This is a genomic window from Aeromonas sp. R4-3, from assembly GCF_040908275.1.
GTDB lineage: Bacteria > Pseudomonadota > Gammaproteobacteria > Enterobacterales > Aeromonadaceae > Aeromonas > Aeromonas rivipollensis.
This window is the reverse complement of record NZ_JBFODK010000061.1, coordinates 1-56356: the sequence shown is the minus strand read 5'-3', so window position 1 is coordinate 56356 and position 56356 is coordinate 1. Positions and strand designations below refer to the sequence as shown.

Genomic DNA, 56356 nt, shown 5'->3' with positions numbered 1-56356 from the left:
GGCAGTGTCCCACTCGCCGGTGGGGCCGAGCCGCACATAGCAGTCTGCCGCCCCTTCCGCCACCAGGCAGGACTTGAGGGAGCTGGAGCCAAGCGGGATCAGCTCGTAGTTGATGGCCGGGTTAAGGCGGCGGGTCAGGTTCTCCAGCTTCTGGCGACGGCTGATGGCCACCACCAGGGAGTCGGGCTGATCGTGCTCGTGGTGCATGGCGCTGATGGGATGCACCTCGCCGTTCACCTCCTTGAAGGCGCCGTGACCGCGCACCGCCCAGTAGAGCACATCGGCCTCGGGGGCATAGATGACCCCGAGCACGGGGACATTGTCCTGCACCAGGGCGATCAGGGTGGCGAAGTCGCCGCTGCCGGCGATGAACTCGCCGGTGCCGTCCAGGGGGTCCACCAGCCAGTATTGCCGCCAGTTGGCACGCTGGCTGAAAGGCACATCGGCCGCCTCTTCGGTCAGCACGGGCACATGGGGGGTGAGCGCCGACAGCGCCTGCTTGAGGTAGGCATCGGCAGCAAGATCGGCACTGGTGACCGGGGTCGCATCCTCCTTCAGCTGACGCTCGAACTGACCGCCGTGATAGATTTCGTGAAGGATACGTCCCGCTTCGCGGGCTATCTCCTTGACCCCAGGTATCCAGGCCAACAACTCCTGCATCTTGTTATCCTCTGTTTTTATTACCTTTGCCCAGGCTTGGGCTAGCTTTCCTGCTCCGCCAGCCATTTGCAGGCCAGCAGCAGGGCACTGATGCTGCGCGACTCGGTGAAGTCGGGTCGCGCCAGCAATTCGTCGATGCGATTGAGGGGCCAGGGGATCACCTCGAGGGGCTCGGGCTCATCGCCGATCCGCTGCTCGGGGTAGAGATCCCGCGCCAGCAGTATGTCCATCCTGCTGGAAAAATAGCCGGGAGCCAGGGAGACCTGCTTGAGGGGAATGAGGTCACGGGCCCCGAAGCCCGCCTCCTCCATCAGCTCCCGGTTGCCCGCCTCGAAGGCATCTTCGCCGGGATCGATCAGCCCCTTGGGAAAGCCCAGCTCGTAGGAGTGAGTACCCGCCGCGTATTCGCGCACCAGCAGCAGGGTGTGGGCATCGAACAGGGGCACCACCATGACGGCGCCTCTGTTGCCGCCGCGCATCCGCTCGTAGACCCGCTCCTCCCCATTGCTGAATTTCAGATGCAGGGATTCCACCTTGAACAGCCGACTCTCGGCCACCAGCTCGGCCTTGATGATCTCCGGCTTGCGCTTGTCGTGGGCCATGGCCTCGACGCGGACGTGTTCGGGTTTGCACTTGTGGGGGTCACTCATCGGGGCTGACTGCTCGTTAAAAAAGAGTGCTTCAAGAGTAAACGACTCCCCGAGGGAACACCACGGGGCAAGGGCCGGAAAGGTGCCTGAAAAATCCGTTATAATGCGCCCCGTTTTCCCCACCCAGTCCGACACAAAGAGGCCCCATGCCCACCCAACTGCCCTGGCACCAGATAGACACAGTTCTGCTCGACATGGATGGCACCCTGATCGACCTTCATTTTGACAGCCACCTCTGGCAGCAGCTGGTGCCCGAGCGCTACGCCGCGCGCCTCGGCCTGCCGCTGGCCGACGCCAAGGCGCAGATCGAGGCCCACTATCAGGCCGTCAGCGGCACCCTAGACTGGTACTGCGTCGATTACTGGAGCCAGACCCTCGGGCTCGACATTCGCGCCCTCAAGCAGGAGATCCTGGACAAGATCCAGTGGCGGCCCCATGTCATCCCCTTCCTGGCTGCCCTGCGGGCGGCGGGCAAGCAGCTGGTGCTCTTCACCAATGCCCACCCCGCCAGCCTGTCGGTGAAGGATGCGCGGCTCGGCCTCGCCGAGCATCTGGATCTTATGGTGAGCACCCACGAGCTGGGTTGGTCGAAGGAGAGCCAGCACTGCTGGCAGGCGCTGGCCGAGCGACTGGCGTTCGATCCGGCCCGCACCCTGTTTGTCGATGACAGCGAGCGTATCCTGCGCGCCGCCGCCGACTACGGCATCGGTTATCAGCTCGCCATCCAGAACCCGGACAGTCGCCAGCCGGAACAGCAGATTACCGCCTTCCCGGCGATCCGTGACTACGCCGAACTGCTGCCGCTGACCCTTTGATTCGGCATTTGGCGCAGCGCAGCGATGGGGAAACCACTGACCACCTTCCCCTGCATGTTCCGCGACTACGCCGAGTTGCTGCCGCTGACCCTTTGATCCTTAGGCAGGGCCTCCCCCCCCTGCATGCCGGGCAGCTGAGGGGCCGAGACGCACAATGAAAAGGGCTGCCTGGGCAGCCCTTTCTCCTTGAGGTCCGGTGTACTAGTCCACCCACTCCACCAGCCGGTACTGCTTCTTGCCCCGGCGCAGCAGCAGGTAGCGCTCAAACAGCCGATCCTCTGCACTTAGCTGCTCATCCTGCCTTGTCTCGCCGTTGAGGCTGATGGCGCCTGCCGCCAGCAGCTCGCGGGCCACCCGCTTCGAGCTCGCCAGGCCGCTCTCGACCAGCAGGGTCACCAGATCCCTTTGCTCCTCGATACGGCAGCTCGGCATGCCATCCTGGGCCAACTGGGCGAGATCCCCCTCCCCGAGCCGGGCCACGTCGCCGCAAAACAGCAGCTCGCCGATGCGCCGCGCCGCCGCCAGCGCCCCCTTGCCGTGCACCAGTTCGGTCAGCTCGTCCGCCAGCACCTGCTGGGCCTGCTTGCGTCCCTGCCGACCGGCGTCTTCCGCCTCCAGCGCGGCAATCTCGGCCAGCGACATAAAGCTGTAGTAGCGCAGGAAGCGGTAGACATCCTCGTCTGCGGTGCCGAGCCAGAATTGATGGAAGGCGTAGGGCGAGGTGAGCGCCGGATCCAGCCAGATGGCGCCCCCCTCGGTCTTGCCGAACTTGGTGCCGTCCGCCTTGGTGATGAGGGGCAGTGTCATGCCGTGGACCTGGGCCTGATGCAGCCGGCGGGTGAGATCCATGCCGCTGGTGATGTTGCCCCACTGATCGTTGCCGCCGATCTGCAGGGTGCAGCCGAGGCGCTGGTTGAGCACGGCGAAATCCTGGGATTGCAGCAGGGCATAGGAGAACTCGGTAAAAGAGATCCCCTGATCCGGGCGGGCCAGCCGCTGGCGCACCGATTCCCGCGCCAGCATGGCGTTGACCGAGAAGTGCTTGCCGATGTCCCGCAGAAAATCGAGGGCGGACATCTGCCCCATCCAGTCGGCGTTGTTGACCAGCACAGGGGCCGCCAGCCCCTCGCTCGCGGGCAACAGCGCCCGGATCTGGGCCGACAGGCTGGCCACCCAGCCCTGCACGGTTTCGGCGCTGTTGAGGCTGCGCTCGGTCGCCTTGAAGCTGGGATCGCCGATGAGGCCGGTGGCACCGCCCACCAGGGCCACAGGGGTGTGACCCGCCAGCTGGAAGCGGCGCAACATCAGGAGCGGCACCAGGTGGCCTATGTGCAGGCTGCCGGCGGTGGGATCGAAGCCGCAGTAGAGGGTGCGCGCCGTGGCGAGGTGGGAGGCCAGGGCCGCCGGGTCGGACATCTGGGCCACCAGGCCACGCTCAGTCAGGTCGGTGAGCAAATGGGGGTCGATCATGGGGTCTCCAACAGCAGGGGAAAGTCGCCATACTCGCCGTTCTGGCCCGTGGCAGATATGTCCCCCAGGGGACTGTTTTGCCACTCTCATGCTAGCATCCCGCCCATATAGGGGAGCCTGTCCCCGCCACCCGGAGCCCGTCGCCATGAGCCAGCCCCTCGCCACAGATTCGCTGACCCCGAGCCTGACCGCCGTCGTCGATGCCCTGCACAGCCCGGCCTTTGCGGCGGCCCTGGTGCGCCTCATCCAGCAGCAGGTGGCGTTCGACTGTGCCCTGCTGCTCGGGGTGGGGCAGCGGCCCGTCTACCTCTACGACAACCTCAACCATCAGCGAGCCCTGCTGTTTGACAGCTACCTCACCAGCCACTTCAGTCAGGATCCCTTTATGCAGGCGCTCAAGGACGGCCTCCCCGCCGGAGTCTGGACCCTGGCGCAGGTGTCAAAGGGGCGGCTGGATCCCGAATACCGCCACCACTTCTATCAGGCCACCGGCTGGCAGGAGGAGGTGGGGCTGATCCTGCCGGTGCGCAGCGGTCTCACCCTGATGCTGTTTCTGGGCCGCCTCGACAAGCGCCAGAGCCTTCGCCAGGAGGAGCGCGCCAGGCTGGAAGCCTTGTTCCCCCTGGTGCATTCCCTGTGCCGCCAGCAGTGGCGAGAGGCGGTACCGCTGCTGGCCCAGAGCGCGGCGACGAGGGCCACGGATAGTACGGCGAAAAGTGCTGCGAAGAGTACGGCGAAGGATAGGGTGCAAGGCGTAGCGGCAAGCCTGGACGGCGCCAGCCTCAAGGCCGCGGTGGAGCAGGCGATGACCAGCGTGGGTGGTGACAGGCTCACCCGCCGGGAGCGGCAGGTGGCGAGCCTGCTGCTGCAGGGGCTGGATACCGAGGCCATTGCCGCCGAACTCGGCATAGGCAGCGGCACAGTGAAGAATCACCGCAAGCACCTCTACGGCAAGCTGCGGCTCGGCTCCCGGGCCGAGCTGTTCAGCCTCTTTCTGAACCACCTCATCACCACATCGACGAGTTAGCGCCCCACCATCGGCCTGACCCCATCAGGGTCCAGCCCTGCCACCTTGGTGATTCAAGATGGCTGCCATCCCTGGTAACTGGTGAGGCAATAGCCTCTCGCCGCGATCAACTCAGGCAAGGCCGGATCGGTGAGGATGGCAAGCTCGGTGAGCCTTGGCTGGTGATAAGTGCTGCGCTGCACCTCGAGATCGATAAAGGCGGGGTGGCACATGATCTCCAGGGAGTTGACCCCTTGTTCATTGGCATCATCCAGCAGTTGCAGCAACAGCTCCCGGGTGAGTGATTCACCATAGAAGCGACTGTCAAAACGCTGGCAACTGAGCTCATGGTTGACGGTCAGGCCGTGACGGCGCACTTCCTCCCGATCGATGCGCATAGGGATGCCCTGCTGGCGGGCGAAGGCTTCCACCAGGGGATAGAGGCTCGGCAGCATATGCACATGGTGATGGCTGTCGATGTGGCTGGGCGAGCGGCCAAACAGGGTGACGAAACGGTCGAACTGCTGCCTTAGCTCTTCCATGATTTCCCTTGCGACCAGCAGACCCTGCTCGTTTTTTTGCCAGATGCTCTTGTCCAGCTCACCCTGGGCATTGACCAGGCAGGAGAGAGGAGAGAGCGGCTTGCCCCAACTGAGCACGAAGTGCAGCCCGATGGGCAAGTCCGGGAAGCGTCTGGCCAGCCAGGCCGCGTGTTCTATGGCCGGGGAGTTAACCATGGCGGTGGTCGAGCTGACCACCCCATGCTCGAAGGCTCCCACTATGCCGTAGCTCTGGGCAGGGCAGAGACCAAAGTCGTCGGCGTTGATAATCAATCTTTTATGCATCTCTATCTCCTGTATTGCCCCGCCGATGATCAACGGGGCCCAGTGTTCTCAGGCGAGATCCGCAATGGCGGCGGCAAACTTGGGCAGGTGCTCGCGGTGTGCCAGCAGCAACTCCTGGGCAACGATTTTTGCTTCGTTGTCCGAGTGGATCAACGGATTGAGGTTCATGGCCAGCAGCAAGTCATCGAAGGAGCCGCTCAAGGCAGCCTGGGAGGCGGCAATCTCGAAGCTCTTGATGAGGTGAATGAGCCCGTTGACCTTGTCGTCGAAGCGGGTGAGGCGCGGGTGAGGAATGGCGCCATCACGGCCCACCAGGCAGGTCATCTCGACGGTCCAGTCGGCCGGAATGTTGGTGACATGGCCATGGTGGGGGATTATCACATACTGTTCGCTGCGCTTGTCGTTATGGATGGCGCTGATTACCTCGCAGGCCGCATCCGAGTAGTAGGCGCCGCCGCGCAGCTCCAGCTCCTTGGGCTTCTCGTTGAGTTCAGGGTTCTGGTAGAGCTCAAACAGCGTTTTCTCGACTTGTTGCACCACCTGAGCCCGGGCGCCACCCTTGTAGAACTCGCCCATCTCGATCCCCAGCATCTCTTTCTCTTTGAAGTAGTAACGCAGGTAGGAGCAGGGCAACAGGCGCAGCCCGCGCATCAGGCTCGCATCGAAGGGCAAATCGAAGATGTTCTTGACCGAGCTGGCGCTGGTGAGGCTGCCGTCTATCACCCCCTCGAGCAGTTCATCGAAACGCGATACCCCATTGACCAGCACGTCGCCGATGAACACCAGGTGATTGAGGCCGAAGATATCGATGGAGAGGGAGTCCTCTGCTCTGACCTTGAGGGCGTCGCGCACAAACATCTGCATGCCGACCGGAATGTTGCACACCCCGATGAAGCGGCGGAAATGGGTGTGGCGATGCACGGCTTCGGTCACCATGCCGGCCGGATTGGTGAAGTTGATGAGCCAGGCATCCGGGCAGATCTCCTCCACATCGCGGATGATGTCGAAGATGACGGGGATGGTGCGCAGCCCCTTGAACAGGCCGCCCGCACCATTGGTCTCCTGACCCAGCAGGCCGTGGCTGAGGGGAATGCGCTCATCTTTTTCCCGGGCCTGCAGCTGGCCGACCCGCAGCTGGGTGGTGACGAAGCTGGCGCCTTGCAGCGCGGCGCGGCGATCCAGGGTCTTGTGCAGCGTCATGGGGATGCCGGCTTTCTGGATCATGCGCTGACAGAGGTCGAAAATGATGTCCAGTTTCCCCTGACCTTCGGGGACATCGACCAGCCACAGCTCGTCGATGGGCAATTCGGCGTAGCGTTTGATGAAGCCATCGACCAGCTCCGGGGTGTAGCTGCTTCCGCCACCTATGGTGACCACTTTAAGCGTCTCGTTCATAAACACCTCTTTCATCATTCTCAAATTGGGTTGAATAAGGGGCCACCCTGCATCTGGGGTGCAGTTAGCCGCAGCCGCCTGTGGCAGGGGCCGTTAAATGGCGTCAGTATGTTGGCAACCTTATGTTTTAAATGAAAATATCTTTATCCTTCATCAGGCCGGGGTTTCAAATTTCGGATAGAGATATTTTCGGTAACTGCCCGGGGTAAAGGAGGTCAGCTTCTTGAAGTTTTTGATAAAGAGGCTGACATCGTTGTAGCCGGTCTCGAAGGCAATGTCGGCCACAGAGTCGTTGGTGACTTCCAGCTGCATCTTGGCGTAGTTGACCCGGATCTCGTTGATGATCTGCATCGGCGTCTTGTTGTAGTAACGCCTGGTGGCACGGGTCAGGTACTCCTGACTCTTGCCGGAGAGATGGATCAGATTGGCCAGGGCATCTTCGGCAAACAACGGGCGATCGTGCATGCGCTCAACCGCCTCATGGAGCCAGAGCGGGAGATCCTCGCTGGCCGAAGCGTCCTTATGGTGACGCAGCCGGTTCATCACCGAATAGGTCACCACTTCGAGAAACTCGGTCAGCGCCTCTTCCCGAAAACCAGGGGAGACCAGCACCGACTCGATATAACTCAGAAATTCATGCTTGAGCGGATAGGCCTGGGACGCCACGAAGTGTTCCGGCAGCAGGTACTTGAAGTGCTCGTCAAAGTAGCTGCGGCTGATCCCGACGTTGAAAATCCGGGTGGTGCCGAACTCGTAGAAGCTCTGATGGGATGAGCCCAGCGGAATGAACACCAGATCGCCGCGCTCGAGCAGTACCCGCTTGCCGTTGACCTCCTGGTAGTAACGGCCGGTCAACACCAGGGTGAACTCGTAATAGTCGTGCTGATGCAAACCGGTTCCGCTCACCTGCTTGTTGTAGATGAACATGTGGAAGGGTCTGTTGTTAAACAGCTCGTTTTCCCGGATGGTCTTGACGCTCATTATTCGCCCCTTATGACTGGCCGATGCCGCTGTTACTTGCCGAGCAGTTTTTCGTGCACGTCGATGAGTTCGTTGATGAGCTCCCGCGCCAGCATGGAGGTCATCAGGTGATCCTGGGCATGCACCAGCACCAGCGTGACCTGGATCTTGCCCTCGCCCTGGTCGCTCTCAATCAGCTGGGTCTGCACCTGGTGGGCGGCGTTGAGGGCCTCGCGGGATTGGGTCATCAGCTGACGGGCGGCGGCCATGTCGCCCTCCTTGGCCTTCTTCAGGGCGCTGTAGGCCAGGCTGCGAGCCTGCCCCGAGTTGATGATGAGCCCCATCACCACCTCTTCCATGTCATCGCACGTCGTGGTCTCTGCCTCTATGTGGTCCATATCGAACATCTCTTTATCCCCTTGATTACAGCTAGTTGATTGAAAGCGGTTTAATTGAATCTCACTTAATTGAAACCATGATTGCGTGCCACCTCGGCGAACCAATAGCCACTCTTCTTGATGGTGCGGGTCTGGCTTTCAAGATCCAGCCGGACCAGGCCATAGCGATTCTTGTAGGCATTGAGCCAGGACCAGTTATCGATGAAGGTCCAGAGGTGATACCCGCAGCAGGCGCTGCCCTCTTGCAGGCCACGATGCAGCCACTCGAGGTGACCACGAATAAAGTCGATGCGATAGTCATCCTCTACCCGTCCCTCCGGGCCGATGAAGCGCTCTTCCCCCTCGACCCCCATGCCATTTTCCGAGATGTAGCAGCGGGGGTTGCCATAGCCAAGGCGCAGCTCGGTGAGGATGTCGTAGACCCCTTTCTCATAGATCTCCCAGCCCCGGTGCGGGTTCATCTTGCGACCCGGCATCTGGTAGAAATCGAAGAGATCTTCGGGGGTGTGCGGCGCCCCTGCGCAGGGCTGCTCCTTGGCCTTGACTCGCCTTGGCTGGTAGTAGTTGATGCCCAGCCAATCCACTCGCCCGGCACTGAGTAGCGCCTTGTCACCGGCTTCCACCTCTGGCAGTAAATCATGCTGGCGCAGCAGAGCGACCAGCTCGGGGTCATAGCTCCCCTTCAGGGCCGGATCGAGGAAACTCTTGTTGAGCAGCAAGTCGGCCCAGCGCGCCGCCTGGCGATCTGCCGCCGAATCGGATCTGGGGTAGGTGGGGCTCAGGTTGAGGATGATGCCAATCTCGCCACTGGCATGAGCATCGCGAAAGGCCTTGACCGCACCGGCATGGGCCAGGGCGGTGTGATAGGCGACAGTGACGGCGCGGCGAAAATCCACCACACAGGGATAGTGGAAGTGACCGAGATATCCGCACTCGACTGGCACTATGGGCTCGTTGAAGGTAAACCAGTGCTGGATGCGCGAACCAAACAGCTCGAAACAGATGCTGGCGTAGCGCACATAGGCGGCCACCACATCCCGGCTCTCCCAGCCGCCCTGCTCCTGCATGCACAGCGGCATGTCGAAGTGGTAGAGATTGATGAAGGGGGTGATCCCCTCGGCCAGCAGGCGGTCAAAGACTGCATGGTAGAAAGCGACGGCCTGCTGATTGACCTCACCCGTCCCGTCCGGGATCAATCGGGACCAGGAGATGGAGGTACGAGAACTGTTGTGATTGAGCTGCTTGAGCAGTGCGATGTCGCTCTCGAAACGATCATAGAAGGTCGAGGCTTGCGCCGGGCCTATGCCCTGATGGAAGCGCGTCGGCTCAATGGCGTGCCAGTAGTCAAAGATGTTGTCGGACTTGCCATCTCGGCTGGAGGCTCCCTCCGTCTGGGGCGCCGAGCTGGCGCTGCCCCACCAAAAATCGTCCGCAAAGCGATACATCATCTTCTTCTCCTTCGGCTTGAAGAGGGAGGAGCCAGGCTCCTCCCGGGAGTGTCATCAGAATTTCAGGGCCAGCGCGATATCCTCTTCGCTCTCCTGTTCTTCCTCGATAACGGCCTGGGCCTTGTTGGCAATCAGCACGAAGGGGACATACATCAGGGTGGCTATCCCTAAGTTGAATATCGCCAGCAGGGCTGCGGCTATGCTGCCGTTGGTGTTGAAGAAGGCCCCCAATCCGGCTGGCATGGTCCAGGGTGCCATGTTGGTGATGGGCGGGATAAAGCCGGTGTTGTAGGCGAACAGGGTGATGGTCGCCAGTACCGGCTGCACCATCACGAAGGGGATAAGCAACACAGGGTTCATGATGACCGGCAGGCCAAACAGGATGGGCTCGTTGATCTGGAAGATGCCGGCGGGCATGCCCAGTTTGGCCACCTGACGGTAGTCATCGCGACGCGACACCATAAACACGGCAAGGATGAGGCCTAACGTTGCACCTGTACCACCGAGGAAGATGTAGGAGTCGAGCATCGGCTTGGTCCAGACGTGGAAGGTCTTGCCGGCGGCGATGGCGGCTTCAACGGAGCCGTATTGGGTATAGAGGGCGACGTTTTCCAGGGTGAAGGGCACCAGAATGCCGTTCTCCAGTGCCGACAGCGCCAAGGAACCATGGACCCCGAAGAACCAGAGCAGCGGGGAGAAGAGCACATAGACCCAGCCGACCAGGCCACCCATGTTGGACAGGGGGGTGGAGATGGTGTCCATGATGATCTGGTGGAAGTTGGTGCCCTCTGTCTGGAGCAGGTAAGCGACTATCCCCATGATGGAGAGGATGATGAAGCCGGGGATCAGCGCCGAGAAGGAGCGCGCTACCGAGGTCGGTACGCTGTCAGGCAGGCGGATCACCCAGTTGCGGCGAATGACGAAGGCAAACATCTCGGCCGAGACGAGACCAATGATCATGCCGGAGATGATGTTGGCGCCACCCAGCCAGTTGGCACCGACCGCATAGGCCTCGCCGACGCTGAAGGGGGTGACCGTCATGAAGGCGGCGACCGAGAGCAGACCGGCCGAGAGGGGATCAACCTTGCGCTCTTCTGCCATGGCATGGCCGATGAAGAAGGGCGCCATCAGGGACATGATCCCCAGGGTACCGTTATAGACGCTGCCGCCAATGCTCTTGAAGCCGTCCAGGGTGGCTATGGTGGCGGGATCGAGTCGCACCCCCATGGAGTAGAAGAAGGATCCCTCCCCAAAACTCAGGAAGACGTTGTTGATCAGGACGAACATGGCCCCGGCCAGGGTCAGGGGCATCAGTTTGATGAAGCCATTCTTGATGGCGTTGACATGAGGCTGCTTACCCAGCTTGACGGCAATGGGCAATATGGCCTTTTCCAGCGATGCGATCATGGTGCTCACGGTGTTCTCCTTACTGAGCGAGGCTCTTCTTGATGGACGCGACGGCGGCCTTGAGGACCCCTAACCCATCGACCTTGCCATAGAGCAGGGAGTCGATGACTTCGACCGGCTTGCCCGGTAACAGTGTTTGGATTTCCGGCAACATGTAGGCAATTTGAGGACCCAGCAGGATCAGGTCGGCATCCTGACCTTTCTCTCCCGCCAGCGTTTCCGGATAGGCATCGATCTCCACGGGCACATCATATTTTTCTGCCTGTGCCTTCATCTTCGAGACCAGCAGTGACGTCGACATCCCGGCAGAGCAAAACAGGTAAATACGCTTCTTTCCCATAACCATTTCCCTCAACACTTGAAACAAGATGAATAGATCGGCCGAGATGACTGCTTGTCGTGCTCTCAAGACAAATAAAACATCTCTGATTGACATCATTCTAGCGACCCTGAGGTTAACTCGGTATTTCGGCAAGTAATAAGATCGTCTTAAATTGACCATTCATTTCGCCAATGCTCACATTTTTTAATGAGATGAGCCGAAAAAATGTCGTGACATGTTATGAGAAACAAGATTATTTTATTTTTTTAATATTAATTTCAATGAGTTAAACAAATTGGTCGATATAACCCCTCGTTCCATATTAAAAATATCAATAATCAGCTCCAGCTCACACTATAAAGTAGCAATGAAACATTATTGATATTCACCTTCCATGGGAACAGGATTCCGCTGCCTACCTCGATAGGGTTTAATTGACCATGTGTGGTGGATGGAGATGAATTGGATCCCGCTGCGGCAGCGCATTTGACTGTTCGGGAAAAGAGGGAGGCGATTCTAGATGCCACTACGATGTGGCGGTCATCGACGCGGTGCGACGAATGAGCGGGGAAGATAGAGCCGACCCCGGGATAAACCGGTGTCGGCGAAGGCCGGATTAGATCCGGCCCTGATAGCGCAGGGGGAAGCGGCCCTGGCCGTCTGGTTGACCGAGGAAGGGCAGCCCCTGCTTCATCTGATCCGGCAGTGCCGGGCCCGGCTTGAGGGTGCCCTGGAACAGGTACTGGCGGTTGCTCTGCAGCTCCAGCTTGCCCTGTACCTGCACCGCCTCGGAGCCCTGCTTGAGCTCGGCCACCAGACGGGAATCGAGACAGGTCAGCTTGAGCTCGGGGTCCCCCAGCAGCAGCTTGCCCGCCGGGGTGTCGGCCTCGGCGCCGTACCAGTTGAGGTTGCCATAGAGCTCCTCACACCAGGGCTTGCCCTGGGCGAACTGATCGACCTTGAGTTGCAGCTGACCCGCCGCCGTCAGGGGGAAGGGCAGGCGCGTGGGCACTCGCGCCAGCACCCAGGGAGCGGGGGCGTTGAGGGTGATGTCACGACCAAAGGCGGCGCCATTCCAACCGATTACCCCCTGACCGTTGAGGCCGGCGCGGTCGCCGAAACGCACCGACACCTCGGGAGCCAGACGCAGCAGCGACCAGCCGTCGAGCTCCCAGCGCAGCTGGGTCAGGGACTCGCTGGCATATTGCAGCCGGGCAATCTGGCCGCTCCAGAGGGTACCGCTCACCCCTTCCAGCTGCACCAGGTTGGGGGGCAGCGGCAGATGGCGCACCACCAGGGTGGCTGGCAACGTCACCAGCAGGAAACCGAGATAGGCCACCAGAAACAGGGCGGCGATCAGGACTTTTTGTTTCATAGAACAGGACTCGACTGCAAGGATCCGGCCCGGGCCAAGCCAGGAGCCAACACGGAACGCCATGCCAAAAACCGGACGGCGCTCAGTACGTTTGGTGTCATTGGGGACGGCTCAACTGCAAACGCCTGACCTTGACCAGGCCGGGCGCCAGCCCCTCCCGGGCCACCTCTATGATCTGCACCTGGACTCCGTACTGATCGGAGAGGGTCGCGAGCCAGAGCAGCAGATCCTCGAACGGGACTGTGTCTATCCACACCTGCAGCTCCTGCCCCTGGGGTTGCAGCCGGGCTATCTTGATCTTCTGGTTGAAGGCAGTGCGGTTCACCACCCCGTCCAGGGTGCCGCTGGTGTCGATCTGGCGGCCTTGCCCCCCCTGCATCGCCAGCACCTCCTGCCCCTTCTCTTTCAACCAGGCGAGCGTCTGCTGCTGGTTGGCCACCTGCCGCTGCCGCTCGTCGATGCGATTGGCGACGGGCTGCCAGATGACCCAGTAGCAGAGCCCGATCAGCAGAGCGCAACCCCCCACCGCCACCAGCCGCTGTTCGCGGGGGCTGATGCCACGCCACCAGCCTTGCAGTTTGTCCATCATGATGATTTCCCCTTCAGCACCAGCGCCCCTTCCACCTTGCCCTCATGGCTTCGCACCTCACCCTGCTGCACCTCGAAGCGCTTGCCCGCCAGCTCGCGAAAACGCTCTATCTCGGTGAAACCGGGGGCCGTGACCTGCAACCTGAGCTCGCCCCTGGCTGCGTCGAAGCGCAGCACTTCGGGCTTGAGACCGGGCACCTCGGCAAACACAGGCGCCAGCTCGGTCAGCAGCAGCAGAACCCCACCCTGCGGGGCCTGCCCCAGGGACTTGAGGTGCTGGTTCATCTGGCTGCGAACGTTGACGATCCGGGTTTCCCCCGGGAAGATCCGGGTATAGACCTGCCGGATTTCGGCCTTGAGGGCCTTGTCCTGCTCCGCCAGTTGATAGAGCTGCACCCCGCGCTGGGCCAGGGCGACCAGCAGCAGTATCCCCGCCAGCACCGCCACCTTGCGCCACTGCAGCCAGTAACGGCCGTATTCGGTCTGGGGTCGATAGGGCCCCTGCAACAGGTTCGCCTGGCAGGTCAGCGCTCCCTTCGCCAGCAACAGCATGGGCAACTCGGGATCCGCCGCCTGCCAGTTGGCGGCCGCGATGGCGGGAGCCGGGGTATGGCTATGGATGGTGACGGGTTCGGGCTGGGCCGCCAGCAGCATGGCCAGCAGCGGCTCGTCGGCGACTATCCCCTGGACAGGGCCCTGGCGGATCAGCCACTCGGCGCCGAGTTGCAGGGCAGACCACCCCTCGGCGGCGGGCGGCAGGGCCAGCACGTCCGGCAGCAGTTGCAGGGTCTTGAGCCCCGCCTGCTGCAGCCACGCCAGCCACTCCTGCATCTTCGCCTTGTCCACCGCCATCAGATCCACGTCCTGCCCCTGATGACCCAGCACCACCAGATGCAGCTCATCCACGTCGGAGGCGATCTGCTCCTCGAGCAGATAGGGCAACGCCGCCGCGGCCTGACGACTGTACTTGCCCGGCAGGCTGACCCGCCGGAAGATGAGATCGCTGCCGGGCACCAGGGTCACCACGGGGCGACCACCGGCACGCTCCTGCAGCTCACCCAGGGCATGGGCCGAGGCCAGGGTGCCGGAGGCGATGATCTCCTGCTCCTGCGTCGACCACACCAGCCAGTGCACCGGCTGCTGCGCATTGGTCCCCAGACGGATGACCAGACTCTCGCTCACAAATAATTCTCCTGCCATGCCCGCCAGCATCCTCGTCGATGGGCGGGGCCGCAGCCGTCGGCTGCAGTCCAGATATAAGGGGCGGGACAGAGGGGGCCAGAGGCCTGCCATCTCCCTGTTATTCGGCACCGTCGTTCAGACGGCGCAGCATCACCAGCTTGTTGTCCTTGCCGCGCTGGAAGACAGTCTCCAGCCGGGCCCGCACATCGCCCACCTCGGCCAGCAGACGGGCCTCGAAGAAGCTGCTCTTGATGTCCAGCGCGCCGTCCAGCCCAGTGATGCTGCCCGGTTGTATCGACAGCTCATCCGTCATCTCCTTCTTCTCCTTCCACCCCTTCTTGGGGCGGTTGGTCAGCACCCGCTTGGCGTCGTCCAGCCCTATCTTGCCCTGATAGAGCCCCACCAGCAGGGCCGCCTGCTCCGGCTTGATGGTGTTGATGTTCACCACCAGCTTGTCGTTTGGCAGGGTGCACACATAGGGGGCGAGCCGGGCGTAGAGCTCGCTGCTCACCCCGCGCACGGCCCGCAATTCGTCCGTGCCCAGCAGCCACTGGTTCGCCACCAGATAAGGGGGATTGAGCCCCTCGTAATAGGCATCCTCGGCCCCGTTGCTCGAGACCAGCTGGGTATTCTTGTCGGTCCAGTCGCGGATGGCGTCGGTGAGCTGCACCGCCTCGTACTCATCCACCTCCAGCGCCTCGAGCAGCGCCCGGAACGCCTTGAACTGATAGGGCTGCGCATCGAGGTCATCGCCGCTCTCCCCCTCTTTCAGGGCCAGGCTAAGGCTGTTGAGGTTGAAACAGGATTGCAGATCCCGCACCCGCCCGGACAGGGTGCCGTCATCCACCGGGAAGACGGCATCTTGCCGTGCCCAGTTCTGGCCCAGGTTGACCACATCGGGGTCATCCTTGAAGTCCTGGTTGAGCACCTTGATCACCAGCGCCTCCGCCGACATGGCATACCACCAGGCCTGCTTGCCAGCAGTGAGGTTGCTGGTCCGGCGCAGCTCCAGCTGCAACCGGCCGCTCATGTTGCTGGCGATGATCACCATCACCGACAGAATAAGCAGCACCACCAGCAGGGCCATGCCCCCTTGCCGGCCGGGGCGGGAGCGACGCCTAGCTGCCATTGTCAGCCCTCTGGCCGCCGGCTCCGATCAGGAACTGGCGGCGACCAAGGGTGCCGTTATCCCCCATGATGGCCGGAGAAAAATGACGCTTAATTGCCATTGTCCGCCCTCTGGCCGCCGGCCCCGATCAGGAACTGGCGACGTCGAAGGGTACCGTTATCTTCCATGTCGAGCAGGGAGACACGACGATCAATTACCATTTTCAGCCCTCTGGCCACCGGCCCCGATCAGGAACTGGCGACGAATGGTGCCGTAATCCGCCAGATCCAGCTCCACCGCCAGCCCATAGGGCAGCAGGTCGCGCTGGGTCCACTCCTCCTTCCACATGCCCTTGTCGTAGAAATAGAGCCGCAGGGCCGTCACCCCGGTCAGCACGAGCTGAATGCGCGGCTCTGTGCCGATAGCGGGGTCTGGATAGAGGTAGCTGAGCCGCTCCAGGGTCTGATCCTTGAGTCGCCAGCCCACCCGCTGCAAGCCAGAGCGCGGCAGCATGCCGTCCGGATTGAGCCAGCCGCCACGGATGAAGGCCATGCCCCAGTCATCGCTCTGCTGGCCGAAGCGGGAGGCCGCCAGCAGCACCTTGTTGTTCTCGCCGTCGATACGGCCGCTGCGCGGCACCATCTGGGTGATGTCCCGCTCCAGCAGGCTGAAGGCGAGCTGCAGCTCGGAGAGGCGAACCTCCTTGCGCTTGGCCACCTCGTCGCTGGTGAGCACCCCCTGCAGCACCTGATAGGCCCCCATGCTGAGGCTGGCGAAGATAGCGATGGCCACCAGCATCTCAAGCAGGGTAAAGCCGGCCTGGCGGACAGAGCGTCGGCCTGAGGTCACCGACATGGGCGATGGCCGCAGCAACCTCTCAAGCAGGGTAAAGCCACTGTGGCGGGAAAGGCGGGTGTTGCTCGGGATCATCGGCTGATATAGGTCCGCATCATGGCCACAGGGCTCTCTGCCTTGGGCGCGGTGCGCACCTCCACGTCCAGGGCCTTGAAGTTGTTGTCGCTGGTGGCGACGCCACGATAGCGCCAGTACCAGGTCTGCCCGGCCATCTCCTCGTCCCCTTCCACCCAGCTGTCTCCCGGCCACTTGCCCTCGAGCTTCTGCTGCACCAGCTGGTTCTCCACCACCCAGGTCGCCAGGGTCTTCTGCTCCAGGTAGTTGAGGCCGGAGAGGTGCTCGCTGGCGGTCTTCATCACCGCAAGGCCGGCGATGGCAAATACCGCCAGCGCCACCATGACCTCCAGCAGCGTCATGCCGCGCGCCCTGACGGGCCCGCCCGCCGGGGTGACGCTGCGAACTCCCTCGCCGCCTGCGCTGGTGCCCGTCACTCTTCTTCCTCTTCGTCTTGCAACAGAGAGAGGCGACCGAACTCGTCCCCCTTGAGGGTGCGCAGGTAGCTCAGATCCTCGTCCTGCTGACTCAGGGTCAGCACGAAGGGGGTGAGCTCGCCCCCCGGAAAGATGAAGATCTGGGGCGTGCGCTCCTTCTCGTCGCGGCCCTGCTCGCTCTTCTCGTCCGAATCGGTGCGCCAGCTGAACCCCTCCAGCTCGACGGCCAGGGTGATCCCCTCCGGCAGTTGCACAGGCCCCAGCAACTTGTCGCCGGTCAGTACCTGCCACTTGCGATCCTTGGGGTTGCGGGACATAAACTGCCAGCCGCTCTGCTCGACTCTCAATCCCAGCAACCGGCCATCCATCACCGAATACTCCTGCGCCTGTTGCAGGGTCGCCATGAGACGACGCGCCTGCTTGTCGAGCTCCCTGTCCCCCCGGGCCCCCCCCATGCTGAGGACGACGGCGGTGGCCACCAGCCCCATCAACATGGCGACCAGCAAGACCTCCAGCAGGGTGAAGCCCGCCTGACGATGGCGCCTCATGGGCACAGGATCCGCTTCAGCGGGCGCTCAGACACTTATTGGAAATCCTTCAGGTTCCAGTTGCCTATGTCGTCATCCGTCCCGGCTTCGCCGTCCAGCCCCATGCTGAAGATGTCGAGCTTGCCGAACTGGCCCGGGCTCAGCAGCTGGTACTGGTTGCCCCAGGGATCCTGCGGCAGGCGCTTGATGTAGCCCCCTTCCCGGTAGCTGCGCGGCTCAGGCGACGCGGTCGGCTTGTTGACCAGGGCATCCAGCCCCTGCTCTGTGGTCGGGTAGCGGTTGTTGTCCAGCTTGTACATGTCGAGGGCGTTTTCCAGCGCCACTATGTCGGAGACGGCTTTCTGCTGATCCGCCTTCTCCTTGTTGCCCATCAGATTGGGCACCACCAGGCTGGCCAGGATCCCCAGGATCACGATGACCACCATGACTTCCAGCAGGGTGAAACCGGATTGACGACGCTTTTGCATGACTTACTCCCTAACGAAATGAGATGGCGCAGGCCATCAGAGATTGACCATATTGTTGAGTTCGAGGATCGGCTGCAGGATCGACATCACGATGAAGAGCACCACCCCGGCCATGGAGACCACCAGCATGGGCTCGAACACCCCGAGGGCGATATTCACCTGGGTTTCGAACTCCCTGTCCTGGTTGTCCGCCGCCCGCTCCAGCATGCTGTCGAGCTCGCCGCTCTGCTCGCCGGAGGCGATCATGTGCAGCATCATGGGCGGGAAAATCTTGGTTTCATCCAGCGCCTTGCGCAGGCTGGTCCCCTCCCGCACCCGCTCGGTCGCCTCGCCAATGCGGTGGCGGGCAAAGTCGTTGGAGAGCACCTCCCCCGAGATCTTCATCCCCTCCAGCAGCGGCACCGCGCTGGCGTTGAGGATGCTTAAGGTGCGGGCGAAGCGGGCCGTGTTGAGGCCGCGGCTGACCCGGCCGATGACCGGCAGGCGCAGCACCACCTGATGCCAGTGGCGGCGCCGTCCGGCGTCCGTGAGCCACCAGCGCCAGACCAGGCCACCGATGCCGAGCAGCACCAGGAACCAGAGGCCGTAGTGCTGCATCAGCTCGCTGGTGCCGATGAGGAAGCGGGTGGTGGCGGGCAGTTGCTGGCCCATGTGTTCGAACTGGGCCACCACCTTGGGCACCACTGCGGTGAGCAGTATGGAGATGACGCCCACGGCCACCAGGGTGAGGACTATGGGGTAGATCATCGCCTGCAGCAGCTTGGTGCGCATGTGCTGGCGCTGCTCGGTGTAGTCGGCGAGGCGGTTGAGCACCTTCTCCAGGTGACCGGACTTCTCACCGGCCGCCACCATGGAGCGAAACAGCTGATCGAACACATGGGGGAAGGCCCCCAGCGAATCGGCCAGCGAGTAACCTTCTACGACTTTGCTGCGTACCGTGGCCACCAGGCTGCGCAGGTGGGCCTTCTCGCACTGCTCGGCCACTGCCCGCAGCGCCTCTTCTATGGTCAGCCCTGCGCCCACCAGGGTCGCCAGCTGACGGGTGATGAGGGCCAGCTCCGAGGTGGAGGCGCCACGGCGAAACAGCACGAAGCGATTGGCCTCCCGCTTCGCCTTCTCCGTGGTCTCGTTTACCTCGAGGGGGGTCAGCCCCTGCTCGCGCAGCAGCTGGCGCACCTGACGGGCGGAGTCCCCCTCCATCACCCCGGACTTCTGTCTGCCTCTGGGGTCGAGGGCCTTGTATTCGAACGCAGCCATCTTAGTCTTCCCGGGTCACGCGCAGCACCTCTTCGAGGCTGGTCTGCCCCTGGAGCACCTTGTCGATGCCGTCGCGGCGTATGCTGGGGGTATGGCCCCGGATCAGGCGCTCTATGGCCAGCTCGCCGCTGGCACTGTGAATCGCCTCGCGCACCGCCTCGTCGATCACCACCAGCTCGTGGATGCCGGTCCGGCCGCGATAACCGGTGTGGTTGCACTGCTCGCAGCCCACCGGGCGCCACATCTGCTGATCCGGCGCCAGATCTATGCCCATGGCGATCCGCTCCTGCTCCGAGATGGGATGCGGGGCACGGCAATCCGGGCAGAGGGTGCGCACCAGCCGCTGGGCCAGCACCGCCAGCAAGGATGAGGAGAGCAGGAAGGGCTCTATCCCCATGTCCCGCATCCGGGTGATGGCACCGATGGCGGTGTTGGTGTGCAGGGTCGACATCACCAGGTGGCCGGTGAGGGACGCCTGCACCGCGATCTGGGCGGTTTCGAGGTCACGAATTTCCCCCACCATCACCACATCCGGATCCTGACGCAGTATGGCGCGCAGGCCCCGGGCGAAGGTCATGTCGACCTTGGTGTTGACCTGGGTCTGGCCGACCCCTTCCAGGTCATATTCGATGGGATCTTCCACCGTGAGAATGTTGCGATCCCGGGAGTTGATCTCGGAGAGCGCCGCATAGAGGGTGGTGGACTTGCCCGAGCCGGTCGGGCCCGTCACCAGTATGATGCCGTGGGGCTTGCGGATGAGCTCGCTGATGATGTTGCGATTGGCCAGCGTCATGCCGAGCTGCTTGAGTTCGAGGCGCACGTTGTTCTTGTCCAGCAGTCGCAGCACCACCCGCTCGCCGTAGCTCGACGGCATGGTGGAGACCCGCACGTCGACGGCGCGGCCGCCGATGCGCAGTGAGATGCGGCCATCCTGGGGCACCCGTTTCTCGGCTATGTCCATGCGGGACATGACCTTGATGCGCGACACCAGCAAAGAGGCGAGCTTGCGATGGGGGCGCAGTATTTCCCGCAGCACCCCATCGATGCGGAAGCGAATGACCAGGGCCCGTTCGAAGGTCTCGATGTGGATGTCGGAGGCCTCTTCCTTGATCGCCTCGCTCAGCATGGCGTTGATGAGGCGGATGATGGGGGCATCGTCGTCGGCGTCCAGCAGATCCTCGCTCTGGGGCAGCTCTTCGGCCAGGGCGAAGAAGTCCATCTCGTTGCCGAGATCCTCCATCAGCTGGCGCGCCTCGGAGGAGTCGCGCTGATAGTGGGCCATCAAGAGCGTCTCGAACTCGTCATGACCCAGCTGCTCCACCGCGAAGGCGCAGCCCGCCACCCGGCGCACCTCCAGCAAGGTCTGCGGTGTCACCCCCTGACGGCAGAGCAGCACGGGGGCGCCCTGGCGTTCGGTCAGGATCACCCCGAAGTTGCGGGCGAAGGCAAATGGCAGCTCGGGCAGTGCCGCAGGTTGCGCGACCCCGTCCAGTGAGTAGCTCGCCATCAGGGTTGTCCCTGCACGAAGGGTTGCCCCTGCACCTGGGTTTTGGCCCCGGTGGCGGTGGACTGCTGCTGGGCCCTCATCAGGTCAATCTGCTTTTGCACCTCGGGGGAGAGCATCACATCCTGACCATAGGCCGGCAGCACCTGGCGGGGGGGCGAGGTGGCATAGCCCTCCTCGGCCGCCAGGTTCAACTGTTCGGCACGGAACAGGGTGTACTTGTTGCTGGACACCCCGGAATAGACGTTGGCATCGCGCAATATGGTCGGCCGGATAAAGACCATCAGGTTGCGCTTGGCCGTGGTGTTGGAGGTGGAGCGGAACAGGTAGCCCAGCACCGGGATATCCCCCAATATTGGCACCTTGGAGACCTGCTCCTTGGTCTGCTCGTCCATCAGGCCGCCCAGCACTACGGTCTCGCCACTCTTCACCAGCACGGCGTTCTTGACGGTACGGGTATCGAAGGTGGGGCCGAGATTGGCGGTACCCGTCGCCTGGGTCTGGGCCACGCTGGAGACTTCCTGCTCTATGTTGAGCAGCACAGAATCCCCTTCGTTGATCTGGGGCGTCACCACCAGCTTGGTGCCCACCGTCTTGCGCTCTATGGTGTTGAACACCTGGTCGCTGGTGGTGGAGCTCTGGGAACCGCTCTGCACCGGCACTTCCTGGCCGACGTTGAAGGAGGCTTCCTTGTTGTCCATGGTGACTATGCTCGGGGTCGAGAGGATGTCGTTCTTGGTGTTGGTGGAGAGCGCCGTCACCAGCATGGCCCAGTCCCCCTTGTAGAAACCGGCCGCCATGCCGCTGAAATCACCGAGCAGGTTTTCGAGCCCGTCAGTGTTGCCGTTGTCCTTGTAATCCTTGCCCGCGATGATGGCCGGCCCTATGGGCAGACCGGTATTGGTGAACTGGGTGCCGCCGCCGTTGGCGTTGCCCCACTGCACCCCGAGGTTGAGGCCGTCACCATCCTGGATCTCGACGATGATCGCCTCCACCAGCACCTGGGCGCGGCGAATGTCGAGCTTGGCGATGACCTGCTCCAGCTCGGCCATGACGTCAGGCTGGGCGGTGATCACCAGGGCATTGGTGGTCTCGTCGGCGGAGATGGCGAGCTGGCCGCCCCCTATGCTGGCGCCACCACCGGTGGCTGTGGTGGCCGCGCCGCCCTTCTTATCGGCGGCGATGCTGGAGCTGACCCCCTTGAGCACGTCCACCAAATCCTTGGCCTTGCCATATTTGAGGTAGAAGACCCGGGTGTTGCCCTGGCTCTGCAGATCCCGGTCGAGCTGGCGCACCATCTGGATGATGCGGGCACGGGCCTTGGGTTCACCGCTGATCACCACTGAGTTGGTGCGCTCGTCGGCGACCACCTTGGGGGAGAGCAGCAGGGAGGCGTTGGCCCCCTGATTGTTGCCATCCTTGTTGAGGTTGGTCACCAGTCGCACCATCTCGCCGGCGGAGGCGAATTTCAGCTTGATGACGTCCATATCCTGATCACCCGCCTTGTCGACTCGGCGCACCACCTCGACCAGACGATTCACCACGGCCGCGCGGCCTGTGATGAGCAGCACGTTGGAGGGCTCGTAATGCACCACGTTGCCGCCACCGGCATTGTCGTTGAGCTGGCGCAGCAGGGGGGCGAGTTCCCGTACCGAGACGTTGCGCACCGGTACCACCCGGGTCACCATCTCGTCACCCACGCCGGGGTTGCTGTCATCCACCACAGGGATGGCCGAGGTCTTGGCATCCTTGGAGCGCACCACCTTGAGCACGCCGTTGTTCATGGGCACCACGGCAAAGCCATAGACGTCGAGCACGCTCAGGAAGAACTGGTAGTACTGATCCTCATTGAGCAGATCGTAACTGCGGACGTTGATCTTGCCGCGCACCGAGGGCTCTATGATGATGGTCTTGTTCAGGTTCTTGCCGACAGTGTTGATGAACTCTTCGATGTCGGCATTCTTGAAACTGGCGGAATACTCGGTGGCCCAGGCAGAGCCAGCCATCATCAAGGCTGCTGCCACTGTGGCCAGACGCCAGCCCTTCCCTTTATTTATCATTCTTGGTGCTACTCCAATTCATTATTCTGACAAGCCGACATAGACGTCGTAGAGCTGTCCTTGCCGCTCGACGGTGACGGTCATTTCCGTGGCGCCCGCCACTTGCTGCATCGCCTGCATGGCCTGTGCGTTGTCCCGCAGATCCAGACCATTGATGCTGACCGCCAGATCGTTGGCGACCAGTCCGAGTTGATTGAACACTTCAGGATTGCTGCCCGGATTGAGGCGATAGCCGACCATGCGACCATCCACCCGGACCGGAGAAATATTGAGATAATCGGTGATCTTGCCAGGATTGCTCATCAATTCGCTGCGAACGGAAGAGAGCTCGGCCCCCTGTCGCGTCACCTTGGGCAGCGGCTTGCCGTACTCTTCCCCATCCAGCATCAGGGTCTCGTCACGGCCGTCCCGGGCTATGATGACCCTGTCGGCAAACACCTGACGGATCCTGGCCTGGGTGCCGTCGATGTAGTCCCCTATGCCATAGGAGTTCTGCAGGCCGTTGTGGGCGATGATGGCGATGGACTTGCTGGGTTCTGTACTGGCCAGCACCCCGTTGAGCTGGGCATTGAGCTGGGTCTTGGGGGCATCGATCAGGGCCGCCTGGGCCACCTTGTCGGCCTGCGGCTGCGGCGCCTTGCCAAACAGGGAGAGACGGCTGAGGTTGCCAAGATCGAGGCGGGCAGGTCCGGCGCCCTGGCCCGGAGTGACCGCAGGCTGCCAGGGCAGCGGCCGGGGGGATTGGGTGAGATCGAACAGACGCCAGGTGAGCACGGCGCACTGCTGGGCCAGCAACAGCAGCAGCAGCCAGAACAGAGGCTGGCTGAAACGGGAGAGTGGCACTGACTTGCAACGAGCCAGAAGGGAGCTCAACAAGTCATCCCTGAACGGTAGCGTCATCTTTATCAAAATATTCTGGCATCCAAATCGGTTGGCTATTGTGTACGGCAATGGACCCAGAGACAACCGACCGGATGGGATGAAGCTGTGAAAATTCAGATTCCGTCACACCCCGCTTCCCCCTGTTTCTATCCCGGGCCCTGCCTCTGGTATAATCAGGCTCCCTTTTCAGCCATCCCGGAGCCGATCCATGTCGAATCCAGCACAAAGCAGCACTCAGGTCCGCCTCGACAAGTGGCTGTGGGCGGCACGCTTCTACAAGACCCGCAGCCTGGCGCGGGATCAGATCGACGGCGGCAAGGTGCACTACAACGGCCAGCGCAGCAAACCGGGCAAGGCCGTCGAGGTCGGCGCCCTCGTCCGTTTCTGGCAGGGCCAGGACGAACGGGAGGTGCGGGTGCTCGAGGTGAGCGAGCAGCGCAAGGCCGCCCCCCTGGCCCAGCTGCTCTATGAAGAGACCGAGGAAAGTCTGAAGAAGCGGGCCCAGAACAGCGAGGCGAGACGCTTCAACAGCCAGTTCGCCCCAAGCCCGGAGCGCCGCCCCGACAAGCAGGAGCGACGCCAGCTGATCAAGGTCAAGCAATACTGACTCGCCCTTGTGGCCCCTTTATGACGACAGGAGCGGGAATTAGTTCCTAACCACCTGTTTAACAATGTATTTATCTTTTCCCCCAGAAAACCCTAGGAAAGCATGATGAGTAACCAAGATCTCCTGTATCGCTATCTGTTCGAAGAGTACGAAGTCCGGGGGGAGCTGGTCCAGCTGGATAGTACCTATCGTCACATCGTCGATGCCCAGAACTACCCGGTCCAGGTACAGAAACTGCTGGGTGAACTGCTGGTCGCCACCAGCCTGCTGACCGCCACCCTCAAGTTCGAAGGCTCGATCACAGTGCAGCTGCAAGGGGACGGCCCGGTGCGTCTGGCGGTGATCAACGGCGATCACAACCAGCAACTGCGCGGCGTGGCCCGCTATGAAGGGGAGCTGCCGACCGACGACAAGCTGCAGAGCCTGGTAGGCAACGGCCAGCTGGTGATCACCATCACCCCTGAAGAGGGCGAGCGCTATCAGGGCATCATAGCCCTCGAGGCCGACACCCTGGCGACCTGCCTCGAGCAGTACTTCGCCCAGTCCGAGCAACTCGCCACCCGGCTCTGGATCCGCACCGGCCACCACGAGGGCCAGCCCCGCGCTGCCGGCATACTGCTGCAGGAGCTGCCCGCCCGGAGCGAGGATCACGGCGCCGACTTCGACCACCTGATCCAGCTCACCAGCACCATCAAGGATGAAGAGTTGTTCGGTCTGGAGGCCGAAGAGATCCTCTACCGCCTCTACCATCAGGACAAGGTACGGGTGTTCGATCCCCAGGCGATCGAGTTCCGCTGCACCTGCTCCCGCGCTCGCTGCGAAGGGGCTCTGCTGCAGATAGAGAAGGAGGAAGCTGTGGCCATGGTGCAGGAGCTCGGCAAGATCGACATGCACTGTGATTACTGCGGCGCTCACTACCAATTTGATGGAATAGACATCGAAACCCTGTTCAGCGGGGCTCCCGGTAATGATGCAAACAAGTTACACTAAATAAAGGCGGGCAAAACCCGCCTTTAACTTAAATAACAAAAAAATACCCTATTTTATAAAGTTTGATGGCGATCGCTAAAAACTACCACCTAGGTAGTAGTATGGACGCCAGATAGAACCCTACACACCTCTGAACCCAGGAGAACATAATGACTATCGTGGTAGAACCCGCCCTGGCACAACAACTGAAACTGGACCAGTACGGTATCAAAAACAGCCAGGAAATCGTTCGCAACCCCTCCTATGAGCAGCTTTTCGCAGAAGAGACCCGCCCAGACCTGGAAGGATTCGAACGTGGCGTCGTTACCGAACTCGGCGCCGTCAATGTCAACACCGGCATCTTCACCGGTCGTTCCCCGAAAGATAAATATATCGTCAAGGACGGCACCACCCAGGATACTGTGTGGTGGTCTGACCAGGGCAAGAACGATAACAAGGCAATCACCCCGGAAGTGTGGTCAGATCTGAAATCCCTGGTGACCAAACAGCTCTCCGGCAAGCGCCTGTTCGTGGTGGATGGCTACTGCGGCGCCAACCCGGACACCCGCCTGGCGGTGCGTATCATCACAGAAGTGGCCTGGCAGGCGCACTTCGTGAAGAACATGTTCATCCGCCCGAGCGAGGAAGAGCTCAAGACCTTCAAGCCGGACTTCGTGGTGATGAACGGTGCCAAGTGCACCAACCCGAACTGGAAGGAGCAGGGTCTCAACTCCGAGAACTTCGTCGCCTTCAACATGACAGAGAAGATGCAGCTCATCGGTGGCACCTGGTACGGTGGCGAGATGAAGAAGGGCATGTTCTCCATGATGAACTACTTCCTGCCCCTGCGCGGCATCGCCTCCATGCACTGCTCCGCCAACGTGGGCAAGGATGGGGACGTGGCCATCTTCTTCGGCCTCTCCGGTACCGGCAAGACTACCCTCTCCACCGATCCCAAGCGCCAGCTCATCGGTGACGACGAGCACGGCTGGGACGACCACGGCGTGTTCAACTTCGAAGGGGGCTGCTACGCCAAGACCATCAAGCTCTCCAAAGAGGCCGAGCCGGATATCTACAACGCCATCCGTCGCGACGCCCTGCTGGAGAACGTGACGGTCGCAGCCGACGGCACCATAGACTTCGATGATGGCTCTAAGACCGAGAACACCCGCGTCTCCTACCCCATCTATCACATCGAAAACATCGTCAAGCCGGTCTCCAAGGCGGGTCACGCCAACAAGGTGATCTTCCTGACCGCCGACGCCTTCGGGGTGCTGCCTCCTGTCGCCAAGCTGACCAAGGAGCAGACCAAGTACCACTTCCTGTCAGGCTTCACCGCCAAGCTGGCCGGTACCGAGCGCGGCATCACAGAGCCGACGCCGACCTTCTCCTCCTGCTTTGGCGCCGCCTTCCTCAGCCTGCACCCGACCAAGTACGGTCAGGAGCTGGTGAAGCGGATGGAAGCCTCAGGAGCCGAAGCCTACCTGGTGAACACCGGCTGGAACGGCACCGGCAAGCGCATCTCCATCAAGGATACCCGCGCCATCATAGATGCCATCCTGGATGGTTCCATCGAGCAGGCGCCGACCAAGGTGCTGCCTATCTTCAACCTGGAAGTGCCGACCGAGCTGCACGATGTGAACCCGGCCATCCTCGACCCGCGCGACACTTATGCCGACCAGGCCGAGTGGGACGCCAAGGCCCAGGATCTGGCCCAGCGCTTCATCAAGAACTTCGAGCGCTTCACCGACAACGACGAAGGCAAACGCCTGGTCGCTGCGGGCCCGCAGCTGTAAGCTGCGTCCCGTCCAGGTGACAACCCCATACCGGTCAGCCCAGCTGGCCGGTATTTTTTTGGCCGATGCGCGGCATATGGATCCCGCCAAACCTTGCCTTGCAGGCGGTTGCGCGTTAGATTCAGCCAAACTTTATACAATATACAATTTTGCAACCTGCCCGTGACTCAAGCATGACCCTACCCTACAAGACCCGAACCCAGATGGTGATGGAGAACCTCCGCGGCCGGATATTGCGTGGGGAGTTTCCCGCCGGCGCCCCCTTGCGCCAGGACGCCATCGCCAAGGAGCTGGCGGTGAGCCGCATTCCGGTGCGGGAGGCGCTGATGCAGCTGGAGGCCCAGGGGTTGGTGAAGTTCGAGGCCCATCGCGGCGCCGTGGTCACCATGCTGGACGCCTCGGCCATCGAGGAGCTCTTTTATTTGCGGGCGCTGCTGGAAGCCGATACCCTGTTCCACGCCGTCGACCTGATGACGGAGGAGACCTTCGCCAAGGCGCAAGCCATCCTGGCCCAGTTTGATCTGGCGCTGGAGTCCGGCACCCAGATCGAGCACTGGGCCGAGTTGAACCACAGTTTTCACGCCACCCTCTATCAGGCCGCCAATCGTCCCCAGGCACTGGATCTCATCGCCCAGATCAATCTGAGCTGCGATCGCTACGTGCGCTTCGAACTGCTGTTCGCCCAGGGCGGCGTGGACAAGGCCGAGCGCGAACACGCCCACCTGCTGGAGCTGTGCCGCGCCCGCCGCAAGCACGAGGCCGTGGTCCTGCTCAAGCAACATATCGAGGCGGCAGGCCAGTCGATCCGACAGATCCTGGCAAGCGGCCACAATCAGTGAACACTCACATCATCACAATCTGGCAATAACGACATGAATCATTTCGAGATTATTGAAACCCGCGTCGCCCAGGTCAGGGCCACTCTGGCCACGTTGGAACTGGACGCCTTCATCGTTCCCCACGACGACGAGCACCTGGGGGAGTACATTCCCGCCTATGCCGAACGGCTGGACTGGATCACGGGTTTCAACGGCTCCGCCGGCCTCGCCATCATCATGGCGCAGCGGGCGGCCCTGTTCGTCGACGGTCGTTATACGGTGCAGGCCCGCATGCAGGCACCGGCCGAGCTGTTTGAGTTTCTCCACCTCAATGAAGATCCCCACGTCCAGTGGCTGGCAGATCAACTGCCGTCCGGCGCCCGGGTCGGCTTCGATCCCCGCCTGCACAGCCTGGCCTGGTATCAGAGTGCCAAGCCAATCCTGGCCGAGCGCGGCATAGCGCTGGTACGGGTCGATGAGAACCCCATCGATCTGCACTGGAGCGATCGCCCCGCCCCGACCAAAACCCCTGTCATCCTCTACAGCGAGGAGCTGGCGGGCCAGTCCAGCCAGGCCAAGCGTGAGCTGCTGGCGGCAGACCTGCGCAAGCGCGGGCTGGATGCCGTGCTGCTGACCCAGGCCGAGCCCATAAACTGGCTGCTCAACCTGCGTGGCCGCGACGTGGGGCGGCTGCCGGTGGTGCTGGGCTTTGCGGTGCTCTACGCCAACACCAGCATGGATTTCTTCGTCGACACCGACAAGATCGACTGCATCGCCTTCAGCCGCCACGTGGGACAGGATGTCTCCGTCTACCCCATCGACAAGCTGGGTGACGTGCTGCAGCGCATCGGCGAGGATCAGCAAAAAGTGCTGGCCGACCCCAACACCGCCAACGCCTGGACCCAGCTCACCATGGAGGAGGCAGGCGCCATCCTGGTGGCAGGGCAGGATCCGACCATGCTGCCCAAGGCGTGCAAGAACGCCGTGGAGCTGGCCGGCATGCAGCGCGCCCATCTGCGCGATGGCGTCGCCGTCACCCGCTTCCTCGCCTGGCTGGATCGCCTGATCGCCTCCGGCGACTATCAGGATATGGATGAGGGCACCCTGGCCGATCGCCTGGAAGCCTTCCGTCGCGAGCAGGATCACTACGTCGAGCCGAGCTTTGACACCATATCGGCGCTGGGCCCCAACGCCGCCATGTGCCACTACCGCCACACCAACGGTGTGCCTCGCCCCTTCGGTCAGGACAGCATCTATCTGGTGGACTCCGGCGCCCAGTATCTGGATGGCACCACCGACATCACCCGCACCGTCAAGGTGGGTGAGGTCACCGACGAGCACAAGGCCATGTTCACCCGGGTGCTGCAGGGCCATATCGCACTGGATCAGGCACGCTTCCCCCGCGGCACCGCCGGCATCCAGCTCGACGTGCTGGCCCGCATGCCCCTGTGGCAAGCCGGTTACAACTACGACCATGGCACAGGCCACGGGGTCGGCCACTTCCTCAGCGTGCACGAAGGCCCGCAGCGCATCGCCCCCAAGGGCAGCCTGGTGGCCCTGCAGCCGGGCATGGTGCTCTCCAACGAACCGGGTTACTACCGGGAAGATGCCTTTGGCATCCGCTGCGAGAACCTGGTGGTGGTCACCGAACTGGAGCAGATCGGCGAACTGCCGATGCTGGGCTTCGAACGGCTGACCTATGTGCCGTTCGATACCCGCCTCATCGATCGCAGCCTGCTGAGCCAGGCCGAATTCCGCTGGATCAACGACTACCACGCCGAGGTTTACCGCCGTCTGAGCCCGCTGCTGGAGGGCGAGGATCTCGCCTGGCTGGAGCAGGCGACCCGCCTCATCTGATCGCAGCAATCGAAGTTGTCCGGTGAAACAGGGCCTGCGGGCCCTGTTTTTTTGCCCCCATAGCGGCATATCTCCCTGCCGGGCGCCGCGATCTGTTCATCTCCCCTGCCCGCCCTCCGAACCAGACCCGCTTGCATCAGCCTGACGGGCCCACTACCCTGTGCCCTCTTTTGACTGCCCCCCGGCAGCCGCTACCACAGGAGCCCAGATGCAGCCGTCCCCCGTTTTGCGCATTGCCACCCACGCCGACATGCACACCATCTGGCAGATAGACGCCGACGTCTTCGGAGAGGATGTCTACCCCGCCTTCTTCTTCCGTCAGGCCATGGATCTGTGGCCCGCCCTGCTGGTCGTGGCGGAGCTGGAGGGCAGGCTGCTGGGTTATGCCCTGGGGGGCCTGGGTCAGGATCGGTCGCAGGGCTGGCTGCTCTCTCTGGCGGTGCGGCCCGAAGCCCGCGGCTTTGGCCTGGCCGAGCGCATGATGCTGCGGGTGGAGCAGGCTCTGGCGGAGCTGCAGGTGGCGCGAGTCAGGCTGACGGTGGATCCGGCCAATCCGGCCCAGCGCCTCTACTTGCGCCTGGGCTACGCCCTGCTGGCCGAGGAGCCCGGCTATTTCGGCCCCGGGGAGGATCGCCTGCTGCTGGAAAAGGCCCTGACCTGACCCGTTTCGTGGGCTGACCGCCGTTCAGGTCACATAATTGGTTACACTTTGCGGGTTTAATGCACAATCCGGTTGGCGTAGAGTGGAATGCATCAAACCGATTAACCCGATGCCCGCCCAGGAGGCCCATCATGTTGAAACGTATCGCTCTCGTCACCCTGCTGGCCGCCACCACCGCCATCACCGGCTGTGCCAACAGCGATGTCTACTCCGGCGATGTCTACACCAAGGATCGCGCCAAGCAGGTCCAGACCGTCAGCTACGGCACCATCATCTCCACCCGTCCGGTGAAGATCCAGGCCGATGAGAACTCCCTGATCGGCACCATAGGCGGCGCCGTGGTCGGTGGCCTGCTCGGTAGCACCATAGGGGGCGGTCGCGGCAGCGACATCGCCGCCGCCGGTGGTGCCATCGCAGGTGCCGCCGCCGGCAAGGCTGCCGGTGACAAGCTCAACCAGGTCGATGGCGTCGAGCTCGAGATCAAGAAAGAGACCGGCGAATCCATCGTCGTGGTGCAAAAGGCCAGCCCCACCTTCGTGCCCGGCGCCCGGGTCCGCATGACCCAGGGCAATGGCAGCATCAACGTGGCCGTGGTGAACTGAGCCCGGCGGGCGCTTTCCATCAGCCAACAAAAAGGTGAGCCTGGGCTCACCTTTTTTGCATTCAGTGCAAACCTGAACCCTCAAGAATCCAGGTGCAACCAGGCCGCTATGGCCAGTTGCAGTCCCACGAGATCGGCGCCGTGCAGCAGGGCCGAAAGCCGTTCTTCCTCAGCCCCTGCCAGCAAGCGCTGCTGCACCCTAAGTGCGGGCAACCAGGCAGGGGTCTGCGCCAGGTTCTCGGCGGCCTCGGCCACCAGGTCACAACCCTGCAGCATCCCTTGCAGCGCCTGCGGCCGCTCCTCGTCCTCGCACTCCAGCCAGAGCTGCTCGTGATGCTGCCAGAGCTGCAGGCCAAGCGTGATGCAGGCCTTGCCATCTAGCCCGCCGACATCCGGCAAGGGTTGCACCGTCAGGGGCTTGCCGAGCCCCGCCAGCCGATAGCCCCGTTGCGCCTTGGATTGGGCTCCCAACCTGACGCCCCCCAGCTCCGCCAGCCGCGCCGCCAGCCCGAACAGGGCGCGGGCGTCGCCTGACTTGAGCTCCAGCTCAAGCTCGTCAATCTCGCTGCGTCCCAGGACACCGACAATCTCCCCTCGATCCCAGGCCAGCTCTATCTGGGCCCCCTCGAAGGCGATGAGCCAGTGACGGCGCAGGAAGTCGGTGCTGAACTGGGCCACCAGACTGGACTGGATCTCGTCGCGCACGGCCAGGCTCGGCCAGATGTCATCAGGGAAGGCGGACAGGGTCGGCAGATCCCCGCTCACCGGGGCATTGTATTCGGGTCTGGCGTGCAGCCCGCCAACCACCTGGCCACGGCATTTAATCGTCTGCTCGGAAAAATGATCGCTGCGGCGGATCCGCAATCCCATGTCGAGCCAGCGTAAATCCAGCTTGGGCGTATCGAAATAGACATTGCCGAGCCTGACCTGCTCAGAGGAGATAATTTCAAGTGAATTCAGAAAGTTGGAGAGAGATTCTTGAATATTGCTGGTGACGAAAAACTTTATCTCGATCTCAGTTTGCATAGTCATTCCGGGCAGGCAGGCAACTTTGGGGGGCATGATCCGGGTCGCGAGGATATAATGCCAGCGATAGATAAGGATTAATTCACGGTTTTATTGATGGCACAGTTCGGTTATCCTGCGCCCCTCATAAAATCGTATCGAGTGTTTTTTCACCGACACAGGTTTGGCCATGCCAGTAAATACTATTTTGGGTCTTTTTGCCAAGTCCCCCATCAAGCCGCTGCAGAAGCATATCGTCAAGGTTCACCAGTGCTCCCAGCAATTGGTTCCCTTCTTTGATGCCGTTGCCGAAGACCGTTGGGAAGATGCCGAGAAAATCCGGCAACAGATAGCCCAGCTGGAAAAAGAAGCGGACATTCTCAAACGCGAAATTCGCCTCAAACTGCCTCGCGGTCTGTTTCTGCCGGTCGCCCGTACCGATCTGCTGGAACTGCTGACGCAACAGGACAAGATTGCCAACCGTGCCAAGGATATTTCCGGCCGCATGCTTGGCCGCAAAATGGAATTCCCCACCGAGATGCGTGCCGATTTCATGGCCTATCTCAAACGTTGTATCGATGCGACCGCCCAAGCCGAAAAAGCCATCGGAGAACTCGATGAGCTGCTCGAAACCGGCTTTAAAGGACGTGAAGTTGAAATGGTTGCCGAGATGATCCACCAGCTGGATCTCATCGAGGACGATACTGACACCATGCAGATCGGGCTGCGCCAACAGCTGCAAGCCGTTGAGCACAAGTACAATCCGATCGACGTTATGTTCCTCTACAAGATCCTCGAATGGGTAGGTGACCTGGCTGATCAGGCCGAGCGCGTTGGCGCCCGTCTGGAACTGATGCTGGCTCGTTCGTAATCGACTGACTGGGTAAACACTACTAATGGACATTATCGCAAATTACGGCACCACCCTGGTGCTCGTGGCGGCCTTGTTCGGCTTTTTGATGGCCTGGGGCATAGGTGCGAACGACGTCGCCAACGCCATGGGCACATCGGTCGGCACCAAGTCTCTGACCATACGTCAGGCGATCATCATCGCCATGATCTTCGAGTTCGCCGGTGCCTATCTGGCCGGTGGCGAAGTCACGGCGACCATCCGCAACGGCATCATAGATACCAATGCCTTCACCGATACCCCGGATCTGCTGGTGCTCGGCATGATAGCCTCCCTGCTGGCGGCCGGCCTCTGGCTGATCCTGGCCTCCTACTTCGGCTGGCCCGTCTCCACCACCCACTCCATCATAGGGGCCATCGTCGGCTTCGCCGTGGTGAGCGTCGGCCCGGAAGCGGTGCAGTGGAGCAAGTTTGGCGGCATAGTCGGCTCCTGGGTGGTCACACCGGCCATCTCGGGCATCATCGCCTACTTCATGTTCATCAGCGTGCAGAAGCTCATCTTCAACACCGACAACCCGCTGGCCAACGCCAAGCGCTATGTCCCCTTCTACATGTTCCTGACCGCGCTGGTCATCTGTCTGGTGACCATCAAGAAGGGGCTGACCCACGTCGGTCTGCACCTGAGCGACGGCGAGGGCATACTGCTCTCCATCGCCATCTCGGTGACCCTCTCCATCGGCGGCTGGTTCTACATTCGCGGTCAGCAGTACAACCCGCAGGATGACAACAAGATGCACTTCGCCAACGTGGAGAAGGTGTTCGGCATCCTGATGGTGATCACCGCCTGTGCCATGGCCTTCGCCCACGGCTCCAACGACGTGGCCAACGCCATAGGCCCGCTCTCCGCCGTGGTATCCACAGTCGAGAGTGCCGGCCAGATCACCGGCAATTCCCACATCGCCTGGTGGATACTGCCCCTTGGCGGCATAGGTATCGTCATCGGTCTGGCCACCATGGGTGAGAAGGTAATGGCCACCGTCGGCACCGGCATCACCCACCTGACCCCGAGCCGTGGCTTCGCCGCCCAGCTGGCTACCGCCGCCACAGTGGTGATCGCCTCGGGTACAGGTCTGCCCATCTCCACCACCCAGACTCTGGTCGGTGCAGTGATGGGGGTGGGTCTGGCCCGTGGCATAGCCGCCTTGAACCTGGGCGTGCTGCGCAACATAGTGGTCTCCTGGGTCATCACCCTGCCCGCCGGCGCCATCCTGGCCATCGCCATCTTCTATGTGCTGCAGGCCTGCTTCTCTTAAGCACCTCACAGCAAAAAGCCCGGGTCACTGACCCGGGCTTTTTTATGCCTCTGAGTTGCCTGAAACGGTCGCCGACGCTTAGCTCATCGACCCTGCAGAGGCGCTTATTCGTCGATAAAGGTCCACTCGTCGCGCACCCGGCTGATGGCATCGAGCCGGCGCTTGGCGAGTTGCTCGCGGATCCCCTCCCCCTTGAAGCCCGCCGCCACTATCTCCTTGACCGGCACAGCCTGGGCTGCCGCCAGGGCCTGGGCCACATAGTCCGGCTGGCTGTAGACCTTCTCTTCGAAACCGGTACGACCGTGGAAGTCGGCGCGGCAGGCATCCAGCAGCTGGGCGAAGCGCTCCGGCCTGCGCCAGGCATCCGCCTTGTCGAACACCTTCAGCAGGGTCGGCGGCTTGAGATCGAAGGCGATGTGGATGTGGGTGTGCAGATCGCTCACCAACAGGGCCAGGTCGCGGCAGTCGTTCGGCACCCTGAACCGCTCGCAGAAATCCCGGATGAGCGGCAACCCTTTCTGGCCATGGCCGTGATGGCTCGGCCAGAACGCGGGCGGGGTCAGGCCCTTGCCAAAATCGTGGCAGAGGGCGGCGAAGCGGACCGGCAGATCCGGGGAGCGCTGGCAGGCCTGATCCAACACCATAAGGGTGTGAATGCCGGTGTCTATCTCAGGGTGCCACTTGGCGGGGGCCGGCACCCCGAACAGGGCATCCAGCTCGGGAAAGAGCGCCTTGAGGGCGCCACAGTCGCGCAATACCTCGAAGAAGACCCTGGGAGTCTGCCCCAGCAGCACCTTCTCCAGCTCCTTCCAGACCCGCTCCGGGGTCAGGTGGGCGAGCTCGCCGGCGTCGGTCATCTCCCGCATCAGGGCCAGGGTCTCGGGGGCCACCACGAAACCCTGCTCATGGAAACGGGCGGCGAAGCGCGCCACCCGCAGGATGCGCAGGGGATCCTCGGCGAAGGCCGGGGAGACGTGGCGCAGCAGCCGCGCCTCCAGATCCCGGAGCCCGCCATAGGGATCGTGCAGTTGCCCGCTCTCGTCTTCGGCAATGGCGTTGATGGTGAGATCCCGGCGCAGCAAATCTTGTTCGAGCGTCACCTCGGGGGCGGCGTGACAGACGAAGCCGGTATAGCCCTGCCCCTGCTTGCGTTCGGTGCGCGCCAGGGCGTACTCCTGCTGGGTGCTGGGGTGGAGAAACACCGGAAAGTCGCGGCCGACCTGGGTGAACCCCAGGTTCAGCATCTGTTCCACAGTGGCACCGACCACCAGATGGTCCCTGTCCCCCTGGGGCAATCCCAACAGGCGGTCACGGACCGCCCCCCCAACCAGATAAATCTGCACGCGCACTCTCCCTCGATAAATCTGCCTCGATGATACCGCTTTTGGCCGTCATAGACGATGCGCCCGCAAGAGGCCCGCCCGCCACCCCGGGAGAAAGCACCGGAAGATGGCCGCTTATTGCCATAATCCGGGCGCGATCACCCCAGGCATTTGGGGCACCGGCTATGATGCCTCTCTTATGGCGTCCGGGTCTTTGACATCCCTCTGGGGAGGCTTTAACCTGCCGCCCATAACAATGGAATGGATCCTTATGTACACACAGTTCTTCGGTCTGTCGGAGCCCCCGTTCTCCATCTCGCCCAACCCCAAATACCTCTATATGAGCGAACGTCACGGGGAGGCCCTCGCCCACCTCAACTACGGGTTGCAGGACGGTGGCGGCTTCGTGCTGCTGACGGGGGAAGTGGGTACGGGCAAGACCACAGTCTCCCGCTGCCTGCTCCAGCAGTTGCCCGCCGAGACCGAGATCGCCTACATCCTCAATCCTTCCCTGACCGAGCGGGATCTGCTGGCGGCCATCTGTGACGAGTTCCAGTTGCCCTATGCCCAGGAGGCCAGCCTCAAGCAGCTGTTCGATCTCATTCGCGACCACCTGCTGGCCAATCTGGCGGCGGGCAAGCGCAGCGTGGTGCTGGTGGATGAAGCCCAGCATCTGCTGCCCGGCGTGCTGGAGCAGTTGCGACTGCTCACCAACCTCGAGACAGACGAGAAGAAGCTGCTGCAGGTGGTGCTCATCGGCCAGCCGGAGCTGCAACAGATGTTGCGCCAGCCCCTGCTGCGCCAGCTGGCCCAGCGCATCACGGCCCGCTATCACCTGCTGCCGCTCTCCCGCCAGGACGTGGATGCCTATGTGCGCTTCCGGCTGCAGGTGGCAGGCTGCGTCCAGCCCATATTTACCCCCAAGGCGATCCAGACTCTGCATCGCCTCTCCGGCGGCATCCCGCGCCTCATCAACCTCATCTGCGATCGCGCCCTGATCGCCGCCTTCGCCCGCGGCAGCCACAAGATAGTGCACGGCGACATCAGCCAGTCGGCCTATGAGGTGAGCGGCATTCGCGACGAGGGCACCTGGCAGTCCGGTCTGCTGGTCGCGCTGGCCGGCGCCCTGCTGGTCGCCACCGGCTGGTGGGGCTGGCAGTGGTTCGGGGTCTTCCCGACCCGCCCCCTGGTCAAGGTGGAAGTGCCGGTCAAGGTGGATGACACCCCTGAGCAGCAGGAGCAGCTGACCCGCGCCATCAATCAGGCACTAGATCCCGGTGTGGCCATGCAGAATCTCTACAGGGTGTGGGGCTACCAGACCGAGCTGGAGGAGTCGACCTGTGACGACGCCCCCCGCGCCGGGCTGCGCTGCCAGGAGGGGGAAGCCAGCCTGGCACAGCTGCAGGCCCTGCAACACCCGGCCCTCATCAGCCTGACCGACGAGACCGGCGGCCTCTACTATGCCACCCTGGTCAGCCTGGGGCCGGACAAGGCCTCCTTGCTCATCGGCAATCAGAGCTGGCAGGTGGACAGACAGTGGCTCTCCGACGCCTGGGGGGGCAGTTATACCCTGCTGTGGCGCATGCCCAAGGGCGGGGTGACCCTGATCGGCAGCAATGCCGGTGCGACCCAGGTGCAGTGGCTGGACAATGCGCTGAGCCGCGCCATGCAGCAACCGGATCGCAAGGTGAGCCGCTTCGATGCCACCCTAAAGAACAAGCTGCAGCAGTTCCAGCGCGAGCAGGGACTGACCCCGGACGGCATCGCCGGCAGCAATACCCTGCTGCGCCTGAATGCCGTGGCCGGTGAACCCATGCCGAGGCTGGAGGATGAATCCCTGCGTGCCAGCACCCCTGTCGATCTGGATGCCGTGGTGGATGACGCCATGGATCCCTTGGTGGAGGAGGCCTCCTGATGTCTACCCTGCTCAAGGCCTTGCGCCGCGCCGATCAGCCCCAGTTTACCCCCCACATGCCCCTCATGGGCCTGCCCGTGAGCCAGGAGGAGGAGCCTGACCGCCGCTGGATCTGGTGGGTACTGGCACCCCTTGCCCTGATCATGGGGGCGGCCGCCAACTACGGCTGGCACCTCTATCATCTCAAGCCCATCGAACAGCAGATCGAGGTGAAGGAGGTGGTGACGCCCCCCTTCGTGCGGGTCGAACCCAGACCCATGATCACCCGCCCGCTGCCTCCGCCCCTGCCAGAACCCGTGGTGCAGCCCAAAGCCGTTGCCGCGGCTCCCGCAACGGCGACCGCCAGCAACGGCAACGGCACCCAGAGCCTGGCGGAGCGCATCATGATGGCCCTCAACAACACCCCGCTGGTGGAAGAGACGGCGCCCCAGGCACAGCCCCAGTCCGGCGCCATGCCGATCAGCGCCCTGGATCCTGCGCTGAAGCAGCAGGTACCTCCCCTGACCTATGGCGCCCACAACTTCTCCTCCGACCCGGCCAAACGCGCCGTGGTGCTCAACGGGCGGGAGTTGCACGAGGGCAGCGAGGTCGCCCCCGGGGTACTGCTGGTCGCCATCGCCCAGGATTACATCATCCTGCAGGTCGGCGGTCAGCATGTCAGCCTCAAGGCGCTGCAGGACTGGCGCGGCTGAGCGAGCCACAATGGCAAGCCGGGCCTGCGGGCCTGGCCGGCATTTCAAGAGGGAGCCCGAGAGCTCCCCTTTTTAATCAAAACATGAGAACCCCGTGAGCCATTCAGATAACAGCACTTTCGCCACCCTGGCGTTGTACTGGTATCAGCACAAAGACCGCTACACGTGGGTTAATTTTGTTTTAAATCAATAACATGAGAGTAATGTGAGCAACTCAGATAACGCGACTTTCGCCACCCGGATCCTGGACTGGTACCAGATCCACGGCCGCAAGACCCTGCCCTGGCAGGAGGACAAGACCCCCTACCGGGTCTGGGTCTCCGAGATCATGCTGCAGCAGACCCAGGTCGCCACCGTCATCCCCTACTATCAGCGCTTCATGGCCCGCTTCCCCGATGTGCTGGTGCTGGCCGACGCCCCCATCGACGAGGTGCTGCACCACTGGACCGGGCTCGGTTACTACGCCCGCGCCCGCAACCTGCACAAGGCGGCCCAGCAGATCCGCGATCTGCACGGCGGCCTGTTTCCGGAGCGGCTGGACGAGGTGATGGCCCTGCCCGGGATAGGTCGCTCCACCGCCGGTGCCGTGCTCTCCCTCTCCCTCGGCCAGCCCCACGCCATTCTGGACGGCAACGTCAAGCGGGTGCTCACCCGCTGGCTGGCACTGCCGGGCTGGCCAGGCCAGAAGCAGGTGGAGAACGATCTGTGGGAGCTGGCGACCCGCCTGACCCCAAGGCTAGGCGTGGCCCACTACAACCAGGCCATGATGGACATGGGCGCCACCGTCTGCACCCGCAGCAAGCCCGCCTGTGATCGCTGCCCGGTGCAGGCCGATTGCCAGGGGCTGTCGCAGGGCAACCCCACCGCCTACCCCAACAGCAAACCGAAGAAGAGCATTCCGGCCCGCAACGGCATCATGCTGATCATTCGCCACGGTGACCAGCTGCTGTTGGAGAAGCGTCCCCCCCAGGGGATCTGGGGCGGCCTCTACTGCTTCCCCCAGGTGGAGTCCCTGGCCGAGATCGAAGGGCGCCTGCAGGGGCTGGGACTCGATGAGACCGACTACCGGGAGCTCGCTGGATTTCGCCACACTTTCAGTCACTTCCACCTCGATATTCGGCCCTTGCTGATCGAAATGGCTGCCCCGCCGCCCCCCTTGCTCATGGAAGCGGATTCCCGACTCTGGTATAACTTACGCCATCCTGCCGAGGTGGGATTGGCGGCCGCCACGGCCCGCCTGCTCGCCTACCCGGACTTACAACCACAGAGGTCAACATGAGCCGTACCGTATTTTGCCAGCGTCTGAAAAAAGAGGGTCCTGGCCTGGATTTCCAACTCTATCCCGGCGAACTCGGCAAGCGGATCTTCGACAACATCAGCAAGGAAGCCTGGACCGAATGGCAGAAGAAACAGGTGATGCTGATCAACGAGAAGAAGCTGAACATGATGAATCTCGAGCATCGCCAACTGCTGGAAAAGGAGATGGTGAACTACCTGTTTGAAGCGGGTGAAGTGGCCATCGACGGTTACACCCCTCCCAGCCAGTAAACCGAGTCGGCGAGCAGGGCGCAGAGTGCCGAAGCCCGGCATCTGCGGCCATGGGGCTCCCGGCACTGTGCCAATGTGTTGTCCCCGTGATCCAGGTTGAGTGCCCATCGACGGCTGGCCTCTTCTGGTTCAAGGCAAATGAGTGACGGGCGGCCCCACCGCCCAGTTTGAGGATCTTATGGGTCGAATTTTTTGGCTGCTGTGCGCCCTGCTGTTTCTCTCTGCCTGCTCCTCTTCTCCCAAACCCGGGGCAGAAGACGAGGATCTGGTCAACGGCAAGGACATCCGCGGCTTCGAACACATGATCAGTGCGCTCTCCCATAACGTGAACGAGATATGGGGACGCGAGGCACTGTTTGCGGGCAAGTTTGACTACGTCAAATACACGGATCAATACAAGAGCCGGGCCCACGTCGACTTCTCCAGCGGCCACATCATGGTGGAGACTGTCTCGGGCATAGATCCCCGCGCCCACCTGCGCCGCGCCATCATAGAGACGCTGCTGACCCCGGACGATCCCGCGGAAGTGGATCTCTATTCGGATAGAGAGATCATGCCGGGTGGCGAACCCTTCCTCTATGGCCAGGTGCTGGACACCCAGGGTCAGGCCATCCGTTCCGGCTGGCGCGCGGAGCGCTATGCCGACTACCTGCTCGCCAGCGCGATGAAGAAACGCACCCTCGGCATCCGCACCATCTTCTTCGTCGATATCCCCATGGTGGCCAACCATGAGGACAAGCGCGGCTACAAGTACGCCAGCATCATCCGCGAGGCCTCCCGCAAATACGGCGTCGCCGAGAGCCTGATCTATGCGGTGATCAAGACAGAGAGCAGCTTCAACCCCTATGCGGTCAGCCATGCCAATGCCTATGGCCTGATGCAGGTGATCCCGGCCACCGCCGGACGGGACGTCTATGTGCGGGTCAAGGGCAAGAACGGCCAGCCGACCCGGGAGGATCTGTTCAATCCGGCCTACAACATAGACGTGGGGACTGCCTATCTGCACCTGCTGCAGACCGTCTATCTGGCGGATATCCAGGATCCCCAATCCCGTCGCTATGCGGTGATCTCCGCCTACAACGGCGGCGCGGGCGGGGTGCTCAACACCTTCTCCAGCAACCGCAAGGCGGCCCCTGACATGATTAACCGCCTCTCTCCCGAGGCTGTCTATCAGGTGCTGACCGAGCAGCACCCCAAGGCGGAGGCCCGTCGCTACCTCTACAAGGTCAATCAGGCCGAGAAGGGGTTCAAGCGTACCGTCGCCGTCCGGGCGGGCTGACGGCAGACACAAAAACAGCAAGGGCGCTTATGTAGCGCCCTTGCTGTCAGCATGGTCTGCGAACTTACTTGGCGATGAAGCCGCCCTTGCTCTGGGGAGCGGCACCTACCTTCTCCAGGTGCTCGACCTCTACCTCTGTCTTGTTCCAGCTGTGGTCAACCTCGCCGCGGATGCGGATCAGATCGTTCGGGCCCACTTCGACGCCGCGCCACACGTCCCCGTCCACTTCCACTTCCACTTCGCCGCTCTCATCGCGGAAAGTGTAGTTCTCGCCGCCAAGGTGCTTGACCAGCTTGCCTTCCAGGGTCACCCACTGATCATCTGCCACGTCTTTCAACTGCGCGACCGAAACCTTGTTCTGCTCCTGGGGACCGGTATAGGCCGCCATGGCGAAAGAAGAGACGGACATCAGGGCCACCAGGCCGATTACCTTTGCTTTGTTCATTTTCACGCTCCTGTCATTGGGGTATGCAGGCATCTTGCCCGGGCTGGCGTGAAACAAACGTGAAGCCTCCCCCATCCAGGGGAGACCAGTGTGACCGCAATCGATTTAATGCCCATGGCTTGCTGCAAGATTGTATTCGAGTGGATACCGTGCAGCCTGGCAAAGGGGTCCCCAGCCCCTTGCCTTCGAGGAACAGCCCGCAGGCAGCGCCTGCATCCACTCCATGAGAACAGCAAGATGAACAAATGGCTTCTGTGTTTACTGGGGCTCTTAGCCCTGACGGCCCATGCCACCGAGACGCGTCCCCCCTTCTCCCGCATAGTGATGTTCGGCGACAGCCTCTCCGACACCGGCAAGATGTACGGCAAGATGCGCGGTTATCTTCCCTCCAGCCCGCCCTACTACCAGGGCCGCTTCTCCAACGGCCCCGTCTGGCTGGAGCGGCTGACCCAGCCGTTCCCGGGGCTGAAAATAGTCAATGAAGCGGAGGGGGGCGCCACCGCCGTGGCCTACAACAAGATCTCCTGGAACCCCAAGTATCAGGTCATCAACAATCTGGACTATGAGATCACCCAGTTCCTGGAGAAGGACAGCTTCAAGGAGGACGATCTGGTGATCCTCTGGGTCGGCGCCAACGACTATCTGGCCTATGGCTGGAATACCGAACTGGACGCCAGGCGGGTGCGCGACGTCATCAGCGACTCGGCCAACCGCATGGTGCTTCATGGGGCAAAACAGATCCTGCTGTTCAACCTGCCGGATCTGGGCCAGAACCCCTCGGCCCGCAGCCAGAAGGTGGTGGAGGCAGCCAGCCATGTCTCCCGCTATCACAACGAGCTGCTGCTGAACCTGGCACGCCAGCTGGCCCCTACCGGCATGGTGAAGCTGTTCGAGATCGACAAGCAATTCGCCGAGATGCTGCGGGATCCGCAGAATTTCGGCCTGAGTGACACAGAGAACGCCTGCTACGGCGGGGGCTATGTGTGGAAGCCGTTCTCGTCCCGCAGCGCCGCCACCGACAGCCAGCTTGCCCCCTTCAATGCGCAGGAGCGCCTCGCCATCGCCGGCAACCCCTTGCTGGCTCAGGCCGTTGCCAGTCCGATGGCTCGCCGCAGCGCCAGCGAGCTCAACTGTGAAGGCAAGATGTTCTGGGATCAGGTCCACCCGACCACGGCCGTGCACGCCGCCCTGAGCGAGCGCGCCGCCACCTTCATCGAACGGGAGTACGAGTTCATCCCCCAGTGATGGGCAAGCAGATGCAAGAGGCCGACTTCACGTCGGCCTCTTTATTGGAGCCAGTTGTTCCCCACAGTGAACCAACAAAACTCGTATGACACTCATCACAGAATCGGGTCATACCCCCACGGTCATCAGCCGACTCCTCTATGATGCAGATGGTTATCACAATATGTTTTATATCAGTTGCTTGTGGATTTTAAAAAGCGAGCTACGTTTAAACATGTTGTGGCTGGACACAAGCCCAACCCATGAGGCGAGGCGACACAAATTCGATCTCTCCCACAGACAAATTGCAGAGGCTTCATATGAACAAAACACTGATTACCTTGCTGGTTTCAGGCTTGCTTGCGGCCAACGCTCAGGCAGCCGGACAAGACAATACCTGGTATGGCGGTGCCAAACTGGGTTGGTCCAACTTCTACGGCGTCGACGAGAGCAACAGTATCTCCACCGAAGACAAGGATGATGACGAAGTGGGGGCCGGTGTCTTCGCCGGGTACCAGATCAACCAGAACCTGGGGATCGAGCTCGGTTACGACTACCTTGGCAAGCTCAAATACAACGGCACCCGGAATGCGGCCGCCTTCAACGACGATGTCGAGGCGCAGCTGGCGCAGCTGACCCTGAAGCTTGGCTTCCCGGTAGCTGAAAACCTGGATCTCTATGGTCGCGTCGGCGGTGGTTACGGCTGGACCAGCAGTGACAAGCTGGACAACGACAACGACTTCACCTTCGTCGGTGCGCTCGGCGCCGAGTACGCCTTCAACCTGGACTGGGCAGCTCGCCTCGAGTACCAATACAGCACCCCTTACGGCAGTCGTGAAGACACAGGCCTGCGCATGGACAACGGCCTGCTCTCTCTGGCCGCCGTCTATCGCTTCGGCCAGGTCCCGCCGGCCATGCCGGTTGCAGCCCCGGCCCCGGCCCCCGAGCCCGTGGTGGTCGACAAGCAGTTCACCCTGAGTTCGGATGTGCTGTTTGACTTCAACAAGGCCACCCTCAAGCCGGAAGCCGGCCAGGCACTGGATACCCTCTACACCCAGATTGAGGAAGCCAGACCCAAGGATGGCTCTGCCACCGTCATCGGCTATACCGACCGTCTCGGCTCCGATGCCTATAACCAGAAGCTGTCCGAGCAGCGCGCACAGACAGTCGCCGACTATCTGGTTGGCAAGGGGCTGCCTGCCGGCAAGGTCAACGTGGAAGGGCACGGCGAGAGCTCTCCTGTCACCGGCGAGAGCTGCACCAACCAGTCCAGGCGTGACCTGATCGTCTGCCTGGCCCCGGATCGCCGGGTAGAGGTCAAGGTACAAGGGGTATCGGAAGTTCAGCAATAACCCCGGCGTCAGATAACAAAACGGGAGGCCCAGGCCTCCCGTTTTTCATTGTCCCTTTCAGCTGCGGGTGCGCACATCCGCCGCTATCTGATCGAGTAGTTGCTGCCAGCCCTGCCCCAGCTCGTCGACCAGGGCACCATACCCATCGGCCGGCAAGACCCGCTCCTGCTGGAAGGGTACGTCCCGCAGCACCACTCCCTCCTCCGTCAGCAAGCGCCAGCGACCGCTCAGCAGGGCGCGGCCATCGTGCCGTCCCTGGAAGCGTTCAACCGAGATGGTCAGCACGGGTCCCTTGCGGGCCCCATCCTGCCGTATCACCCAGCCCGGCAGCCTGCTGGAGAGGCCATTGAGGGTAAGCTGGTTCAGCTGGGCATCCAGCGAACCCGCCCAGCGATGGTACTCGGCAAAGTGCAGCTCCTTGCCCTCCAGCTGATAGACCAGACTCATCCGATCCAGCTGGCCAGAGAGGGCGACGGGACGCAGCACCAGCTGGTGCTGGGGCTGCGCCGTGACGCCGTTCGACTGCGGGATCTCCGCGTCCAGCGAGTAGTAGTGCAGTGCCGTAGGGGCTGCGCTGCATCCCGCCAGCAGGCCCAGCAAGGCCAGGGTCATCATCCGTTTTTTCATCATTTTCCTCGCTTGGGCTCAGGATCCTGGGGGAATGGATGCGGTCGAAGATCTACGAATTTGGCCTCTCGATTAAGGGTTGGCAAAGTCAGAGACATCATCATTTTCCTCGCTTGGGCTCAGGGTCCTGGGGACGGGAGCGGTCGAAGATCAGCGAACTGGGCTGCTCGTTCAGTGAATGGACCAGGGGTTGCAACTCCCCCATCAGCTGATTGAGAGACTGCACCGACTGACGCAGCTCCTGGTTGGTCTGGGAGCCGGCATCATAGGTCTGCAGGGTCTCCTGCAACTGCTTGAGACTCTGGTTGAGCGACTCGGGCAACTGCTGGGTCGAACGCTGACCGGTGAACTGCTCCAGATTGGCACTCACGGCCTTGATGTGCTTGAGGGTCTTGTCCAGGGTCGCCAGGGTGGTATTCACCTGCGTCAGCGTGGTGGCCATGTCCATGTCGACAAACTTGTCGAGGATGAGGTTCACCTTGCGCTCTATCTGATCCAGCCCGGCCTGCACCGTCGGGAACACCTGATAGCCTGCCAGCTTGATGGGCTCATAGGCAGGGGCATCCGGATAGAAGTTGAGATCCACTACCTTGCCGCCGGTCAGCAGACTGGACGTCTTGAGGCTGGCCCGCAATCCCTCCTTGAACTGCTTGCTGAACAGGGCCCGCCACTGCTCCCGCTCCGCGTTGGCGTAGCGATGGGAGAGGCGTTGTACCTCGATGCGGGCCAGCACGGGGATCTGCCGGCTCTTGAAGATCTGCACTCCCTTGTCGTCGATGAGGTAGGGGGCAGAGATGACGGTGCCGACCCGAATGCCGCGGTATTGCACCGCCGCCCCGGGGTGCAGGCCACCCACGTTGTCCTCGAACAGGAAGACGTAGTCGATGAACTGATCCAGGCTACCGGCCAGCACGCTCGCCTCGTCCTGGAACAGGGTGAAGCTGTCCATCTGCTTGACCGGCTCACCGGGTGTCCAGCCTGGCGGCAGCCCCATGGTGATGCCGCCGTCCAGCAGGCTCTCCAGCGAGTCCATCTTCACCTTCATCCCCTCGCTGCTCATGGAGACCTCGAAGCCCGGCGTCAGCCAGAAGCGGGAGTTGCTGCTCACCAGGATGTCGTAGGGGGCATTGATGAAGAGCTGGTACTGCATCTCGCTCTTCTCGGGCAGGAACTTGGCCTCTTCTATCTGGCCTATGGTGAAGCCCTGATAGCTGATGGGAGAGCCAATCCCCAGGGCACGCGCATCGCGGCTGCTGAGGGAGAGCCTCAGCCCCTTGGCGTCCACCGAGGCGAGCGGGGGCTTGTCCAGCATGGCGTATTCACCGCGCGCCTTGCCCTTCTTGCCTGGGGCGAGTTCGATGTAGGCCCCGGAGAGCAGGGTGCCAAGACCCGACACCCCTTCCCGTCCGACCCTGGGTTTGACCACCCAGAACTGGCTGTCCTTCTTGAGCATGCCGGCGGCGGCATTGGTCAGGCGAGCCTTGAGCACCGCATGGCTGTAGTCATCGCTAAGCTCCACCGCCTCGATGCGACCCACTTCCACCTCGCGGGAGCGGATCACCGTCTTGCCCGCCACTATGCCCTCGGCGGTGGCGACCGTCAGGGTGAAACTGGGGCCTTGTGAATACCAGTGCTGGAACAGCATCCAGGCTCCGATGAACAGCGCCAGCAGTGGCACCATCCAGATAGCGGCGGCCGAGCTCATAAAGTCAGAGCCCGGTTTCCACCTCGTCTTACGCTCACTCACGTTCGCGCTCTCCTTGTTGTAAATCCCAGATCAGGCGGGAATCGAAACTCATGGCGGCCACCATGGTGATCAAAACGACCCCGGCAAAAGCAATGGCCGCGGGGCCCGGGTAGATGGTCATCAGATTATCGAGCCGGATGAGGCCAGCCAATATGGCCACCACGAAGACGTCGATCATCGACCAACGTCCCACAAATTCGGTCATGCGATAGAGCTTGAGCTTGCCAAGGGGAGAACCGACCCGGCCACGCTGCACCATGTAGCAGAGCCACAGCAGTGCCAGTATCTTCACCAGGGGCACCACCACGCTGGCGAAGAAGATCACCGCGGCTATGGGGTAGGAGCCCATGGCCCAGAGCAACACCACACCCCCCATGATGGTGGAGGGAGTGTCGTCCCCCAGAAAGACGGTGTCCATGATGGGATAAAGGTTGGCAGGGATATAGAGGATCACCGAGGTGATGAGCAGTGCCCAGGTGCGGTTCAGGCCGCCCGGCTTGCGGTGATGGAGACGATCGCCACAGCGCGAGCAGCTATGGGCATCGCCGTCATTGAGCGCGCCGCAGATGTGGCAACCCACCAGCCCGCACGCCAGGGCACTGGCTTCGGGATCCAGTTCCCTCACCTCGGTCGGGCCGAACAGCCGCTGCCACAGCCACATCCGGTCCAGGGACGAGATCATCTTGATCAGCAGCACGGTGTAGCCCACGAAGGCCCAGAACGAGAGCCCCATCTTGACGTCCGCCATGCCCATCAGCTTGACCAGGGAGATGAGCACCCCGATGAGGAAGACATCCACCATCAGCCAGGGCTTGATCCGGCATAGCAGTCGGCCGAGGGAACGCAGGGCATTGCTGTGCAGATCCTTGTCGAGCCGCCAGAGCACCAGCATGATGGACCCGATATAGACCAGTGGCAGGCCGATCAGGGTCAGGCTCAGCACGGCCCCCAGAAACAGATAGCCCTGATCCACCAGGGTGGTGATGCACTGCAGGAAGGTCATCTCCTGCCCCACCCCCTTGGCCGAGAAGGACATGAAGGTGAAGGCGTTGGAGAGCACGAACATGATCAGCGCCGCAAAGCCATAGGCGATGGGCCTGCGCTCCTGCTGCGGCAGGTGTGCACTCAGGGTGTGACCGCAACGGGGACAGCTGCTCGTCTCCCCCACGGCCAGCGCGGTGGCCGGCACCAGCAAGTCACACTCTTCGCACGCGGTCGCGTCATGGGTATAGGTAATTGGGTGTTGGTGTGAAACCGAATGCAAGATAAGACCCCAGCATGAGGCCGCGAACGGCCAGAGGCGCCAATTATTGCAGCCACCGCAGCTAACCACCAGCCCTGTTCATGTACAGGGCCTTAAGGGACGCGAGATACATAGGCATAGGCGCGGCCTGGAATGGGGGTCTTGTAGCATCGATCGAATCTGCATCCAGGGAAGAGGGGCATATTTATCTGCAGATTTGCTCAAGCCCATGCACATCAGCCCCTGTTCACCGATGCTTTGGCGGCGGGGTGAGAATGACTTTGACAAGCCTGTGACCATTTAGCACAATCAAACGCCACTTTTTTTCCGCGGGACAATAATTTATGACAACTGAATCCCCAAGCTACTCCACCATCGAGCAGGCCTTCTCTCTTGGGAACGGGCAAGATTCTGCCCTCAACTGGTTGCGCAAGAACCGCAGTCAGGTCGCCATCTTCCTGGTGAGCGGCATCAAGCTGGAAGGGACCATCAGCGGCTTCGACCAGTACAGCGTGCTGTTGACCGATGCCCATGGCAATCAGCAACTGGTCTACAAGGCCAAGATCTCCACCATCGCCATGCACTCAGGTCGCCCGGCGGTCAGCATCCAGCGCGCCCGCAAGCCACGGGTCTCCATGACCCCGCGCCCCCACGGCGGCCCGAGCCGTTATGACGACAATCAGGGCGGTAGCAGCGAGCAGTGATGCTCGCCTCCTCCTCGCTCTGAGCTTGCCGCTGCGTCAATCGGTGACGACGCGCATCCCCACTCTCATGTCATGCCTGTCCCGTATGAGAGTGGGTCTTCTCCCCCAGGCGGCCTCGATGACCAACCCGTTTTCTCAGTAGGTCAATCCGACCGGCTTCCCTTCCTTGACCATGCACACCTGCATGCCCGCGGCCTCACCGGCCTGCGCCCCTATGCCAGTGTCCTCGAACACCAGACAACCCTCAGGCTCGACTCCGAGTCGCTGTGCCACCAGCAGGAAGGTATCCGGGTGGGGTTTGTGCAGCTCCACATCGTCGGCGGTCACCACCACGGGGAAGTAGCGATCCAGCCCGGTATTGCGCAGCACGGCCTCGGCATTGATGCGGGGTGAACCTGTGCCTATGCCCATGGGGATGAGGCCGTGATAGCGCCTGACCAGATCCAGCATGGCCGGGAAGGGGGTCGCCTTGTGCAGGTTGGCCACGTAGTGCTCCGTCTTGCAACGCGTCACCACCAGCGGATCCAGCGCGATCTGCTGCACCTCGGCCACCAGCAAGGCTATCTTGCGACTGGGCATGCCACCCAGCTCATAAAACCAGTCGGCATCGAACTGAAAGCCAAACTCGCGGGCGGTATGCTCCCAGGCGGCCAGGTGCAGGGGCATGGAGTCCACCAGGGTGCCATCGAGGTCGAAGACCAGGCCTTGAAATCCGGAGAGGGTCATGGTGCAGGATCTGTCTGTGGAAAATGGGCCCCCATTCTAGCCAGACCCGGGGATCATCGCCATGCGTCAGAGGGCGAGAAACGCTTGCGACCACATTTATGCCGAGGAAGAGGGCCGCCGCCCTGATGCCGCGACAAAGGAGGGAGGGCGGGCCCGAGTCAGCGATAGGCCAGGGTACAGGCCCGCCCCTGCGATTTGGCGTGATAGAGCGCCTGATCCGCCTGCTCGGTCAGGGTCTGCCACCCCTTGTCCGAGGAGGGGATCAGATAGCTGAAGCCGATGCTGACGGTGAGCGTCGCCGCCACCCGGGAGGCCGGATGGGGGATCTGCAGGGCTTCCAGTCCCTGGTGGATCTGCTCCGCCAGTCGCTCCGCCTCCCCGGGTTGCGGGGCGCACAGCAGTATCACGAACTCCTCGCCGCCATAGCGGGCCACCAGATTGGTGCGCCGCCGCTCCGTCTCCTGCAGCAGGGCCGCGACCCGTTGCAGGCACTGATCCCCCTTGCCATGGCCGAAGTGGTCGTTGTAGGACTTGAACTCATCCACGTCTATCATCAGCACCGCCAATACCCCCTGATGGCGACGCGCCCGCTCCCACTCCCGCTCCATGGTGATGTCCCATTGACGGCGGTTGGCGATCCCGGTCAGGGGATCCTCCAGCGACAATAAGGAAAGACGCCGGTTGGCCTCCTCCAGCGCCCGGTTGGTGTCGGCCAGCTGCCGGGTCCGCTCCTGCACCCGCAGCTCCAGGTCACGGTTGAAACGCTCGAGCGCCGCCTGGGTGCGCTGGCGGATCAGCAACTGGGAGAGCACGGCGGCATACTGCTTGAAGATCTCGCTCTGATACGCCTTGAGCGGGCGGCGCCAGAGCAGGTTGTCGGCCGCGATCCAGCCGATGGGGGTACCCCCGTCCCAGAGCGACACCATGGCATTCCAGCCGCGCCCCACCTCCTGCTTCTCGTAATAGAGCGGGGTATCTTCCAGCACCAGCACATAGTCCTTGCGGCGCAGCGCCTCCTGCACCGTGGGGTGCTCCGGAATGGGGCTGATGAAATGGCGCTCGTCGATGAGCTCGCCCGCCTCGTTGGTGCCCCAGGTCCCGTGCATGGTCTTGAATTCGCTGTCCGTCAGGAAGATGGCGATGCGATCGAACTGCAACTCCTGGCGTGCCAGCACCACGGCATCGTGCAGCAGGCGATCCTCGCTGTCACAGCGCGACAGCTTGACCCCCACCTGGTGCAGCGCCTGCAGCATGCTGAGGAAGGAGTCCTGCAGGGCCTGGCTGCGGACGAGGTCGGCCTGGGTGTTGATCCGCTGATCCCGCTCCAAATCGACCTGACCGGCGAGCCGCCGGCTCTCCAGCTCGGCGGCGAGGTAGTGCATCAGCAGTTGTATGCTCTGCTGCTGGCGCCTTGGCAGGCGATCGAGGCGGCGCCGGGTTTCCAGATAGACCACGGCCTCCAGCCCCTTGTGGCGTTTGAGCGGGAAGCAGGCACGCAGGCGCGGGGCCTCAGGCTCGACGCTCTCCCAGATGGTGCTGGACGGCGCGATGGGCTCTACCAGCAACTGGCCGAGATCGAGGGAGCGCTCTATGAAGAGGAGGGGCAGGTCGAGGGAGCTGAGCAGATCGGCGCTCAGACAGAGCAAGCTCTGCTCGGGCCTGTAGTGATAGAGCTGGGGCGTCGGTGCCCGCAGCCACAGATAGATCTGCTCGGCCTCGGTCTTTTCTCTGACCGCGGCCAAGGTCACTTCACAGAGATGTTCAAAACTGGTGAAGTGCTCCGGATCCCATTCTTGCATGCCAAATCATCCTTGGTTGTATCCAAGCGAGTATATCGGCAAAGCCTGGCCATTAATTGACCTGGCACTCAAAAGCGAGATCCAGAGCCCAGTTTTTACAACAGATTCAACGCCTGCATGGCGGCGCGGATCCGCTCGCGGGTGGCGTCAGACAGCGGCATCACCGGCAGACGGCACTCCTCGCTGCACAGGCCCAGCAGGGAGACGGCGTATTTGGCACCGGCCGGGCTGGGCTCGAGGAACATGGCCTGATGCAGCGGGATCAGCTTGTCCTGCAACTCGCGCGCCGCCTGCCAGTCACCGGCCAGGGTCAGGTTCTGGACCTCGGCCACCAGCTTGGGGGCCACGTTGGCCGTCACCGAGATACAACCCTGGCCACCACCGATGTTGTAGGCGACGGCGGTGGCGTCTTCACCGGAGAGCCAGGCAAAGGGTTTCTTGATGAGCTGACGCTCGGTCCAGGGGCGGGCCAGATCGCCGGTGGCGTCCTTCACGCCGGCGATGCGCGGCAGCTCGGCCAGGCGGGCCAGGGTCGCCGGCTGCACATCGACGATGGCGCGGGGCGGAATGTTGTAGACGATGATGGGCTTGGTGGTGGCGTCATGGACTGCCTTGAAGTGGTGGAACAAGCCTTCCTGATTCGGGCGGTTGTAGTAACCGGCCACATGCAGGGTGGCATCCGCCCCCATCTGCTCGGCGAAACGGGTGTATTCGATGGCTTCGACCGGGTTGTTGGACCCCGCACCGGCGATGACAGGGATCCGTCCCGCCACCTGCTTGACCACCAGCTCCACCACCCGGCAATGCTCGTCGTGGGTCAGGGTCGGGCTCTCCCCCGTGGTACCGACCGGCACTATGCCATGGGTCCCCTGCTCTATGTGCCACTCCACCAGGCGAGCCAGTGCGGCCTCGTCCAGCTGGCCCTGTCGAAATGGGGTGATCAGGGCAACTATCGAACCTTGAAACATGGGATTTCCTTCTCCTAAACAGATGGATTAGTCAATAAAAAGCCCCGGTACGGGGGTCGCTACCGGGGCTTGAATCGTCTCAGGGATGAGAGGTTACGCGCGCACGCCAGCAGGCCCGAATGTCAGGCTGTGTTTATGCTTTCGTTTCGATACGCATGACCGCATTGCATCATCTCTGGATAAATAAGGTGTCTGGGCATATTTCGGGAACACAGCATAAATGTCAAGGCGAAAGCGGCCATGTATAATGGCCGCCCAAAAAAGCGTGGAGAGTCCCAATGAGCCGTCCTGTCAGTGCCGTCAGCCAGATGCTGGAACGTAATCAAGCCCTCTTTGTCGGCAAACGGCTGTTGGTGTGTGGCGCCCTGGAAGATGATTACCCTCGTCAGCTTGCCGAGCTGGCCGACACCCTGACGGTCTTCACCACAGACTACTGCTATTTCCTCAGCCAGCAGGCGGCCCTGGGTGAGCGCATCCGGTTCGATCACCAGCTCGGCGGTGCCCCTCGTTTCGATGCCCTGCTGCTGCTGATGCCCAAGGCCAAGGCCGAGGCGCAATACCTGCTGGCCATGATGGCGCCGCTGCTGGAAAGCGGTGCAGACCTGTTCCTCGCCGGCGAGAACCGGGGCGGCATCAACGGGGCCGACAAGCTGTTGGCCCCCTATGGCGAGACGCCGATAAAACGCGACTCGGCGCGCCGCTGCTCCCTCTATCACGGCGAGCTCGGCAAGCCGGTCGCCCCCTTCGAGCTGGATGCCTGGTTCAGCCGCTATGAGTGCAAGGCCGGGGATACCGAGCTGACCGTAATGGCACTGCCGGGGGTGTTCAGCGCCGACGGCCTGGATCTCGGCAGCCAGATGCTGCTGGCGAGCCTCCCTCCCATGCAGGGCAAGCTGCTCGACTTTGGCTGTGGCGCCGGGGTCATCGGCTCCATCTTGGCCAAACGCAACCCGGCATTAGCGGTGAACATGGTAGACATCAGCGCCCTGGCGCTCGAGTCCAGCCGCCGCACCCTGGCGGTCAACGGCTTGCAGGGACGAGTCTATGCCTCTGATGTCTATTCCGATATTGCCGAAAGATTCCAACATATCGTCTCGAATCCCCCCTTCCATGCCGGGCTCAAGACCTTCTATGCCGCCACCGAAACTTTCCTGGCAAGGGCCCCCGAGTTTTTGACCGCCGATGGCGCCCTGACCATAGTCGCCAATGCCTTCCTGCGTTACCAACCTATACTGGATACGCACTTCAAACGGACCGAAGTGATAGCCGGCGATGGCAAATTCAAGGTGTATCTGAGCAAAGCCTAAATAAGTGCAACGGTTGTAATAAAACAAGTAGAGAGTGCCAGACGGGATCTGCTAAGGTACCAAGAAAACGTTTACCACCCCTTTAGGGGTGTTTTTTCGCGGCAACATGAAAACCTTTTCAAAGTATGAATTCAGGGAGAGAAATACGATGGCAGGCATACTCACCATGATATTGGCTGGCGGCGAAGGAACCCGACTCCAACCACTGACCACCACCCGCAGCAAGCCCTCTGTCCCCTTTGGCGGCAGCTACCGCTTGATCGACTTCGTGCTCAACAACTTCGTCAACGCCGACTTCCTGCGCATCTATGTGCTCACCCAGTTCAAGTCCCAGTCCCTCTACCTGCATATGAAGAAGGGCTGGAACATAGTCGGCATCACGGATCGCTTCATCGATCCCATTCCGGCCCAGATGCGGATGGGCAAACGCTGGTATGACGGCACCGCCGACGCCATCTATCAGAACCTGCGCTTCATCGAGATCTCCGACCCCGAGCACGTCTGCATCTTCGGCTCCGACCATATCTACAAGATGGACGTGAGCCAGATGGTGACATTCCACAAGCAGAAGGCCGCCGCCCTCACTGTGGCGGCCCTGCGCATGCCCATAGAGGAGGCGAGCGCCTTCGGGGTGATCGAGGTGGATCAGGAGGGTCGCATGATAGGTTTTGAAGAGAAACCCAGGCATCCGAAGCCCATCCCCGGGGATCCCACCCAGGCCCTGGTCTCCATGGGCAACTACATCTTCGAGACCGAGGCGCTCTACCGCGAGCTCAAGCGCGATGCCGCCGAGGAAAACTCCAGCCACGATTTCGGCAAGGACATCATCCCCAGCCTGTTCCCCCGCGCCCCCGTCTATGTCTACGACTACAGCACCAACGTCATCCCTGGTGAGAAGCCCAACGTCTACTGGCGCGATGTGGGGACCCTGGATTCGTATTGGCAGGCGCACATGGATCTGGTGGCCGACGATGCCCCCTTCTCCCTCTACAATCGCAAATGGCCGCTGCACACCCACTACCCGCCCCTGCCCCCCGCCACCTTCATCGACACCGATGAGTGCAAGGTCAAGATTGCCAACTCCTTGATCTCCGGCGGTTGCTTCATTCAGGGCAGCCAGATCCAGCGATCCATCCTGGGTTTTCGCTGCAACATAGGCCCCTGCAGCCACATCAGCGAATCCGTGCTGCTCGGGGATGTGAAGATAGGTGAAGGCTGCTCAATTCGACGCGCCATCATCGACAAAAACGTTGAAATTGCACCCGGCACCGTGATCGGTGAGAATCTGGACCATGACAGAGAGCGATTTACCGTATCCGAAGGCGGAATCGTCGTGGTACCTAAGGGAGCAAGAGTTGGCTATTAACCCACTGAAAGTCCTGTTTGTAGCCTCTGAGGTTGAGGGGTTGGTGAAGACCGGGGGCCTGGCGGATGTGGCCAAGGCCCTGCCGCAGCATCTCGCCCGGGGGGGTCACGACGTTCGCATCATCCTGCCCTTCTACAAGACGCTCAAGCGCCGGGATGAGGCCAAACTGCTCGCCTCGCGCTGGTTGCCCACCCCTCAGGGGCGGGACGACATCAGCTATCGCATCTATCAGCTGGAACTGGACGGGATCTGCGTCTATCTGCTCGATTGCCCGCCCTATTTCGAGCGACCCCAGCTCTATGCCGAGAACAATCAGGCCTATCCCGACAACGGCGAGCGTTTCGCCTTCCTGGCGGCGGCGGCCCTGCACGCCTGCGAGCAGCTGAACTTCGCCCCTGACATAGTCCACTGCAACGACTGGCACACCGGCCTGCTGCCGCTGCTGCTCAAGACGCGCCACGCTCACAATCCCTTCTTCCAGCGCACCCGGTCGGTCATCAGCATCCACAATGCGGCCTTCCAGGGGGTGTTCGATCGCCAGCAGTTCTGGGCCGTGCCGGAGATCCAGGACTACGAGCAGCGCATCAACTACGACTACGGCCACATCAACCTGCTCAAGTGCGGTGTGCTCTATGCCGACAAGATCAATGCGGTCAGCCCCAACTACGCCAGCGAGCTGCTGACCCACCTGGGTGCTCACGGTATGGCCAGCGTGTTCCAGCAACGGGCGAGCGACTTGCGCGGCATCCTCAACGGCTGTGATTATCAGGATTGGGATCCCGCCTTCGATCCCCTGCTGCCCGCCACCTATGACGCCGACCACCTGGCCGGCAAGCACGCCTGCAAACGGGCACTGCAACAGGAGACGGGGCTGCCCGTCGGCAACCTGCCCATCTATGGCATGGTGTGCCGACTGACCGAGCAGAAAGGGGTGCACCTGCTGATCCCGGCCTTGGACAAGTTTTTGCAACATCAGGTGCAGGTGGTGATCGTAGGTTCCGGCGATCCCTCCCTCGCCGCCCAGTTGCAGACCATAGCCCAGCAACATCCCGACAGGTTCGCCTTCATCAACGCCTATGACGACCGTCTGGCCCACCTGGTGGAAGCGGGCGCCGATTTCTTCCTGATGCCCTCCCTGTTCGAGCCCTGCGGCCTCAACCAGATGTACAGCCTGGCCTATGGCACCCTGCCGCTGGTGAGAGCCGTCGGCGGACTGAAAGATACTGTAGTGGACTGGGACGCCGATCCGGAGCACGCGACCGGGTTCTGCTTCAACGATCCCACCGCCAGCACCTTGCTCGATGCCATGCGCCGCAGCCTGCTCCACTACCTGCAGGAACCGGAACGGTTTGCCCGCGTGCAGCAAAATGCCATGCACACCCGCTTCGACTGGGCCGACTCTGTTCCCCTCTACGAGCAGATGTATCAGGACGCACTGGCCCCGGTGTGACCCAGATTGCTGAAGTTTTGTGCCCTTGATACGGCTTTATCCGTCAACAGCGAAAAAAGTCCCCTTTGGCTGTTGACGGCCCCCCAAAACTCTATAGAATCCCCCACCGCAGTGATGCGAAGGTGGCGGAATTGGTAGACGCGCTAGCTTCAGGTGTTAGTGTCCCACGGATGTGAGGGTTCGAGTCCCTCTCTTCGCACCATACTGCAACATGCTCCATCGATGGCATGTAAAACAAGATTGATGACAATGTGCGAAGGTGGCGGAATTGGTAGACGCGCTAGCTTCAGGTGTTAGTGTCCCACGGATGTGAGGGTTCGAGTCCCTCTCTTCGCACCATGCTTTTATCAGACAGCATGTAAATCCAGACTGATAACCCGAATGTGCGAAGGTGGCGGAATTGGTAGACGCGCTAGCTTCAGGTGTTAGTGCCCCCCGGGTGTGAGGGTTCGAGTCCCTCTCTTCGCACCATG

General features: G+C 62.0%; 53 protein-coding genes, 3 tRNA genes and 1 pseudogene (1 of these 57 cut by a window edge). 25 read left to right on the top strand and 32 right to left on the bottom strand.

What is annotated here, in order from left to right:
* Nucleotides 1–660, bottom strand: partial view of a 3'(2'),5'-bisphosphate nucleotidase CysQ gene (gene cysQ / locus AB5Y91_RS19020; RefSeq protein WP_368170534.1) — the 5' portion only. The gene continues 153 nt to the left of window position 1, outside the view; the window shows 660 of its 813 coding nt (coding positions 1–660); the start codon lies at nucleotides 658–660; its stop codon lies beyond the left edge, outside the window.
* 41 nt (nucleotides 661–701) lie between these two features.
* Nucleotides 702–1310 (bottom strand): ADP compounds hydrolase NudE, encoded by a 609-nt coding sequence (nudE, locus tag AB5Y91_RS19015; RefSeq protein ID WP_234566969.1) that lies wholly within the window; start codon nucleotides 1308–1310, stop codon nucleotides 702–704.
* A 146-nt stretch (nucleotides 1311–1456) separates the two neighbouring features.
* Here nudE and yrfG point away from each other — a divergent pair, with 146 nt between their 5' ends.
* Nucleotides 1457–2125 (top strand): GMP/IMP nucleotidase, encoded by a 669-nt coding sequence (gene yrfG / locus AB5Y91_RS19010; protein WP_368170533.1) that lies wholly within the window; start codon nucleotides 1457–1459, stop codon nucleotides 2123–2125.
* Between the two features lie 201 nt (nucleotides 2126–2326).
* Here the strand turns inward: yrfG and tyrS are convergent, their stop codons facing one another.
* Nucleotides 2327–3595 (bottom strand): tyrosine--tRNA ligase, encoded by a 1269-nt coding sequence (gene tyrS / locus AB5Y91_RS19005; protein WP_368170532.1) that lies wholly within the window; start codon nucleotides 3593–3595, stop codon nucleotides 2327–2329.
* Nucleotides 3596–3740: 145 nt separating this feature from the next.
* On the opposite strand from tyrS, the gene AB5Y91_RS19000 reads away from it, so the two are divergent.
* Nucleotides 3741–4622 (top strand): LuxR C-terminal-related transcriptional regulator, encoded by an 882-nt coding sequence (locus tag AB5Y91_RS19000; RefSeq protein ID WP_368170531.1) that lies wholly within the window; start codon nucleotides 3741–3743, stop codon nucleotides 4620–4622.
* A gap of 53 nt (nucleotides 4623–4675) precedes the next feature.
* Here AB5Y91_RS19000 and chbG read toward each other — a convergent pair whose 3' ends face one another.
* From chbG to exeC, 20 genes and pseudogenes are all read right to left on the bottom strand, one after another.
* Complete coding sequence (gene chbG, locus AB5Y91_RS18995) at nucleotides 4676–5446, bottom strand: chitin disaccharide deacetylase (RefSeq protein WP_368170530.1); 771 nt, start codon at nucleotides 5444–5446, stop codon at nucleotides 4676–4678.
* A 48-nt stretch (nucleotides 5447–5494) separates the two neighbouring features.
* Entirely contained in the window at nucleotides 5495–6841 is a 1347-nt protein-coding gene (locus AB5Y91_RS18990) for a 6-phospho-beta-glucosidase (RefSeq protein ID WP_368170529.1), read from the bottom strand.
* 153 nt (nucleotides 6842–6994) lie between these two features.
* Nucleotides 6995–7822 (bottom strand): transcriptional regulator ChbR, encoded by an 828-nt coding sequence (gene chbR, locus AB5Y91_RS18985; protein WP_042041464.1) that lies wholly within the window; start codon nucleotides 7820–7822, stop codon nucleotides 6995–6997.
* A gap of 32 nt (nucleotides 7823–7854) precedes the next feature.
* Nucleotides 7855–8208: a PTS N,N'-diacetylchitobiose transporter subunit IIA gene (gene chbA, locus AB5Y91_RS18980; protein ID WP_368170528.1), complete on the bottom strand. Its 354-nt coding sequence runs from the start codon at nucleotides 8206–8208 to the stop codon at nucleotides 7855–7857.
* Nucleotides 8209–8264: 56 nt separating this feature from the next.
* Nucleotides 8265–9647 carry a glycoside hydrolase family 1 protein gene (locus AB5Y91_RS18975; RefSeq protein WP_368170527.1) on the bottom strand — a complete coding sequence of 461 codons (1383 nt, stop codon included), beginning with the start codon at nucleotides 9645–9647 and terminating at the stop codon, nucleotides 8265–8267.
* 54 nt (nucleotides 9648–9701) lie between these two features.
* On the bottom strand, nucleotides 9702–11054 hold the full coding sequence (gene chbC / locus AB5Y91_RS18970; protein WP_205599302.1) for a PTS N,N'-diacetylchitobiose transporter subunit IIC: 1353 nt from the start codon (nucleotides 11052–11054) through the stop codon (nucleotides 9702–9704).
* Nucleotides 11055–11073: 19 nt separating this feature from the next.
* Nucleotides 11074–11394 (bottom strand): PTS sugar transporter subunit IIB, encoded by a 321-nt coding sequence (locus AB5Y91_RS18965; protein ID WP_106887853.1) that lies wholly within the window; start codon nucleotides 11392–11394, stop codon nucleotides 11074–11076.
* A gap of 598 nt (nucleotides 11395–11992) precedes the next feature.
* Nucleotides 11993–12751 carry a GspN family type II secretion system protein ExeN gene (gene exeN, locus AB5Y91_RS18960; RefSeq protein ID WP_368170526.1) on the bottom strand — a complete coding sequence of 253 codons (759 nt, stop codon included), beginning with the start codon at nucleotides 12749–12751 and terminating at the stop codon, nucleotides 11993–11995.
* 97 nt (nucleotides 12752–12848) lie between these two features.
* Entirely contained in the window at nucleotides 12849–13340 is a 492-nt protein-coding gene (gene exeM / locus AB5Y91_RS18955) for a GspM family type II secretion system protein ExeM (RefSeq protein ID WP_106885752.1), read from the bottom strand.
* The gene (exeL, locus tag AB5Y91_RS18950; RefSeq protein WP_368170525.1) at nucleotides 13337–14521 is read right to left on the bottom strand and encodes a GspL family type II secretion system protein ExeL; all 1185 of its coding nucleotides are present in this window, start codon (nucleotides 14519–14521) and stop codon (nucleotides 13337–13339) included. The genes exeM and exeL overlap by 4 nt, the downstream gene beginning before the upstream one ends.
* Before the next feature lie 118 nt (nucleotides 14522–14639).
* Nucleotides 14640–15650: a GspK family T2SS minor pseudopilin variant ExeK gene (gene exeK / locus AB5Y91_RS18945; protein ID WP_106885750.1), complete on the bottom strand. Its 1011-nt coding sequence runs from the start codon at nucleotides 15648–15650 to the stop codon at nucleotides 14640–14642.
* A gap of 89 nt (nucleotides 15651–15739) precedes the next feature.
* A pseudogene (locus AB5Y91_RS18940) lies at nucleotides 15740–15823 on the bottom strand (type II secretion system protein GspJ); the annotation flags it as partial.
* Between the two features lie 16 nt (nucleotides 15824–15839).
* A complete protein-coding gene (exeJ, locus tag AB5Y91_RS18935) occupies nucleotides 15840–16484 on the bottom strand; it encodes a GspJ family T2SS minor pseudopilin variant ExeJ (RefSeq protein WP_368170606.1) in 645 nt (214 codons plus the stop codon).
* Nucleotides 16485–16555: 71 nt separating this feature from the next.
* On the bottom strand, nucleotides 16556–16975 hold the full coding sequence (gene gspI / locus AB5Y91_RS18930; protein WP_290070058.1) for a type II secretion system minor pseudopilin GspI: 420 nt from the start codon (nucleotides 16973–16975) through the stop codon (nucleotides 16556–16558).
* Nucleotides 16972–17523, bottom strand: coding sequence for a GspH family T2SS minor pseudopilin variant ExeH (exeH, locus tag AB5Y91_RS18925; RefSeq protein WP_368170524.1), 552 nt, complete (start codon nucleotides 17521–17523; stop codon nucleotides 16972–16974). Before exeH ends, gspI begins: the two co-directional genes overlap by 4 nt.
* A gap of 35 nt (nucleotides 17524–17558) precedes the next feature.
* Complete coding sequence (gene exeG, locus AB5Y91_RS18920) at nucleotides 17559–17990, bottom strand: GspG family T2SS major pseudopilin variant ExeG (RefSeq protein WP_106885747.1); 432 nt, start codon at nucleotides 17988–17990, stop codon at nucleotides 17559–17561.
* Nucleotides 17991–18026: 36 nt separating this feature from the next.
* On the bottom strand, nucleotides 18027–19247 hold the full coding sequence (gene exeF / locus AB5Y91_RS18915) for a GspF family T2SS innner membrane protein variant ExeF (RefSeq protein ID WP_106885746.1): 1221 nt from the start codon (nucleotides 19245–19247) through the stop codon (nucleotides 18027–18029).
* A gap of 1 nt (nucleotide 19248) precedes the next feature.
* Complete coding sequence (exeE, locus tag AB5Y91_RS18910; RefSeq protein ID WP_368170523.1) at nucleotides 19249–20754, bottom strand: GspE family T2SS ATPase variant ExeE; 1506 nt, start codon at nucleotides 20752–20754, stop codon at nucleotides 19249–19251.
* Complete coding sequence (exeD, locus tag AB5Y91_RS18905; protein ID WP_368170522.1) at nucleotides 20754–22811, bottom strand: GspD family T2SS secretin variant ExeD; 2058 nt, start codon at nucleotides 22809–22811, stop codon at nucleotides 20754–20756. Before exeD ends, exeE begins: the two co-directional genes overlap by 1 nt.
* A 21-nt stretch (nucleotides 22812–22832) precedes the next feature.
* Nucleotides 22833–23684 carry a GspC family type II secretion system variant ExeC gene (exeC, locus tag AB5Y91_RS18900; RefSeq protein ID WP_276208955.1) on the bottom strand — a complete coding sequence of 284 codons (852 nt, stop codon included), beginning with the start codon at nucleotides 23682–23684 and terminating at the stop codon, nucleotides 22833–22835.
* Between the two features lie 217 nt (nucleotides 23685–23901).
* On the opposite strand from exeC, the gene hslR reads away from it, so the two are divergent.
* The 7 genes from hslR (at nucleotide 23902) to AB5Y91_RS18865 (ending at nucleotide 31003) form a co-directional block, all read left to right on the top strand.
* Entirely contained in the window at nucleotides 23902–24300 is a 399-nt protein-coding gene (gene hslR, locus AB5Y91_RS18895; protein WP_139745297.1) for a ribosome-associated heat shock protein Hsp15, read from the top strand.
* Between the two features lie 105 nt (nucleotides 24301–24405).
* Nucleotides 24406–25290, top strand: a complete 885-nt coding sequence (hslO, locus tag AB5Y91_RS18890; RefSeq protein WP_163147136.1) for an Hsp33 family molecular chaperone HslO — start codon at nucleotides 24406–24408, stop codon at nucleotides 25288–25290.
* Between the two features lie 149 nt (nucleotides 25291–25439).
* On the top strand, nucleotides 25440–27065 hold the full coding sequence (gene pckA, locus AB5Y91_RS18885; RefSeq protein WP_106885740.1) for a phosphoenolpyruvate carboxykinase (ATP): 1626 nt from the start codon (nucleotides 25440–25442) through the stop codon (nucleotides 27063–27065).
* Between the two features lie 173 nt (nucleotides 27066–27238).
* A complete protein-coding gene (locus AB5Y91_RS18880; RefSeq protein ID WP_106885739.1) occupies nucleotides 27239–27904 on the top strand; it encodes a GntR family transcriptional regulator in 666 nt (221 codons plus the stop codon).
* Nucleotides 27905–27937: 33 nt separating this feature from the next.
* Nucleotides 27938–29740, top strand: a complete 1803-nt coding sequence (locus AB5Y91_RS18875) for an aminopeptidase P family protein (protein WP_368170521.1) — start codon at nucleotides 27938–27940, stop codon at nucleotides 29738–29740.
* Between the two features lie 208 nt (nucleotides 29741–29948).
* Nucleotides 29949–30401: an N-acetyltransferase gene (locus AB5Y91_RS18870; protein ID WP_289976425.1), complete on the top strand. Its 453-nt coding sequence runs from the start codon at nucleotides 29949–29951 to the stop codon at nucleotides 30399–30401.
* A gap of 131 nt (nucleotides 30402–30532) precedes the next feature.
* Nucleotides 30533–31003 carry a glycine zipper 2TM domain-containing protein gene (locus AB5Y91_RS18865; protein ID WP_111910541.1) on the top strand — a complete coding sequence of 157 codons (471 nt, stop codon included), beginning with the start codon at nucleotides 30533–30535 and terminating at the stop codon, nucleotides 31001–31003.
* An 80-nt stretch (nucleotides 31004–31083) separates the two neighbouring features.
* Here the strand turns inward: AB5Y91_RS18865 and AB5Y91_RS18860 are convergent, their stop codons facing one another.
* The gene (locus AB5Y91_RS18860; RefSeq protein WP_368170520.1) at nucleotides 31084–32028 is read right to left on the bottom strand and encodes an inorganic triphosphatase; all 945 of its coding nucleotides are present in this window, start codon (nucleotides 32026–32028) and stop codon (nucleotides 31084–31086) included.
* Between the two features lie 169 nt (nucleotides 32029–32197).
* Between AB5Y91_RS18860 and AB5Y91_RS18855 the strand changes: the two genes are divergently transcribed.
* Entirely contained in the window at nucleotides 32198–32878 is a 681-nt protein-coding gene (locus AB5Y91_RS18855) for a TIGR00153 family protein (protein ID WP_025328355.1), read from the top strand.
* 25 nt (nucleotides 32879–32903) lie between these two features.
* A complete protein-coding gene (locus tag AB5Y91_RS18850; RefSeq protein WP_106885734.1) occupies nucleotides 32904–34169 on the top strand; it encodes an inorganic phosphate transporter in 1266 nt (421 codons plus the stop codon).
* 104 nt (nucleotides 34170–34273) lie between these two features.
* On the opposite strand, the gene AB5Y91_RS18845 is transcribed toward AB5Y91_RS18850, so the two are convergent.
* Complete coding sequence (locus AB5Y91_RS18845) at nucleotides 34274–35512, bottom strand: multifunctional CCA addition/repair protein (RefSeq protein WP_234566953.1); 1239 nt, start codon at nucleotides 35510–35512, stop codon at nucleotides 34274–34276.
* A 250-nt stretch (nucleotides 35513–35762) separates the two neighbouring features.
* Here AB5Y91_RS18845 and AB5Y91_RS18840 point away from each other — a divergent pair, with 250 nt between their 5' ends.
* The 5 genes from AB5Y91_RS18840 to mltC all read left to right on the top strand — a co-directional run bounded on the left by AB5Y91_RS18840 (nucleotide 35763) and on the right by mltC (nucleotide 40925).
* Complete coding sequence (locus AB5Y91_RS18840) at nucleotides 35763–37406, top strand: ExeA family protein (protein ID WP_162627217.1); 1644 nt, start codon at nucleotides 35763–35765, stop codon at nucleotides 37404–37406.
* Entirely contained in the window at nucleotides 37406–38098 is a 693-nt protein-coding gene (gene exeB, locus AB5Y91_RS18835; protein WP_368170519.1) for a GspB family T2SS assembly factor variant ExeB, read from the top strand. Before AB5Y91_RS18840 ends, exeB begins: the two co-directional genes overlap by 1 nt.
* Before the next feature lie 205 nt (nucleotides 38099–38303).
* Entirely contained in the window at nucleotides 38304–39377 is a 1074-nt protein-coding gene (mutY, locus tag AB5Y91_RS18830) for an A/G-specific adenine glycosylase (RefSeq protein ID WP_368170518.1), read from the top strand.
* Nucleotides 39374–39646 carry an oxidative damage protection protein gene (locus AB5Y91_RS18825; RefSeq protein WP_025328361.1) on the top strand — a complete coding sequence of 91 codons (273 nt, stop codon included), beginning with the start codon at nucleotides 39374–39376 and terminating at the stop codon, nucleotides 39644–39646. The genes mutY and AB5Y91_RS18825 overlap by 4 nt, the downstream gene beginning before the upstream one ends.
* A 178-nt stretch (nucleotides 39647–39824) precedes the next feature.
* Nucleotides 39825–40925, top strand: coding sequence for a membrane-bound lytic murein transglycosylase MltC (mltC, locus tag AB5Y91_RS18820; protein ID WP_106885730.1), 1101 nt, complete (start codon nucleotides 39825–39827; stop codon nucleotides 40923–40925).
* Between the two features lie 64 nt (nucleotides 40926–40989).
* On the opposite strand, the gene AB5Y91_RS18815 is transcribed toward mltC, so the two are convergent.
* Nucleotides 40990–41370, bottom strand: a complete 381-nt coding sequence (locus AB5Y91_RS18815) for a YgiW/YdeI family stress tolerance OB fold protein (RefSeq protein WP_106885729.1) — start codon at nucleotides 41368–41370, stop codon at nucleotides 40990–40992.
* 237 nt (nucleotides 41371–41607) lie between these two features.
* Here AB5Y91_RS18815 and AB5Y91_RS18810 point away from each other — a divergent pair, with 237 nt between their 5' ends.
* Both AB5Y91_RS18810 and ompA read left to right on the top strand, forming a co-directional pair.
* On the top strand, nucleotides 41608–42615 hold the full coding sequence (locus AB5Y91_RS18810; protein WP_368170517.1) for an SGNH/GDSL hydrolase family protein: 1008 nt from the start codon (nucleotides 41608–41610) through the stop codon (nucleotides 42613–42615).
* 299 nt (nucleotides 42616–42914) lie between these two features.
* On the top strand, nucleotides 42915–43946 hold the full coding sequence (gene ompA, locus AB5Y91_RS18805; protein WP_368170516.1) for a porin OmpA: 1032 nt from the start codon (nucleotides 42915–42917) through the stop codon (nucleotides 43944–43946).
* Between the two features lie 57 nt (nucleotides 43947–44003).
* Here the strand turns inward: ompA and AB5Y91_RS18800 are convergent, their stop codons facing one another.
* The 3 genes from AB5Y91_RS18800 to AB5Y91_RS18790 form a co-directional block, all read right to left on the bottom strand.
* Nucleotides 44004–44573 carry a membrane integrity-associated transporter subunit PqiC gene (locus AB5Y91_RS18800; protein ID WP_168235864.1) on the bottom strand — a complete coding sequence of 190 codons (570 nt, stop codon included), beginning with the start codon at nucleotides 44571–44573 and terminating at the stop codon, nucleotides 44004–44006.
* Between the two features lie 100 nt (nucleotides 44574–44673).
* Nucleotides 44674–46320 (bottom strand): intermembrane transport protein PqiB, encoded by a 1647-nt coding sequence (gene pqiB, locus AB5Y91_RS18795; RefSeq protein ID WP_106885725.1) that lies wholly within the window; start codon nucleotides 46318–46320, stop codon nucleotides 44674–44676.
* On the bottom strand, nucleotides 46313–47584 hold the full coding sequence (locus tag AB5Y91_RS18790; RefSeq protein ID WP_289985485.1) for a paraquat-inducible protein A: 1272 nt from the start codon (nucleotides 47582–47584) through the stop codon (nucleotides 46313–46315). Before AB5Y91_RS18790 ends, pqiB begins: the two co-directional genes overlap by 8 nt.
* 323 nt (nucleotides 47585–47907) lie before the next feature.
* On the opposite strand from AB5Y91_RS18790, the gene hfq reads away from it, so the two are divergent.
* Nucleotides 47908–48267, top strand: coding sequence for an RNA chaperone Hfq (gene hfq, locus AB5Y91_RS18785; RefSeq protein WP_111910549.1), 360 nt, complete (start codon nucleotides 47908–47910; stop codon nucleotides 48265–48267).
* A 135-nt stretch (nucleotides 48268–48402) separates the two neighbouring features.
* Here the strand turns inward: hfq and AB5Y91_RS18780 are convergent, their stop codons facing one another.
* The 3 genes from AB5Y91_RS18780 to dapA form a co-directional block, all read right to left on the bottom strand.
* Nucleotides 48403–48993: an HAD family phosphatase gene (locus AB5Y91_RS18780; RefSeq protein ID WP_106885722.1), complete on the bottom strand. Its 591-nt coding sequence runs from the start codon at nucleotides 48991–48993 to the stop codon at nucleotides 48403–48405.
* 158 nt (nucleotides 48994–49151) lie between these two features.
* Nucleotides 49152–50792, bottom strand: coding sequence for a diguanylate cyclase (locus AB5Y91_RS18775; protein ID WP_368170515.1), 1641 nt, complete (start codon nucleotides 50790–50792; stop codon nucleotides 49152–49154).
* 95 nt (nucleotides 50793–50887) lie between these two features.
* Entirely contained in the window at nucleotides 50888–51760 is an 873-nt protein-coding gene (gene dapA, locus AB5Y91_RS18770) for a 4-hydroxy-tetrahydrodipicolinate synthase (RefSeq protein ID WP_290070042.1), read from the bottom strand.
* Between the two features lie 278 nt (nucleotides 51761–52038).
* Between dapA and rsmC the strand changes: the two genes are divergently transcribed.
* From rsmC to AB5Y91_RS18740, 6 genes are all read left to right on the top strand, one after another.
* A complete protein-coding gene (gene rsmC, locus AB5Y91_RS18765; RefSeq protein ID WP_368170514.1) occupies nucleotides 52039–53067 on the top strand; it encodes a 16S rRNA (guanine(1207)-N(2))-methyltransferase RsmC in 1029 nt (342 codons plus the stop codon).
* A 106-nt stretch (nucleotides 53068–53173) separates the two neighbouring features.
* Entirely contained in the window at nucleotides 53174–54433 is a 1260-nt protein-coding gene (gene glgC / locus AB5Y91_RS18760; RefSeq protein WP_259334511.1) for a glucose-1-phosphate adenylyltransferase, read from the top strand.
* A complete protein-coding gene (gene glgA, locus AB5Y91_RS18755; RefSeq protein ID WP_368170513.1) occupies nucleotides 54423–55883 on the top strand; it encodes a glycogen synthase GlgA in 1461 nt (486 codons plus the stop codon). Before glgC ends, glgA begins: the two co-directional genes overlap by 11 nt.
* A 116-nt stretch (nucleotides 55884–55999) precedes the next feature.
* A tRNA-Leu gene (locus AB5Y91_RS18750) sits at nucleotides 56000–56085 on the top strand.
* A 51-nt stretch (nucleotides 56086–56136) separates the two neighbouring features.
* Nucleotides 56137–56222 (top strand) — tRNA-Leu (locus AB5Y91_RS18745).
* 46 nt (nucleotides 56223–56268) lie between these two features.
* Nucleotides 56269–56354, top strand: a tRNA-Leu gene (locus AB5Y91_RS18740).
* The last annotated feature ends 2 nt before the right edge of the window (nucleotides 56355–56356 follow it).

Coding starts and splice junctions, on each gene's coding strand:
- AB5Y91_RS18860 (WP_368170520.1), bottom strand. CDS start 32,028: ATGCAAACTGAGATCGAGATAAAGTTTTTCGTCACCAGCAATATTCAA.
- dapA (WP_290070042.1), bottom strand. CDS start 51,760: ATGTTTCAAGGTTCGATAGTTGCCCTGATCACCCCATTTCGACAGGGC.
- AB5Y91_RS18870 (WP_289976425.1), top strand. CDS start 29,949: ATGCAGCCGTCCCCCGTTTTGCGCATTGCCACCCACGCCGACATGCAC.
- AB5Y91_RS18780 (WP_106885722.1), bottom strand. CDS start 48,993: ATGACCCTCTCCGGATTTCAAGGCCTGGTCTTCGACCTCGATGGCACC.
- exeF (WP_106885746.1), bottom strand. CDS start 19,247: ATGGCTGCGTTCGAATACAAGGCCCTCGACCCCAGAGGCAGACAGAAG.
- chbG (WP_368170530.1), bottom strand. CDS start 5,446: ATGCATAAAAGATTGATTATCAACGCCGACGACTTTGGTCTCTGCCCT.
- chbA (WP_368170528.1), bottom strand. CDS start 8,208: ATGTTCGATATGGACCACATAGAGGCAGAGACCACGACGTGCGATGAC.
- AB5Y91_RS18840 (WP_162627217.1), top strand. CDS start 35,763: ATGTACACACAGTTCTTCGGTCTGTCGGAGCCCCCGTTCTCCATCTCG.
- AB5Y91_RS18850 (WP_106885734.1), top strand. CDS start 32,904: ATGGACATTATCGCAAATTACGGCACCACCCTGGTGCTCGTGGCGGCC.
- mltC (WP_106885730.1), top strand. CDS start 39,825: ATGGGTCGAATTTTTTGGCTGCTGTGCGCCCTGCTGTTTCTCTCTGCC.
- AB5Y91_RS19000 (WP_368170531.1), top strand. CDS start 3,741: ATGAGCCAGCCCCTCGCCACAGATTCGCTGACCCCGAGCCTGACCGCC.
- AB5Y91_RS18975 (WP_368170527.1), bottom strand. CDS start 9,647: ATGATGTATCGCTTTGCGGACGATTTTTGGTGGGGCAGCGCCAGCTCG.
- hslR (WP_139745297.1), top strand. CDS start 23,902: ATGTCGAATCCAGCACAAAGCAGCACTCAGGTCCGCCTCGACAAGTGG.
- exeB (WP_368170519.1), top strand. CDS start 37,406: ATGTCTACCCTGCTCAAGGCCTTGCGCCGCGCCGATCAGCCCCAGTTT.
- ompA (WP_368170516.1), top strand. CDS start 42,915: ATGAACAAAACACTGATTACCTTGCTGGTTTCAGGCTTGCTTGCGGCC.
- exeK (WP_106885750.1), bottom strand. CDS start 15,650: ATGGCAGCTAGGCGTCGCTCCCGCCCCGGCCGGCAAGGGGGCATGGCC.
- exeJ (WP_368170606.1), bottom strand. CDS start 16,484: ATGTCGGTGACCTCAGGCCGACGCTCTGTCCGCCAGGCCGGCTTTACC.
- AB5Y91_RS18855 (WP_025328355.1), top strand. CDS start 32,198: ATGCCAGTAAATACTATTTTGGGTCTTTTTGCCAAGTCCCCCATCAAG.
- rsmC (WP_368170514.1), top strand. CDS start 52,039: ATGAGCCGTCCTGTCAGTGCCGTCAGCCAGATGCTGGAACGTAATCAA.
- chbC (WP_205599302.1), bottom strand. CDS start 11,054: ATGATCGCATCGCTGGAAAAGGCCATATTGCCCATTGCCGTCAAGCTG.
- glgC (WP_259334511.1), top strand. CDS start 53,174: ATGAAAACCTTTTCAAAGTATGAATTCAGGGAGAGAAATACGATGGCA.
- AB5Y91_RS18965 (WP_106887853.1), bottom strand. CDS start 11,394: ATGGGAAAGAAGCGTATTTACCTGTTTTGCTCTGCCGGGATGTCGACG.
- AB5Y91_RS18825 (WP_025328361.1), top strand. CDS start 39,374: ATGAGCCGTACCGTATTTTGCCAGCGTCTGAAAAAAGAGGGTCCTGGC.
- AB5Y91_RS18810 (WP_368170517.1), top strand. CDS start 41,608: ATGAACAAATGGCTTCTGTGTTTACTGGGGCTCTTAGCCCTGACGGCC.
- AB5Y91_RS18775 (WP_368170515.1), bottom strand. CDS start 50,792: ATGCAAGAATGGGATCCGGAGCACTTCACCAGTTTTGAACATCTCTGT.
- nudE (WP_234566969.1), bottom strand. CDS start 1,310: ATGAGTGACCCCCACAAGTGCAAACCCGAACACGTCCGCGTCGAGGCC.
- tyrS (WP_368170532.1), bottom strand. CDS start 3,595: ATGATCGACCCCCATTTGCTCACCGACCTGACTGAGCGTGGCCTGGTG.
- exeG (WP_106885747.1), bottom strand. CDS start 17,990: ATGCAAAAGCGTCGTCAATCCGGTTTCACCCTGCTGGAAGTCATGGTG.
- hfq (WP_111910549.1), top strand. CDS start 47,908: ATGACAACTGAATCCCCAAGCTACTCCACCATCGAGCAGGCCTTCTCT.
- hslO (WP_163147136.1), top strand. CDS start 24,406: ATGAGTAACCAAGATCTCCTGTATCGCTATCTGTTCGAAGAGTACGAA.
- exeD (WP_368170522.1), bottom strand. CDS start 22,811: ATGATAAATAAAGGGAAGGGCTGGCGTCTGGCCACAGTGGCAGCAGCC.
- AB5Y91_RS18865 (WP_111910541.1), top strand. CDS start 30,533: ATGTTGAAACGTATCGCTCTCGTCACCCTGCTGGCCGCCACCACCGCC.
- pckA (WP_106885740.1), top strand. CDS start 25,440: ATGACTATCGTGGTAGAACCCGCCCTGGCACAACAACTGAAACTGGAC.
- AB5Y91_RS18990 (WP_368170529.1), bottom strand. CDS start 6,841: ATGAACGAGACGCTTAAAGTGGTCACCATAGGTGGCGGAAGCAGCTAC.
- AB5Y91_RS18815 (WP_106885729.1), bottom strand. CDS start 41,370: ATGAACAAAGCAAAGGTAATCGGCCTGGTGGCCCTGATGTCCGTCTCT.
- AB5Y91_RS18875 (WP_368170521.1), top strand. CDS start 27,938: ATGAATCATTTCGAGATTATTGAAACCCGCGTCGCCCAGGTCAGGGCC.
- exeE (WP_368170523.1), bottom strand. CDS start 20,754: ATGGCGAGCTACTCACTGGACGGGGTCGCGCAACCTGCGGCACTGCCC.
- exeH (WP_368170524.1), bottom strand. CDS start 17,523: ATGAGGCGCCATCGTCAGGCGGGCTTCACCCTGCTGGAGGTCTTGCTG.
- AB5Y91_RS18880 (WP_106885739.1), top strand. CDS start 27,239: ATGACCCTACCCTACAAGACCCGAACCCAGATGGTGATGGAGAACCTC.
- AB5Y91_RS18800 (WP_168235864.1), bottom strand. CDS start 44,573: ATGAAAAAACGGATGATGACCCTGGCCTTGCTGGGCCTGCTGGCGGGA.
- exeN (WP_368170526.1), bottom strand. CDS start 12,751: ATGAAACAAAAAGTCCTGATCGCCGCCCTGTTTCTGGTGGCCTATCTC.
- chbR (WP_042041464.1), bottom strand. CDS start 7,822: ATGAGCGTCAAGACCATCCGGGAAAACGAGCTGTTTAACAACAGACCC.
- exeM (WP_106885752.1), bottom strand. CDS start 13,340: ATGATGGACAAACTGCAAGGCTGGTGGCGTGGCATCAGCCCCCGCGAA.
- yrfG (WP_368170533.1), top strand. CDS start 1,457: ATGCCCACCCAACTGCCCTGGCACCAGATAGACACAGTTCTGCTCGAC.